Origin of the sequence: Streptomyces sp. NPDC047028 (assembly GCF_040644095.1) — a bacterium.
Classification (GTDB): domain Bacteria; phylum Actinomycetota; class Actinomycetes; order Streptomycetales; family Streptomycetaceae; genus Streptomyces.
Window position 1 is genome coordinate 112293 of the sequence record NZ_JBEYVS010000008.1, and the last position, 55509, is coordinate 167801.

The window sequence follows — 55509 nt, forward strand, 5'->3', positions numbered from 1 at the left end:
GGCAGATGCCCTTCATGCCCGGCCGGGCGCCGTCCGCCTTCGCGGCGAGGTCGGCGACCTGCTGCCAGGTCGGGTGTGCGGGCATGGTCAGGCCCTTCGCCGCGAACACGTCCTTGCGGTACATCAGGAACGACGACTCGCCGTAGAAGGGCTGGCCGTAGAGCTTGCCGTCGTCCGCGGTGAGGGACTGGCGCATCGGCTTGAGGACGTCCTGCTCGTCGTAGGACGGGTCCCTGGCGACGTAGGAGTTCATCTCGTGCAGCCAGCCGTTGCGGGCGTAGATCGGTATCTCGTAGTTGGACAGGGTGGCCACGTCGTACTGGCCGGCCTGGTTGGCGAAGTCCTGGCTGATCTTGTCGCGGACGTCGTTCTCGGGCAGGACGGTGAAGTTGACCTTGATGCCGGTCTCTTTGGTGAAGTGAGCGGCGGTGAGCTTCTGCAACTCGGTCATCTGGGGGTTGTTGACCATCAGCACGTTGATCGAGTCGCCGCCGGAACCGGTCCCGCCCGCGCCGGCCCAGCAGCCGGAGAGCAGCGGGGCGAGCAGCGTCCCCGCGGCGGCCGCGGCGAGTGTGGCTCGCGGCGGCCTCCGTCGGTTCGGGATGCGCATGGATCGCTCCTGGATACGTGAGGGAGACAGGGGAGTTAGGTGGAGATAGGCAGATATAAGGGGTAGTCGAGGGCGGGGGTGTGCCCCTGCGGGCGGTGAGTCGGTGGGTCAGACCCGGATGACCTGTGGGCCCAGCAGGGAGTAGCGGTGGGCCTCGGCCGTCGGGAGCAGGGTGCTGGTCACGATCGCCTCCAGGGCGCCCACCTCGGCGAACCGGCAGAAGCTGACCGCCCCGAACTTGGTGTGCACGCCCGCGAAGACGGTGCGCCGGGCCGCGCGCACGGCCTGCGTCTTGACCTCGCTGACGGCCGGGTCCGGGGTGGTCAGGCCGTGCTCGCGGGAGATGCCGTTGGCGCCGATGAAGGCGAGGTCGAGGACGAAGCCGGAGAGCATCTTCGTCGTCCAGTGGTCGACGGTGGCCAGCGTCCCGGAGCGGACCCGGCCGCCGAGCAGCAGAACCTGGACGTTCTCGGCCTCGGCGAGGCCGCCCGCGACCGGCAGGGAGGCCGTGACCACGGTCAGCGCCCGGTCCCTCGGCAGGGCCTCGGCGATGAGCTGCGGGGTGAAGCCCTCGTCGACGAAGACCGTCTCGGCGTCCCCGAGCAGCTCGGCCGCGGCGGCCGCGATCCTGCGCTTCTCGGGCACGTGGCTGGTGGCCCGGACGGCGAGGGTGGTCTCGAACCCGGCGCTCTCCACCGGGTAGGCGCCGCCGTGGGTGCGCCGGATGAGCCCGTGGTCCTCCAGGGCGCGCAGATCGCGCCGTACGGTCTCCTTGGCCACGCCCAGCTCGGCGGCGAGGGCGGTGACGTCGACGGAGCCGGTGGCGCGCGCCGCCCGCACGATGTCGCGCTGGCGTTCCTCCGCCGTCCTCGTCCTCATGATCGTCACCCACTTCCCGCGGAACTGCCCGTTCGGGCTCCTGGGGGAAGTTCTACAGCGGGGCGGCGGCGCTGACCAGGCCTGTTGCGGGCCCGATACTGCCCGTATGGGCCCGTTCGCGGCGCGGTGTGCCCGGCGCGGACCTGCGGGGCTTCCGGGCGGGGGGTTGCGTCCGGGCCGCCCGGATGCCCGGATACGGCGGCAGGCGGGACCGTTCGGTGCCCGCCCGCACGCGTGAGCGATCGTTTCGAGCCGCTTCGCCGGGGTCGGGGGGGCTCGGCCGGTGTCAGTACGGCCAGATCGGCGGGTCGGTCACGAAGTGCCCGCCCAGGTGGCTGTGGGCCGGGTCCGCGGGGTCCAGCTCACCCTGCTCGGCGATCAGCTTCTCGGCGTACGGCTCGGAGTCGTCCCGGGGCTCGTACCCGAGCGCCCGCGCGCTCGTCAGGTCCCACCACAGGCGGGTGTTGGCCGAGGAGCCGTAGACCACGGTGTGGCCGACGCCCTCGGCGGTCAGGGCCGCGTGGAAGAGGCGGGCGCCGTCCGCGGGGCTCATCCACACCGACAGCATCCGCACGCTGGTCGGCTCGGGGAAGCAGGAGCCGATGCGCACGGAGACCGTCTCCAGGCCGTGCTTGTCCCAGTAGAACTGGGCGAGGTCCTCGCCGAAGGACTTCGACAGGCCGTAGAAGGTGTCGGGGCGGCGCGGGGTGTCCACCGGGATCAGCGGCTCGCCCGCGCGCGGGGCGGGGGTGAAGCCGACGGCGTGGTTGGAGGAGGCGAAGACGATCCGCCGCACGCCCTCCTGCCGGGCGGCCTCGTAGAGGTGGTGGGTGCCCTCGATGTTCGACGCGAGGATCTTCTCGAAGGGCGCTTCCAGGGAGATGCCGGCGAGGTGGATGATCGCGTCTGTGCCACGCACGGCCGCGCGCAGGGCGTCCAGGTCGGCGAGGTCCGCGGTGACGGCGTCCGGCGCGCCCTCGACGGGGCGCACGTCGAACAGGCGCAGCGTGTAGCCGTACTTCGGCAGCAGGGACCGCATCAGGGTGCCGAGGCCTCCGGCGGCGCCGGTGAGCAGAACGGTGCGGGGAGCGGGCATCCTCGGTTCTCCTTGTGGCCAGTATTCACATACATACACACGCTATGGAGCCGCCCCTGGTGGCGTCAAGTGTCGCGCGCACCAGGGCGTTTCGCTCATCCACGGCCCACGGGGTCGCTTGACCTGCCGCGTGGAGGCCCCGTAGCGTGCGCACATTCATGAATGTGGACGTCGGTCAGAAGAATGCATCAGTATGCGAGGGGAGTGCCCGTGAAGGCCTCGGCGTTCGTCTACCCCTGGGACGTGGTCGGTGATCCCGCGGCCCCCGAGCGGCTCGCCGCCCTCGGCATCGAGCAGGTGACCCTCGCCTCCGCCTACCACTCCACCCGGGCCCTGACCCCCCGCCACCCCCGCCACCGCGTGGTCACCGCCGAGTACGCGGCCGTCCTCTACCCGCCCGGCGACCGCTGGTCCGGCCGCGGCCTGCGGCCCTGCCCCGCCGGCCGCTGGGCCCCCGCGGACGCCTACGGCGAGGCCGCGGCGGCCCTCGCGGAGGCCGGCCTCCCGGCGCACACCTGGGTCGTGCTCGCGCACAACTCCCGCCTGGGCGCCGAGCACCCCGACACCTCGGTCGTCAACGCCTACGGCGACCGCTACCCCTGGGCGCCCTGCATCGCCCAGCCCGCCACGCGCGCGTACCTCGTCGACCTCGCCGCCGAGGCCGCCGTACGCCCCGGAGCGCACGGCACCGAACTGGAGTCCCTCGGCTGGTACGGCCTCGCGCACCTGCACGCCCACGACAAGACCTCGGGCGTGGCCCTCGGGGACGCCGGGCAGTACCTGATGTCCCTGTGCTTCTGCCCGTCCTGCCGCACCGGCTACGGCGCGCACAGCCTGGACGCCGACGCGCTCGCGGCGGCCGTGCGGGACGCGCTGGAGCCCCTGTGGCGCGGGGAGGCCGACGACGGAGGCTGGACCGGCGTGGCGAAGCGGCTCGGCGAGGACACCGCGGCCGCCACGCGCGCGTGGCGTGAGCACACCGCGCGCACCCTCCAGGAGGAGGCCGTCGCCGCCGTCCGCGCCGGCGCCCCGGACGGCTTCCAGGTCCTGCTGCACGCCGACCCGGTCCCCCACCACTGCGGCGCCAACGCAGGCGTCGACCCCGCCCACATCCTCTCCGTCGCCGACGGCGTGGTCGTCCCCTGCACCGGCGGCCCGGACCTCCTGGCCCCGTTCGCCGCCCAGGGACACGCGGACGCCGTCCTGGCCGCCAACTTCACGATTGTCTCCGGCATGGGCGGCAGCCCGGCCACGCTCGCGGCGGACGCCGCCCGCGCCGGCGCGCACGGGGCGACGGAACTCCGTCTCTATCACGCGGGGTTGGCCTCCGACACGGACCTCGCGGCGGTCCGCGCGGCCCTGTCGGCGCGCTGAGCGAGCGGAACAGCCGTCGACAGCAGCACCAGCCCGTACACCGGGCACAGCAGTCCGGGCCCGGCCAGCTCGACGAGACCGGCCCCGGCGGCCAGCCCGAGCACGTTCGGCGCGAACAGCAGCGTGTTGGCGGTGGCCGTCACCCGGCCCAGCAGCGGCCCGGGCGTCTCCCGCTGTACGGCGGTGAGCGCGGCGATCAGCACACAGGGCAGTCCCAGACCGCCCGCCGCACTCGCCACCAGGGCCACCGGGGTCGACGCCACCGCCCGCGCGGCCACCGCGAGAGCCGTCACCGCGATCCCCGCCGCCGCGAAACGTCCCGGGCCGAGCCGGCGCAGCGCGGGCCCCGAGACCAGCCCCACCGCCACCGACCCCGTGCCCTGGACGGCGTACAGCACCCCCACGAAGGCCGGCGGTTGGCCGAGGCGGTCCACGACGGCGTACAGCGTCGTACTGCTCAGCGCGGCCAGCAGCATCGTCGTGCCGCCCGCCAGCACCAGCGGGCGCAGCGCCGGGTGCCCCCACAGACGGCGGGCGCCCTCGGCGGTCTCCTCCCACCAGCCGCCGCCGGAGCGGACCGGCCGCTCCTCGCGCACGCCCAGCAGCGCGCACAGCCCGGCGGCGGCGACGAACGTGGCCGCGTCCAGACAGGCGACGCCCGCCCCGCCGTACACCGCGTACAGTCCGGCGCCCGTCAGCGGGGCCACCAGCTTCATGCCCTCCGTGAGGGTCATGCGCAGCCCGTTGACGTCGGCGAGCAGCTCCGGGCCGACGGCGGCGGACAGCAGGGCGGACTCGGCCGCGTCCTGGACGACACCGGTCGCGCCGTACGCGACCAGCACGGCGAACAGCAGCCACAGCCGGCCGGGGGAGTCCACCGCGCACAGGGTGAGCACGGCACCGGCCAGGCCCAGATCGCCCGCCACGAGGAGCGTTCTGCGGCGGACCCGGTCGGCGAGCGTGCCCAGCGCCGGTCCGGCCAGGGTGGGCGCCCACAGGGCCGCCGCGCACAGCGCGGCCAGGCCGTCGGATCCGGTGAGGTCCTTGACCCACACGCCCGACGCCAGCCACAGCGCGGAGGTGCCGAAGCCGGACACCACCACGGCGGTCAGATACAGCCCAGCGTCCCGGTCGCGTACGACGCGGGCCACGGTCCAGGAAGTCGTCATGCACGCCGATCGTGGGCCTAAGGGGGGTGCCCCGGGATCGGGAAGACGCCGTAGATCCGGCCGGCGTCCGGGGCCGCTCGAAACTCTCGGCCGCGGCACCGATGAGTTCCGGTGGGCCGGCCGGTCAGCACTTCGTACCTCTACCGCTACAGCTACCGCGATCCCGAGGAGCACCGGATGACCGACACCTTTCTCGATCTAGGCCCGCAGGCCCTGATCGTGGCCCGGCTCGCCGAGAACGTCACCGACGAGCAGCTCACGGCCGCCACGCCGTGCTCCGACTACGCGCTGCGGAACCTGCTGGGCCATCTGCTCGGGCTGTCCGTCGCCCTCCGGGACGCCGCCCGCAAGGACCTCGGTGCGACGACCGACACGCCCCCGGCCTCCGCAGTCCCCGACATCGGCCCCGACTGGCGCGCGGAACTGCCCAAGGCGCTCGACGAACTCGCCGAGGCGTGGCGGGACCCGGCCGCCTGGACCGGCGCCACCCGCGCGGGCGGCGTGGACCTGCCGGGCGCGGTCGCGGGGGCCGTCGCCACCGACGAACTCGTGATCCACGGCTGGGACCTGGCCCGCGCCACCGGCCAGGACTACGCCCCCGACCCCGCCGCCCTGGAGTCGGCCCACGGCTTCCTCCTCGCCGCCGCCGACAGCCCGAACGGCGGCATCTTCGGGCCCGTCGTGCCGGTTCCCGCCGAGGCGCCGCTGCTGGACCGCGCGGTGGGGCTGAGCGGCCGCGACCCAAAGTGGCGTCCCTGAGGCCGTAAACCGTCACCGGTGAGCGCGTGCCGTCGTACCCTCCCTGCATGCCGCTCACCCTGACCGTCCTCGGCACCGCCTCGCCGCACCCCGGCCCGGACCGGCCCTGCTCCGGCTATCTGCTGAGCGGCGGCGGGGCCGAGGTGTGGGTGGACGCCGGGCCGGGCACGTTCGCCGCGTTGCAGCGGCACACCGACCCGGCGCGGCTCACCGCGATCTGGATCTCCCATCTGCACGCGGACCACTGTGCCGACCTGCTGGCCGCCGCCTACGCCTTCGCGTTCGGCGGCATGACCCCGGCCGCGCCCCTGCCCGTCTACGCCCCGCAGGACTGCGGACGGCGGCTGGCCGGCTTCTTCGGGCGGCCCGACGTGGAGTTCCTGAAGGACGTCTTCGACTTCCGTGCCCTGTACGACGGCCATGACGTGCGGCACTGGAACCTCCGGCTCACCGCGCGGGCCGTCGCCCACGACACCGAGTCGTACGGGCTGCGCGCCGAGTGCCAGGGCAGCGTGCTGGCCTACTCCGGGGACAGCGGGCCCTGCCCGGCGCTCGGCGAACTCGCCTCCCGCGCCGATCTGTTCCTGTGCGAGGCGGACGTCGACGGGCAGCGCGACGGCGCACAGTTCCCGCCGGTCCATCTGACGCCCGAGGACGCCGGCCGCATCGCCCGCGAGGCGCGCGTACGCGAACTGCTCGTCACCCACGTCGGACCGGGCCTCACCCGGGAGGCGGCCGCCGCCCGTGCCGCCGAGGCCGCGGGCCGGCCCACGCACGCCGCCGTCGAGGGCGACACCAGGACCTTCTGAGCCGCCCCGGCCGACCCTGCGTCAACTCCCGGCGCCGCGCGGCGTCACGGCGACGGGCGGCCCGTCCGGCGCATGGCTTGATATCGATCGCGCAACGGTCCTCGCGCGCAACCGGGTGACGCGCGTAGAAACCTGTCATGCATAAAACACTGCGGATCGCGGCGGCCACCGCCGCATGTGCCATCGCCGGTACCGCTCTCTACGGCGCGGGCGCGGCCACCGCCGGCCAGAGAACGGCGAACTCGACCCACGAGCCCTACAACATCGGGGTCCTGGTCAAGGACATCGACACCTACTACGGCACCCACGCCGACAGCGACGGTGTCTACCAGGCGTCTCCGGACAGCCCGTACGCCAAGGACTTGGCGGACATCGACCGCGCCGCCGAGCGCTACATCGACAAGGCCGCCCGCAAGGCCCACCACCGGGGCGAGAAGCCGGCCGTCGTCTTCGACATCGACGACACGCTGCTCCTCAGCCTCGACTACGAGAAGCGCTACAACTACACGTACAACCCGGTCACCTGGAACGACTACGTCAACCGGGCCGACCGCCCCGCCGTCTTCGGCAGCCCCGAGCTGGTGCGCTACGCCCGGTCCAAGGGCGTCGCGGTCTTCTACAACTCCGGGCTCAGCGAGGCCCAGCGCGCCGGGGCCGTGGAGAACCTGAAGAAGATCGGCGCCGACGTGAACCTCGACGCCGGCCACATGTTCCTCAAGGACAAGGACCACCCGCCGGCCTACCTCGCCGGCTGCGCCACCCCGGGCACCTGGAACTGCACCACCGTGCAGTTCAAGTCCGGCACCCGCAAGCACATCGAGCACGACCTCGGCTACGAGATCATCGCCAACTTCGGCGACCAGTACTCGGACCTGGACGGCGGCCACGCCGACCGCACCTACAAGCTGCCGAACCCGACGTACTTCGTCAGCTGAGAACTGCCGTCCCGCCGCCCGGCCGGCTCCCGGCCGGGCGGCGGTCGGCCTCAGCCCTTCAGCGCGGCCTTCATCATCGCCCTGGCCACCGGCGCGGCCAGCCCGTTCCCGCTGACCTCGGAGCGCGCCGCGTCCGACTGCTCGACCATCACGGCGACGGCGACCTCCTTGCCGCCGGACTTCCCGTACGACGTGAACCAGGCGTACGGCGTCTTGCTGTTGTTCTCGCCGTGCTGGGCGGTGCCCGTCTTGCCGCCCACCGTGACCCCGTCGATCAGCGCGTTCGTGCCCGTGCCGTCCTTGACGACCGTCTCCATCGCCGACCGCAGCTGCGCGGCCGTACGCGAGCTGACGATCCGCTTGGTGTCCGTGTCGTCGCCGTAGTCCTTCAGCACGGACCCGTTGCCGTCGGTGATCCGCGACACCATGTGCGGGGAGAGCAGCTCGCCGTCGTTGACGATCGCCGCCGACACCAGCGCCATCTGCAGCGGCGTGGCGGTGACGTCGAACTGGCCGATGCCGGACAGCGCGGTCTGCGCCTTGTCCATCCCGGACGGGTACACGCTCGCGTACGCCCGCACCGGCACGTCCTGCTTGTCGTCGTCGAAGCCGAACTTCTCGGCCATCGCCCGCACCTTGTCCTGGCCGAGGTCGACGGCCATCTTGCCGAAGACGTTGTTGCAGGAGTACTGCAGCGCCACCCGGATCGAGGCGTTCTTGCAGGGGGCGGACTTGTTCTCGTTCGTCAGGGGCACCGTCGTGTCCGGTGCCGTGTACGGGTCGGGGCTGTCCGTGTGCTGGTTCACGTTGTCGTACAGCCCGTCCTCCAGCGCGGCCGCCGCCACGACCAGCTTGAACGTCGAGCCCGGCGGCAGCGGCTGGCGCAGCGCGCGGTTGGTGAGCGGCTTGTCCTTGTCGTGGGTGAGCCGCTTCCACGCGGAGCCCGCCGTGTTGGCGTCGGTGAGCGTCGAGGGGTCGTACGACGGGGTCGACACCACCGCCAGGATCTTCCCGGTCTTCGGGTCGATCGCGACGGCGCCGCCCTTCTTGCCGCCCAGCGCCTCGTACCCAGCCTTCTGCACCGCCGGGTCGATCGTGGTGAGCACGTCGCCCGGCCCGGCGCGCTTGCCGGTGACCGTGTCCAGCACGTTCTTCAGCCGGTTGTCCGTGCCGTTGAGCAGGTCCTGGTAGATGCCCTCCAGCTGCGTCGGCGCGTACGCCTGCGAGGCGTAGCCGGTCACCGCCGCGTACAGCGGGCCATCGGTGTACGTCCGCTTGTAGGCCAGGTCACCGCCCTTCGTGCGGGCCGAGCCGGTGACCGGCTTTCCCGCCACGATGATGTTCCCGAGCGGCTGTGAGTACGTCTGGATCACGTTCCGCCGGTTGTCGTTGTCTTCCGCGAGGGCCTTGCCGTCGTAGAACTGCAGCCAGGTCGCCCTGATCAACAGAGCGAACACGAGCAGCAGTGTGAAGACGGACGCCCGCCTGATCGTCTTGTTCATCCCGCAGGTGAAGACGAACCGGACGGGGGCGATCGTTCCCGTACGCCCGCATTTCTCATCGCGCGTTCAGGAAGCCCGCCTCGTACGCGGCGATCACCGCCTGGGTGCGGTCCCGGGTGCCGGTCTTGGCGAGGACGGCCGCCACGTGCGTCTTCACCGTGGCGGGACCCACCGCCATCAGCCGGGCGATCTCCGCGTTGGTGAGCCCCGCCGCCAGGTGCCGCAGCACCTCGCTCTCCCGGCCGGTGAGACGGCCCACCCAGGCGGGGGGTGCCGGCGAGCGCCGCGCGTGCTCCGCCGCCAGGGCGCGCACGGCCGACGGGAACAGCAGGCTGTCGGTGCGCGCGACCAGCCGTACCGCCTGGACGAGCGCGTCGGCCTCGGCCCGCTTCAGCAGGAAGCCGGACGCTCCGACGCGCAGCGCCTCGTACACGTACGCGTCGTTCTCGAAGGTGGTCACGACCACGATCCGGGGCGGGTCGTCGAGGGTGGCGAGGATCTGTTCGGTGGCCCGGATCCCGTCGGTCTCCGGCATGCGCACGTCCATCAGCACCACGTCCGGCCGTGCCGCGCGGACGACGGACACCGCCTCGGCGCCGGTCGCGGCCTCGCCGACGACCTCCAGGCCGGGCTCGGCGGACAGGATGGCGCGCAGCGCGGTGCGGACCATGCGCTCGTCGTCGGCGAGGACCACGCGGATGACGGGCGGGACGGGCGGGGTCATACGGTTCCCTTCAGCGGCAGTCGGACGTGCAGGCGCCAGCGCTCCCCGGCCGGGCCGGCCTCGGCGGTGCCGCCGAGCAGGCGGACCCGGTCGGCGATGCCGCGCAGGCCGTGTCCGCCGCCGGGACGGGGAGCGGGGGCGGCGGGAGGGGAGCCGAGCGGGTTCTCCATGGTGAGTTCCAGGTGGCCGTCGGCGGTGGTGGCGAGGGTCAGGGCGACCGGCCGGCCGGCGTGCCGCAGGGCGTTGCTGAGGCCCTCCTGCACGATCCGGTACGCCTCGCGGGAGACCAGCGGGGGCAGGGCGGCCGGGTCGGTGCCCAGGGTCGCCGTCACCCGCTGGCCGGCCGCCCGGGTCCGGCTGAGCAGGCCGTCCAGGTCGGCCGCGAGGGTCGGCGCGGGCGCCGTGCCGGGCGCGTCCCCGTCCCTCAGCACGCCCAGGACGGCGTCCAGTTCACCGACCGTGCGCCGGGTGGTGTCCTCGATGGCGGCCAGCGCCTCGCGCACGAACTCCGGGTCGCTGTCCAGGACTCGGCGGGCGGCGCTCGCCTGGAGGGTGACCGCGCTCAGGGCGTGGCCCACACAGTCGTGCAGCTCGCGGGCGAGCCGGTTGCGTACGGCGAGATCGGCGGCCCGCGCCTCCGCCGCCGCCAGCCGGTCCTCGGGGGTGGGCCCCAGCAGGGCGGGCGCCCAGCGGGCCAGCAGCGCCCCGCAGCCGGCGGCGCACGCGGCCAGGGCGAGCAGCATGGCCAGGCCGGCGACCGGGGAGAGCGCCAGCGCCCAGCCGTGGTGGAGGAAACCGGGCAGGGCGAGCGGGCTGTCGTGTATCGAGGCGAAGACCGGCAGCACGATCAGGACCAGCGCGAACGGCGGCACGGACAGCGACATCCCGGAGATGACCCCGCCGAGCCCCAGGTGCAGCGTGAACCAGGCGGCCGTACGCCCCCGCGCGGCCCGCGTCCGGGCCGGCCCGTGGGCGAGGGCGTCCCCCTCCACACCGCACAGGGCACGGACGGCCGCGGACTCCAGCGGCCGGGTCAGCGGGAACACGGAGGTGGCCGCGGCGAGCGGCAACCCGACCGCGAACGAGCCGAGCTGGAGGGCGAGAGAGCCGAAGACGTCGTCCGCGCCGGTGAGCGGTCCGACGACCACCGAGCCGACGAAGACGTACGGCATCGCGAGCGCGCCGCCCAGGATCAGATGGATCCAGCGCCGCCGCGCCCGCCCACCGAACAACAGCCGCAACACCCCGGTCACCGGCGCAGCCCGGCGGATCCGGGGGCCGCAGGGCCGAGGGCAAAGACGGTTCGTGCGGGGGAGGTTGAGGGCGGCATGCACCCATGGTCCCGCGCCGGACCGCGCGTTCACCTCCTGCTCGCCGGTGATCTTCCTCCGCCGGACGGGGGAGGAGGGGCGGAAACGGATCGGCGGCGGGGCCGGGGTCAGAGACGGCGGGTGGCCAGGGTCAGGCGGTCGCGGGCGTCGAAGAGGGCGTCCTTGATCATCTGTTCGTGGGCCGGGGTCAGCCGGGCCACCGGGACCGAGCAGCTGATCGCGTCGCGGGCCGGGGTGCGGTACGGCACCGCCACCCCGAAGCAGCGCAGGCCGAGCGTGTTCTCCTCGCGGTCGACCGCGAAACCCTGCTCCCGCACCTGGTGCAGTTCCTCGATCAGCTTCTCGCGGTCGGTGATCGTGTGCTCGGTGAGGGCCGGCAGCGTCTCCGGCAGCAGCTTGCGCACCTGCTCGTCGGTGTGCGTGGCGAGCAGCGCCTTGCCGAGGGAGGTCGAGTGGGCGGGCAGCCGGCGGCCGACCCGGGTGAACGGGCGGAGGTAGTGCTGCGACTGCCGGGTGGCCAGGTACACCACGTTCGTGCCGTCGAGACGGGCCAGGTGGATGGTCTCCGTCGTGTCGTCGGAGAGCCGGTCCAGGGTGGGGCGCGCGGCCGCCACCACCTCGTCACCGTCGATGTAGGACGTGCCGACCAGCAGCGCGCGCACCCCGATGCCGTACCGCGTGCCCGTCGCGTCCGTCTCCACCCAGCCCAGCTCCACCAGCGTCCGCAGCAGCATGTACAGGCTGGACTTGGGGTAGCCGACCGCTTCCTGGACGGCCGCGAGGGAGTGCATACCGGGGCTGCCGGCGAAGTACTCGAGCAATTCCACGGTCCGCACAGCGGACTTGACCTGCGCGCCGCCTGTCTCGCCTGCCGACATCGCCCTTGACCCCTTCGTTGGACGGCAAATAGTCTCCGAGCAGCATATTCATCATCAGAGACAGTGTTCAGTATATCGAACGCGGCTGATACTGGCCTAGACAGTGCGGCACTACTTGGAGGGACCCGCGGTGGCAGCAGCACCAGTGTGGAGTGTCGACCCGCGCACCGGGAAGCAGCGTGAACAGGTTGCGGTGGAGGCCACAGCCGAGGAGGTGGACGCGGTCGTCCGCGCGGCCCACGCCGCGCGCGGCGCCCTCGCCGACCGCGCCGTCCGCTCCGCCTTCCTGCGCTCGGCCGCCGACGGCCTTCAGAGCGCCCGCGACCAGCTCGTCGAGGCCGCCGACGCCGAGACCGCGCTCGGCCCCGTCCGGCTGACCGGCGAACTCGCCCGCACCTGCTACCAGCTGCGGGCCTTCGCCGACATCGTCGACGAGGGCGCCTTCCTCGACGTCGTCATCGACCACCCCGACGCCACCGCCACCCCGCCGATCCCCGACCTGCGCCGCTACAAGGTCCCGCTGGGCGTCGTCGCCGTCTACTCCGCCTCCAACTTCCCGTTCGCCTTCTCCGTCGCCGGCGGCGACACCGCGAGCGCGCTCGCCGCGGGCTGCCCGGTCGTCGTCAAGGCCCACCCCGACCACCCGGCCCTGTCCGAGCTGGTCGCCAAGGTGCTGCGCCGCGCCGCCGCCGGGCACGGCATCCCCGAGGGCGTCCTCGGTCTGGTGCACGGCTTCGAGGCGGGCGTCGGGCTGATCGGGCACCCGCTGGTCGCCGCCGCCGGCTTCACCGGTTCCGTACGGGGCGGACGGGCCCTCTTCGACGCGGCCGCCGCCCGCCCGGTGCCGATCCCCTTCCACGGCGAGCTGGGGTCGCTGAACCCCGTCCTGGTGACCGAGGCGGCCGTGGCCGAGCGGGCGGAGGCCATCGGCGCCGGGCTCGCCGGGTCCATGACGCTCGGCGTCGGCCAGTTCTGCGTCAAGCCCGGACTGGTCCTGGTACCGGCGGGTGAGGACGGCGACGCCCTGGTCAAGTCCCTCACCGCCGCGGTGAGCGACACGGACGCGGGCGTCCTGCTCGACCACCGCATGCGGGACAACTTCCTCGCCGGAATCGCCGAGCGGGCGCGGCTGGACGGCGTGGAGTCCCCGGTGACGCCGGGCGCGGGTGGCGAGCACACCGTCAGCGCGGGCTTCCTCACGGTCGCGGCCGGCCGGCTGGCCGAGGAGGGGGCGTACGACCTGCTCCTGGAGGAGTGCTTCGGGCCGGTCACCGTGGTGGCCCGCTACGCGGACCAGGGCGAGGCGACGGCGGTGCTGTCCCGGCTGCCCGGCAACCTCACGGCGACGGTGCACCTGTCCGAGGATGAGGCGTCCGGCGGGGGCCGGGGCGCGGAGATCCTCGCGGAACTGACGCCGCTGGCGGGGCGCGTGCTGGTGGATGGGTGGCCGACGGGGGTTGCTGTGGCTCCGGCCCAGCATCACGGTGGCCCCTACCCCGCCACGACCTCCACGTCCACGTCCGTGGGGGGTACGGCCATCGAGCGGTGGCTGCGGCCGGTGGCGTACCAGAACGCGCCGGAGGGGTTGCTTCCTGCGGAGCTGCGGGACGGCAATCCATTGGGGGTGCCTCGGCGGTTCAACGGAGTGCTTGAGCGGTAGCGCCGTTGGGGGTGTGGTGGGTGCGCGGCTGCGAGCGCGTCGTGGCTTGTCGCGCAGTTCCCCGCGCCCCTTTTCGGGGCGCCTGCCCCTGCGTTGGTTGGAATGGCTCTCTTGCGATAATCGGACCATGGACCTGGAGCTTCCTGAACTGCCCTTCCTGCTGCGGACGTACGGGCCGGAAGGGCACTGGCGGTATGAGGACGGGGTGCTGGCCGGGTGGGCCGGGGCTCGGCAGGACCGGTTCGTGACGCCGACCGGGGAGGCGCTGGACCCCGCCTCCGACGCGCCCCGGCTGCTGGGGGCGCCGGAGGGGGACTTCCAGCTGATCGCCCGGGTCACCGTGGGGTTCAGGGCGTCCTTCGACGCGGGCGTGCTCTACGTCCACGTGGGAGATCGCGCCTGGGCCAAGCTCTGCCTGGAGAACTCTCCGAACGTGCCCACCGTCTGCACGGTCGTCACCCGGGGGCACTCAGACGACGCCAACTCCTTCACCGTGGACGGCAGTTCGGTCTGGCTGCGGATCAGCCGGACCGGCCGCGCCCTCGCCTTCCACGCCTCCCGGGACGGCCGGCGCTGGACCTTCGTGCGCCTGTTCACCCTCGGCGACGAGAAGGAGACGGGGTCGGCCTTGGTCGGATTCATGGCCCAGTCGCCCATGGGGGAGGGCTGCGTGGTGACGTACGACCATATCGAGTTCAGGACCGAGTGGCCGTCCGATCTGCGGGACGGCAGCTGAGGGTTCCCCGCACGGAACCGCACCGGGCGCCGCCACGTCCTCCGTTGCATGATCAGTGACCGTGTGACCGGCAGCCGCGTGATCCGCACCGCCGTGGCCGCCGAGGCCGAGGCCATCGCCGATCTACATCTGAGAGCCCGCTCGACCTACTACCCGGACGGCGTCCCCCAGGACGGCACGGACTGGGGCGCGGCCTGGAGAGGGGCCGTCGAGCGGCCCGACGGGCATGTGCTGTGCGTCGTCGAGCGGGGCGCGATCGTCGCGATCGCCTCCTTCCGCGTCCCGGAGGGCGGCGGTGCCGACACCGTCAAGCTGTACCAGTTCCACGTCGACCCCGACCGCTGGCGCTCCGGCATGGGCACCGCTCTGCACGCGGCCTGCGTGGAGCAGTGGCGGGCCGACGGCAGGCGAGTGGCCGTACTCGACGTGCACGTGGACAACGAGCGCGCCCAGGCCTTCTACGCCCGCCAGGGCTGGATCCCCGACCCGGAGAACCCGCCGGCCGAGGGCGACCACCACCTGTTCCTGCGGTACGCGGTGCCGACGGCCGGGGAATGAACGCGACTGTTTGAAGGTTCACGTACCGGGTGGAGAGAGCCTCCGCACCCGTACGACCTGGAGAAGAGCCGAGAGCATGCGCGTCGAGATCTGGACGGACATCGCCTGTCCCTGGTGTTACGTCGGAAAGGCCCGCTTCGACAAGGCGCTGGCGGCCTTCCCGCACCGCGACCGGGTCGAGGTGGTGCACCGCTCCTTCGAGCTGGACCCGGGCCGCGCCAAGGGCGACGTCCAGCCGGTCCTCACCATGCTGACCAGGAAGTACGGCATGAGCGAGGCGCAGGCGCAGGCCGGTGAGGACAACCTGGGAGCCCAGGCCGCCGCCGAGGGCCTGGACTACCGCACCCGGGACCGCGACCACGGCAACACCTTCGACATGCACCGCCTCCTGCACCTCGCCAACGAGCGGGGCCGGCAGGACGAGCTGATCCAGATCCTGTACCGGGCGAACTTCGCCGAGGCGCGGTCGGTCTTCAGTGAGGGCGACGAGCGGCTGGTGGAGCTGGCGGTCGAGGCCGGCCTGGACGACGCGGAGGTCCGCCGGGTGCTGGCCGACCCCGGCGCCTACGCCGACGACGTCCGCGCCGATGAGCGCGAGGCCGCGCAGCTCGGCGCGAACGGCGTCCCCTTCTTCGTCCTGGACCGCGCCTACGGCGTCTCCGGTGCCCAGCCCACCGAGGTCTTCACCCAGGCGCTGACCCAGGCGTGGGGCGAGCGCTCCCCGCTGAAGCTCGTCGACCAGGGCGACGCCGAGGCGTGCGGCCCGGACGGGTGCGCGGTGCCGGGGCGCTGAGAAGCCAGGCACTGTGAAACCGCAGGTCGGCGCGGACGTATAAGGGATGCTGAGAGGATCCGCGTAAAAACTCGCAATGGACGGGGGGTTCCCGGGGCCGCACAGTGGGGTCATGGAGACCACGGAGACGACGTTCGACAGCCTCGTCCGCGCCGAGTTCACCCCGGCGGGCACCTACCTCAACACCGCGAGCAACAGCCTGCTGCCCGCGCGCAGCGTCGCCGCCCTGCACGGGGCGGCGCTCCTGCGGGCCGAGGGCCGGCCGCTGACCTCCCTCTACGACGACGTGGAGGCCTCCCGGGCCGCCTACGCGCGGCTCGCCGGGGTCCCCGTCGCCCGGGTGGCCGCGGGCGCCTCGGTCGCCGCGCACTCCGGCCTGATCGCCGCGTCGCTGCCCGCCGGCGCCGAAGTCCTCACCGCCGAGGACGACTTCACCTCCGTACTGAACCCGTTCCACGTCCGCGGCGACCTGAAGGTCCGCACGGTCCCGCTGGAGCGGATCGCCGAGTCCGTCCGGCCCGGCACCGCGCTCGTCGCCGTCAGCGCCGCGCAGTCCGCCGACGGACGGATCGCCGACCTGCCCGCCCTGCGCGAGGCCGCCCGCGCGCACGGCGCCCGCACCTACGTCGACTTCTCCCAGTCGGCGGGCTGGCTCCCGATGGACGCGAGCGGCTACGACTTCACCGCCGCCGTGTCCTTCAAGTGGCTCCTGGGCCCGCACGGCGCGGCCTTCCTCACCGTCCCCGAGGACCTCGGCGGGCTGACCCCCGTCCTGGCGGGCTGGGTCGCGGCGGAGGAGCCGTGGAACAGCTGCTACGGCCCCGTCACCGAACTCGCCCACTCCGCGCGGCGGTTCGACGTCTCGCCGGCGCTGTTCACCTTCGCGGGGCTGCGTCCCTCGCTGGAGCTGATCGAGGAACTGGGCGTGGACGCCGTGCACGCCCACGACGTCGGGCTCGCCGACCGGTTCCGGAGCGGGCTCGCCTCCCTGGGCCACGAACCGCTGCCCGCCCCCGGCTCGGCGATCGTCTCCGTGCCCGGACTCGGCACCCGCCAGGAGGAGTTGAGCCGCGCCGGCATCGAGGTCTCCGACCGCGCGGGCAACCTGCGGGCCTCGTTCCACCTGTTCAACACCGCCGCCGACGTGGACCGCCTGCTGGACGCGCTCGCCGCATGAACACGACCGGGCCGAGGCCCCCCGTCCCACACGAGGAGGCCCCGGCCCGGTGATCGGGGGGTGTCACCTGACGGGCGTGAAGTCCCGCGCGCCGATGAACTCCGGCCGGCGGATCGGGGCCGCGAACGGCTCCACCGCCATGTTCTCCACGCTGTTGAACACGATGAAGACGTTGCTGCGCGGGAACGGCGTGATGTTGTCGCCGGAACCGTGCATGCAGTTGCAGTCGAACCAGGTCGCCGAGCCCGCCTTGCCGGTGAACAGCCGGATGCCGTGCTCGCCGGCCAGCGAGGTCAGCGCCTCGTCGGACGGGGTGCCCGCGTCCTGCATCTGCAGCGACTTCTTGTAGTTGTCGGTGGGCGTGGCCCCAGCGCAGCCGAGGAACGTCCGGTGCGAGCCCGGCATGATCATCAGGCCGCCGTTGGTGTCGTGGTTCTCGGTCAGCGCGATCGAGACGGACACCGTGCGCATGTTCGGCAGGCCGTCCTCGGCGTGCCAGGTCTCGAAGTCCGAGTGCCAGTAGAAGCCGCTGGCGCCGAACCCGGGCTTGACGTTGATCCGCGACTGGTGGACGTACACGTCCGAGCCCAGGATCTGCCGGGCGCGGCCCACGACCCGTTCGTCGCGCACCAGTCTCGCGAACACCTCGCTGATCTTGTGCACCTCGAAGACCGAGCGGATCTCCTTCGACTTCGGCTCCACGATGGAGCGCTCGTCGGCGCGGACCGCCGGGTCGCCGACCAGCCGGTCGAGCTCACGCTTGTAGACGTCGACCTCGTCCGGGGCGATGAGCTGGTCGACGGCGAGGAAGCCGTCGCGCTCGAAGCCCTGCAGATCGGGGGCCGCGATCGGACCGGGCGTGTCCGGGGCACCCCAGACGACCGGGTCCTGGCGCGGGACGGTCACCTCGGTGGTGCCGCGGGTGGGATAGAGATCGGTGACGGTGCTGGTCATGCGGATCACACCTCCTCGGGCTCGGGTTCGGTGAGCAGCGGGTAGACGCCGTTCTCGTCGTGGTCCTCCCGTCCGGTGACGGGCGGGTTGAACACGCAGATGCAGTGGAAGTCCTCCTTGACCTTGAGCGTGTGCCGCTCGTGGCCGTTCAGGAGGTACATGGTGCCGGGCGTGATCGTGTAGGTCTTCCCGGTCTCACGGTCGGTCAGTTCGGCCTCGCCCCGCGTGCAGACGACGGCCTCGATGTGGTTGGCGTACCACATCTGCGTCTGGGTGCCGGCGTACAGGATGGTCTCGTGCACGGAGAAGCCGACCCGCTCCTTGGCGAGGACGATGCGCTTGCTCTCCCAGGTGCCGGACTTCGACTTGATGTGCCGGTCGGTGCCTTCGATGTCCTTGAACGATCGGACGATCACGGTGCTGTACTTCCTCCTAGCTGGGTGGAACTGGCCGGTTGCGAGGGGTCAGGCGGTTTCCCGGACGGCGCGCGCCAGGATGCTCAGGCCCTCGTCCAGTTCCTCGGGTGTGACGGTGAGCGCGGGCAGCAGCTTGACCACCTCGCTCTCCGGTCCGGACGTCTCGATGAGCAGCCCGAGTTCGAAGGCGCGGCGGGCGATGCGCGAGGCGCGGTCCTTGGCGTGGAACTCCAGGCCCCACACCAGGCCCCGGCCGCGGTACTCCTTGACGTCGGCGAGGTTCTCCTCGGTGATGGAGATCAGCGCCTGCTCGACCTGCTCGCCGCGGGCCCGGGTCTGCTTCTCCATGGCGGAGCCGTCGGTCCAGTACGTCTCCAGGGCCGCCGTCGCCGTGACGAACGCGGGGTTGTTGCCGCGGAACGTGCCGTTGTGCTCGCCCGGCTCCCACACGTCCAGCTCGGGCTTGAACAGGCACAGCGACATCGGCAGGCCGTAGCCGCTGATGGACTTGGACACGGTGACGATGTCCGGCGTGATCCCCGCCTCCTCGAAGGAGAAGAAGGCGCCGGTGCGGCCGCAGCCCATCTGGATGTCGTCGACGATCAGCAGCATGTCCTGCCGCTCGCACAGCTCCTTCAGCGCGCGCAGCCACTCGGGCCGGGCAACGTTGATGCCGCCCTCGCCCTGCACGGTCTCCACGATCACGGCGGCCGGCTTGTTCAGGCCGGAGCCGTGGTCCTCCAGCAGCCGCTCGAACCACAGGAAGTCCGGGACCGTGCCGTCGAAGTAGTTGTCGAACGGCATCGGGGTGCCGTGCACCAGCGGGATGCCGGCGCCGGCCCGCTTGAAGGCGTTGCCGGTGACCGCGAGCGAGCCGAGCGACATGCCGTGGAAGGCGTTCGTGAACGACACGATCGCCTCGCGGCCCTTGACCTTGCGGGCCAGCTTCAGCGCCGACTCGACGGCGTTGGTGCCCGTCGGGCCCGGGAACATGACCTTGTACGGCAGGTCGCGCGGGCGCAGCACCAGGTCCTGGAAGGTCTGCAGGAAGGTCCGCTTGGCCGTGGTCGACATGTCCAGGCCGTGGGTGACCCCGTCCCGGGACAGGTAGTCGATGAACGCCCGTTTGAGCACCGGGTTGTTGTGGCCGTAGTTGAGTGAGCCGGCACCGGCGAAGAAATCGAGGTACGCGTGGCCGTCTTCGTCGTACATCCGGCTGCCCTGGGCGCGGTCGAAGACGGCGGGCCAGCCGCGGCAGTAGCTGCGCACCTCGGACTCGACGGTCTCGAAGACACTCAGATCGGGCTGGGTGATGGTCACGGTGATTCGCTCCTCAGTGCGCGGTGGGGTCGGTCAGGGGGCCGATGCGGTACAGGACTTCGGGGTCGTGCGGGCCGTCCGGGAACACCTCGGTGGGGAACAGCACCTCGCGGGCCAGGCCGGCGCCGTGCCGGTCGGCGAACGAGGTGAAGAGGCGCTCGGAGGCCGTGTTGCCCGGCGTGATCGTCGTCTCGACGCCGGTGATGCCCCGCTCGGCGGCGAGGCGCGCGACGAGCCCGTCCAGCAGCGCGGCCGCTATGCCGTGGCCGCGGTACGCGGAGTCGACCGCCACCTGCCAGACGAGCAGGGTGCGGGGGTCCTCCGGCCGCACGTACCCGGTGACGAAGCCGACCGCCTCCCCGTCCGCGCCCCTCGCCACCACCGAGGTGCCGGCGAAGTCCCGGCACCACAGCAGATAGCTGTACGAGGAGTTCAGGTCGAGGGTTTTCGAGTCCTTGGCGATACGCCAGAGCGAGGCTCCGTCGGTCACCGCCGGTCGGTCGATGAGCAGGTCTGCTGGTGCGGCAGTCATGCGGCACGAATTTAGCGAGCGAAATTGAATAATGCACGGCCGTCGTGATCGACAGGGCCGTGAACCAGTGCAATATGTCTGAATTAGCCCATGTCAAACTGGGGCATAGCGCCCCTCTTGTGGAGTGCGTCACAGCCTGAAAAGTCGCCGGAAAACTTGCCTGTTTAGCCTCGAGAAAAGCGGGCAGAAGAAGACGGGAAGCTAACGCGAAAGAATCTGGGGTATCCGGTGAATTGGCGGGAATTGGAAAGTCGACGTGAATTCTGGCGTCCGTGGCCCCGTTGATTCCCTCACTCGGAAATGTGATTTACGACGCGTCCCCGGCTCGGCCCCAGGCCCGTTCCGCCGCCCGCAGGGCCGCCGCCTCGTCCACCGCGACGCCGGCGCCGGTCAGGGGCGCGGCGAGGGCCGACAGGGAGGCCCGCACCGTTTCCGGGGCCGCGGCGGGGCCGTAGTGGTTGACCCGGACCATCTCCTTCGCCAGGGCTCCCCCGCCGGCCGCCAGCGGCAGCGAGGGATCGACGGCCAGGGCCCCGGCCACCAGCTCCGACGCCACCACCCCGGAGGGCACCCGCAGGGTCGTCGCCACCGGCGCCGCGTCCCGCGCCTCGTACACGTACGGCTCCAGGCCCCCGCCCAGGGCCACCGCCCCGGCCCGCGTGGCCAGCGCCGCCGCGCGGTGGCGTGCCATCACCGCCTCGGCGCCCGCCTCCTCGATCCGCTCCAGGCAGGCCTCCAGGGCCAGCATCTCCAGCTGGGCGGGGGCGTGCGGCAGCGCCGTACGGCCCGCGTCGATCCAGCGTTCCTTCCAGTCCAGCAGGGAGAGGTAGGAACGGCGCGGTGCGTTCGGGTTCGCCGCCATCCGGGCCCAGGCGCGCTCGCTCACCGAGATCGCCGACACCCCCGCCGGGCCGCCCATCGCCTTCTGCGCCCCGATCACGCACAGGTCCACGCCCCACGCGTCCGGCAGCACCGGCTCCGCGCCCACGGAGGCCACCGCGTCCAGGTAGAACAGCGCCCCCTGCTCCCGCACCGCCTCGCCGATCTCCGCGACCGGGTTGGTGTTGCCGGTCGCCGCCTCGGCGTGTACGAGCGACACGAAGTCGATCTCCGGGTGCGCGGCGAACGCCTCCCTGACCTGCGCGGCCGTCACCGCCGTGTGGAACGGGACGGCGAGGTCGTACACCGTCGCGCCGCAGTCCCGCAGCCAGTCGCCGAACGTCTGCCCGTACGGGCCCGTGATCACGTTGAGCGCCACCGTGCCGGGGCCGGCCGCGCCGCGGATCGCCCCCTCCAGCGGCAGCAGCGCCTCGCCCTGCGTGATCAGCACGTCCTGCCGGGTGCCCAGCAGCCGGGCCACCCGGCCCTCGACGGCGGCGAACCGCGCGGCGCTCAGCGGGGGCAGGTCCAGAAAAGGGTGCGTGGTCACAGTGCCGCTCTCTTCCATGTGGGATATGTGGGAGTTGTGGGGGGCAACTCCATCGATCCTAGGTCGTAGCCCCTCGCAACCATCAGTTTGGTTTGAGAGACTCAAACTCTTCCTTATAATCGGAAGCCTCAGACACCCCACAGGGAGACCTCCCCCCATGAACACGCTCCTCGGGCGCCGGACCCGCCTCCTGGCCGCCGTCACCGCCACGGCCGGACTCGCACTCGTCGCCGGCTGCTCCTCCGGCGGGGGGAGCGGCAAGACCACCGTCAAGGGGGTCCACGTCGTCAAGGCCGGTCAGCTGACCACCTGCACCCACCTGCCCTACCCGCCGTTCCAGTCGGAGATCGACGGCAAGGTGCAGGGCTTCGACGTCTCCCTCATCGACCTCGTCGCCAAGGACCTCGGCGTCAAGCAGAACATCGTCGACACGCCGTTCGAGAACTTCAAGACCGGCGCCTTCCTCAACTCCGGGCAGTGCGACCTCGCCGCCGCCGGCATGACCATCACGCCCGAGCGCAAGAAGAACGTCGACTTCTCCGACCCCTACTTCGAGGCCACCCAGGCCGTCCTCGTCGACAAGAAGAGCGGCATCACCTCGCTCGCCGACGTCAAGGCCAAGGGCAAGAAGCTCGGCGCGCAGGCGCAGACCACCGGCGAGGACTACGCCAAGGGCAAGGGCTACGACCCGGTCTCCTTCGAGTCCTCCGACGCGGTCCTCAACGGCCTGCGCACCGGCCAGGTCCAGGCCGTCATCATCGACTACCCCGTCGTCCAGGGCTGGCTGAAGGACAAGGCCAACGCGGACGCCTTCAAGGTCGTCGACAACCTCAAGACCGGTGAGCAGTACGGCTTCACGGTGAAGAAGGGCAACACCAAGCTGCGCGAGGCCATCAACAAGGCGCTCGGCCAGGCCAAGGCCGACGGCACGTACAAGAAGCTCTACGAGAAGTGGATCGGCCCCTACGACGCGTCCGCCGCCTCCCCGGCCGCCTCCTGACCATGGCCGACACCGAGGTACGACGACAGCCGGTCAAGCAGGGGCTGACGCGCCGACAGAAGCGCCGGCTGTCGCGGGGCATCCAGTACGCCGTGTTCGTCGCGGCCGTGGCCGCCGTCGCGGCCACGGCGGACTGGGGCCGGCTGCGGAACCAGTTCGCGCAGACGGACATCGCCGGGCAGATGTTCCCGGACGTCATCACGCTCGCGCTGAAGAACACCGTGCTGTTCACGGCGACCGGCTTCGCCGTCGGCCTGGCCCTGGGCCTCGTCATCGCGCTGATGCGGCTGTCCTCCGTGGGCCCCTACCGCTGGCTCGCGGGCATCTACATCGAGGTCTTCCGCGGCCTGCCCGCCCTGCTGATCTTCGTGTTCATCGCGGTGGCGGTGCCGCTGGCCTTCCCCGGCACCGAGATCCCCGGCGGCACCTACGGCAAGGCCGCCCTCGGCCTCGGCCTCATCGGCGCCGCCTACATGGCGGAGACGTTCCGCGCCGGCATCCAGGCGGTGCCCAAGGGGCAGATGGAGGCCGCCCGTTCGCTGGGCTTCTCGCCGGCCCGCGCGATGGTGTCCATCATCATCCCGCAGGCCTTCCGGATCATCCTGCCGCCGCTCACCAACGAACTGGTGATGCTGTTCAAGGACTCCTCGCTGGTGCTGCTCCTCGGCGTGACCCTGGAGGAGCGCGACCTGTCCAAGTTCGGCCGGGACCTGGCCAGTACGACCGCCAACTCCACGCCGATCCTCGTCGCGGGCCTGTGCTACCTGCTGGTCACCATCCCGCTCGGCTTCGTGGTGCGCCGCATGGAGGCCAAGGCCCAGGAGGAGATCAAGTGAGCCATCCCGAGATTCAGGTCCAGGGCCTGCACAAGTCCTTCGGCGACAACCACGTCCTGCGCGGCATCGACCTGGAGATCGGCCAGGGCGAGGTGGTCTGCGTCATCGGCCCCTCCGGCTCCGGCAAGTCCACCCTGCTGCGCTGCGTCAACCTGCTGGAGGAGCCCTCCGAGGGCGCGGTCTTCGTCGGCGGCACCGAGATCACCGACCCGGACGTCGACATCGACGCCGTACGCCGCCGGATCGGCATGGTGTTCCAGCAGTTCAACCTCTTCCCGCACCTCACGGTGACCGAGAACCTCACCCTGCCGCAGCGCCGGGTGCTGAAGCGTGCCAAGGCGGAGGCGGGCCGGATCGCCGCCGAGAACCTGGCCCGGGTCGGCCTGTCCGACAAGGCGGACGCCTACCCCTCCGCGCTGTCCGGCGGCCAGCAGCAGCGCGTCGCCATCGCCCGCTCCCTCGCCATGGGCCCCGAGGTGATGCTCTTCGACGAGCCGACCTCCGCGCTCGACCCCGAGCTGGTCGGCGACGTCCTCGCCGTGATGCGGATGCTGGCCCGCGAGGGCATGACGATGATGGTCGTCACCCACGAGATGACCTTCGCCCGCGAGGTCGCCGACCGGGTCGTCTTCATGGACGGCGGCGTGATCGTCGAGGACGGCAGCCCGGAGCAGGTCATCGGCGCCCCCCGGCACGAGCGCACCCGCCACTTCCTCTCCCGCCTGCTCGACCCGGCGATGGCCGACGTCGAGGAGGAGACCTCGGACCAGGTGGGGAAGGCCGGGGCGTAGCTCATTAAGGTGCGGTACATGAGCGATTCTGCGGTGCTGCACCTGAAGGGGCGGGTCCTGGCCGGGCCCGAGGACGTCCGCGACGAGCTGTGGGTGGTCGGGGGACGGATCACCTACGACCGCCCGGCCGGCGCGCGGGACATCACCACCGTCGACGGCTGGGTCCTGCCCGGCCTCGTCGACGCGCACTGCCACGTGGGCCTCGGCACCGAGGGCCCGGTCGACGCGGACACCGCCGAGAAGCAGGCCCTCACCGACCGCGAGGCGGGCACCCTGCTGATCCGCGACGCCGGCTCGCCCTCCGACACCCGCTGGATCGACGACCGGGACGACCTCCCGAAGATCATCCGGGCCGGCCGGCACATCGCCCGCACCCGCCGCTACATCCGCAACTTCGCCCACGAGATCGAACCGGAGGACCTGGTCGCCTACGTCGCCCGGGAGGCCCGGCGCGGTGACGGCTGGGTCAAGCTGGTCGGCGACTGGATCGACCGCGACCTCGGTGACCTCGCCGCCTGCTGGCCCCGCGACGCCGTCGAGGCGGCCATCGCCGAGGCACACCGGCTCGGCGCCCGCGTCACCGCGCACTGCTTCGCCGAAAGCGCCCTGCGCGACCTCGTCGAGGCCGGCATCGACTGCATCGAGCACGCCACCGGCCTCACCGACGACCTGATCCCGCTGTTCGCCGAGCGCGGCGTCGCCATCGTCCCCACCCTCGTCAACATCGCCACCTTCCCGCAGCTCGCGGCGGGCGGCGAGAAGCGGTACCCGGACTGGTCCGCGCACATGCGGCGGCTGCACGAGCGGCGCTACGACACCGTGCGCGGCGCCTACGACGCCGGGATCCCCGTGTTCGTCGGCACGGACGCCGGCGGCTCACTGGCCCACGGCCTGGTCGCGGCGGAGGTAGCCGAACTGGTCACCGCCGGCATCCCGCCCGTCGAGGCCCTGGCCGCCACCAGCTGGGCCGCCCGGAGCTGGCTGAGCCGCCCGGGCCTGGAGGAGGGCGCCCCGGCCGACCTCGTCGTCTATGGGGCGGATCCGCGGGCCGACGTGCGGGTGCTGGCGGCCCCGCGACGGGTGGTGCTGAACGGACTGGTCGTCGAGTAGGCGAGAGGGGCACGGGGAACGGCTGTGCCCGGTGATTCGAAGAGGCATGCGGATAATCCACTTACGGGTGAAGTAACCCAGGATTGCTGACCGTTCACCCACAGTGCGTACAAGGTTGACGGGTCCCAAGCAATTTTCTCTGGGGGTCCCACCGCCTTGAACAGCAACAACTTCCGCATGCCCGCACGCCGTCTCGCCACGATCGCGACGGTCACCGCCCTGACCGCCGCTCCCGCGGTCCTCGGCGCGGGCGCCGCGCACGCCACCGCCGACCACGGGCGCGCCTCCGCCGTCGTCCTGCGCACCGGGCTCGACGTGTCCCTGCTCAACAAGACCGTGAACGTCCCGCTCGCGGTCACCCTCAACGAGGTCCAGGCACCACGCAGCGCCGACAAGACCGCGCTCACCGCCCGGCTCGACGGCGTCGACGCCGGCAGGCCGTTCAATGTCCTCTCCGCCCAGGTCGCCTCGGCGAGGGCCACGGCGACCGCCGAGCGTGCCGAGGGCTCGGTCCGCCTGGTCCACGCCAGGCTGCACGTCCCCGGCCTGCCCCTGCTGTCCCTGATCGAGGTCGGCACGGTCACCGCCAAGGCCACCTGCGAGGCGGGCAAGCGGCCGGTCGCCTCCGCGAACGTCCTCGGCACCGTCACGGCCCTCGGCAAGCGCGTCACCCTCAGCGCCGGCGGCCCGACCGAACTGAAGGTCCCCGGCGTCGGCGAGATCCGCCTCGACCTCGCCCAGCGCCGCACCACGAGCCGTACGGCGGCCGCGACGGCCCTGGAACTCAAGGTCTCCGTCAACCCGCTGAAGCTCAACGTGGCCGACGTGGAGGGCACCGTCACCCTGGCCAAGGCCACCTGCGAGACCCCGAGGCAGGCACCGGCCACGACACCGGCCTCCGCACCGGCCCACCACACCGTCCCGAGCCACGACCCGGCCGCGGACCCCGAGCCCCAGGGCGGCCACAGCGAGGCCGGCCTCGCGGAAACGGGCGGCAGCGCGGCGACGCCGTACATCGCGGGCGGCGCACTCGCCCTGCTGCTGCTGGGCGGGGGAGGGGTGGCACTGGCCCGCAGGCGCAGGAACTGAGGCCTCCCGGCAGGCACTTGGGCTGACCCGGCCGGTGGGCGGGTGCGAACGGGACTACGGCAGCACGGCCGACAGCGCCCGCAGGAACCCGCCCACCGTCCCCCGGTCCCGCACGGCCACCCGCACCCAGTCCTCTCCGAGCCCGGGAAACGTGTCCCCCCGGCGCACGGCGTAGCCGGCCTCGCGCAACCGGTGCCGTACCCCCGCCGCCCCCGGAATCCGCACCAGCACGAAGGGACCCTCGGCGGCCTCCACGACCCGCACCCCGCGGCCGGTGAACTCCCGCAGCCCGGCCACCAGATGCGCCCGGTCCGCCGCGATCCGGTGCGCCGCGTGCCCCGCCTCCGCGAGCGCCCGGGGCGCCACGCACGCCTCGGCGGCGGCCAGCGCCGGTGTCGACACCGGCCACAGCGGCTGGGCGCGCTCCAGCTCGGCGATCACGTCCTGCGGGCCCAGCACGTACCCGATCCGCAGGCCCGCCAGCCCCCACGTCTTGGTGAGGCTGCGCAGCACCACGAGACCGGGCACGTCCGTCCGCCCGGCCAGCGCCTCCCGCTCACCCGGCACGGCGTCAATGAACGCCTCGTCGACCACCAGCGTCCGCCCCGGCCGGGCCAGTTCGGTGATCGACTCCGCCGGATGCAGCACCGACGTCGGATTGGTCGGGTTCCCGATCACCACCAGGTCGGCGTCCTCGGGCACCGACCCCGCACGCAGCCGGAAGCCGTCCTCCGCGCGCAGCAGCACCCGGTCCACGGCATGCCCCGCGTCCCGCAGGGCCGCCTCCGGCTCGGTGAACTGCGGGTGCACGACCACCGGGCGCCGCACCTTCAGCGCCCGCGCCAGCAGCACGAACGCCTCCGCCGCGCCCGCCGTCAGCAGCACCCGTTCCACCGGCACCCCGTGCCGCGCGGCGACGGCCGCCCGTGCGGCACGCCCGTCGGGATAGGCCGCGAGGGACGTCAGCGAACCGGCGATCTCCTCCCGCAGCCAGGCCGGCGGCGTGTCCGCGCGGACGTTCACGGCGAGGTCGACCAGCGCCGCCCCGTCGTCACGCACCTCGGCGTCCCCGTGGTGCCGCAGGTCGTGCCCGCCGGCACCGGCGTCAGTGCGCATGGCTGTGGCTGTGCCCGCCGTGATGGTGGTGCCCGTGCCCGTGGCCGTCGTCGTCGGGGTGGAAGTGCGGCTGCTGCGGCAGCCCCACCTTGTCCTCGAAGCCCGGTAGCGCGATCCGGTACACGCACGAGTCGCAGTTCATCCGGAGGTCGCCCTCCACCGCCTCCGCGTAGCGCTCCATCACCAGGTCCAGCAGCTCCGGCTCCGGCCCGATGACGTCCGCCGACCGCACCTCGACCTCCGGGTGCGCCGCCGCCCACTCCTGGGTCTGGTGCCGCACCCGGTCGGGGAGGATCCCGGTGAACAGGAAGTACGGCAGAACCACGATCCGCCGGGCGCCAAGGCGCGCGCACCGGTCGAGGCCGCTCGGCACGTCCGGCGCCGCCAGCGACACGAACGCCGTCTCCACCCCGGCGTACCCGCGCCCCTCCCACAGCAGCCGCGCCGCCTTGTGCACCTCGGCGTTCGCGTCCGGGTCGGTCGAGCCGCGCCCCACCAGCAGCACGGTCACCCCGGCCCGGTCGCCGTCGCTGCCGGCCAGCGCCTCCTCCAGGCGCCGCTCCAGCACGCTCAGCAGCGCCGGGTGCGGGCCCAGCGGACGGCCGTACGTGTAGGAGATGCCCGGGTGCCGCTCCTTCTCCCGGGCCAGCGCGGCCGGAATGTCACCCTTGGCGTGCCCGGCGGACACCAGCATCAGCGGCACGGCCGCGAACCGCCGTACGCCCCGCTCGACCAGCTCGGCGACGGCGTCGCCCAGCGGCGGCGGGGACAGCTCGATGAACCCGCCCGCGACGGGGAGTTCGGGATTGCGGCGGCCCAGCTCGCGCACGAAGTCGCGGAACGCCTCGGCTCCGGCGTCGTCCCGGGTGCCGTGACCGGCGATGAGCAGGGCGGGCGGCGTCGGGGTGGTCACAGGGTCTCCTCGGTCGAGTCGGTCGAAACTGGTGAAACGGGTGAAACGGGGTGGTACAGCAGGGCGTTGAGGGCGGCGGCGGCCACGGCCGAGCCGCCCTTCTCGGACACGTTGCTCACGGCGGGCAGCCCGCTCTCCCGCAACGCGGCCTTGGACTCGGCCGCGCCGACGAAGCCGACGGACAGGCCGATGACGAGCGCCGGGGCGGCGTCCAGGGTGAGCAGCTCCTCCAGCGCGGTCGGCGCACAGCCGATCACCCACAGGGCGCCGGGCCCGACCTGCTCGTAGGCGAGCCGCACGGCGTGCGCGGACCGCGTCAGCCCCGGTCCGGACGTGGCGTCCCTCAGCCGGCACACGGTCTCGCGCCGGGTGATGCCGGCCGCGACCATCTCCACGTCCACGACGACGGGCGCCCCCGCGTGCAGCGCCGCGTGCGCCTTCACCAGGGCGTCCTCGTCGGTCACCAGGTCGGTCGCGTAGTCCAGGTCGGCGGCGGAGTGGATGACCCGCTCCACCACCGCCCGCGTCAGCGGCGGGAAGTGCGAGGTGTCCAGCCGCGCCCGCAACCGCCGGAAGGACTCCTGCTCGATCGGGTGGACCACACGGTTCACTGGGGCTCCTCCTGCCAGCGGTAGCCGCGCGGGGTCACCATGCGCCCCGCGATGTTCCGGGTCGCCGTGTTGCCCACGGTCACGACCGTCATCATGTCGACCGTCGCCGGGTCCAGTTCGCCGAGCGAGGTCAGCCGACTGGACTCGTCCGGCCGGGAGGCGTTGCGGACGACCCCGACGGGCGTCGCCGGTTCCCGGTGCCCCGCGAGGATCGCCAGCGCCTTCGGCAGCTGCCAGTCGCGGCCCCGGGAACGCGGGTTGTAGAACGTCACGACGATGTCCGCCTCGGCCGCCGCCCGTACCCGCCGCTCGATGACCTCCCACGGCGTGTGCAGGTCGGACAGGCTGATCGACACGTGGTCGTGGCCCAGCGGCGCGCCCAGGATCGCCCCGGCCGCCAGCGCCGCCGTCACCCCGGGCACCCCCACCACGTCGATGTCGTCGGACGCCTCCGCGAGCGCAGGGGAGGCCATGGCGTAGACGCCGGCGTCCCCGCTGCCGATCAGCGCGACCGCGTGCCCCGCGCGCGCCTCGGCGACGGCGGTGCGGGCCCGCTCCTCCTCCGCGCCGAGCCCCGACTCCAGCACTCGGGTGCCCGGCCGCAGCAGGTCACGGATCTGGTCCACGTACTGGTCGAGCCCAACCAGCACCGAGGCCCGCCGCAGTTCCGCCCGCGCGCGCGGGGTGAGCAGGTCCCGGGCGCCCGGCCCGAGCCCGACCACCGCGAGCCGGCCGCGCCCCGGACGCCGTACGACCGCACAGGTCGCCATCGCCGGCTGCCCGTCGGCGCGCTCGGACTTCCGCTTGGGCACGAGGAGTTCACCGCCGGACACCAGCGCCGCGGCCTCCGCCACCGACGGGGTGCCGACGGCAGCGAGCGGTGCGTCCGACGGGTTCGGCACCTCGACGGCCGCCAGCTCACCGGCGGTGTACGTCACCAGCGGCACCCCCAGCCGCTCGGCGGCGGCCACCAGGCCCGGCTCCCCGGACTTCGCGTCCACGGTGGCGAGTTCGGCCACCGATCGCGGCGACAGCCCCGCCTCGCGCACCACGTCCTCCACCAGCCCGAGGATCTCCTCCACCGGAGCGCCCTTGGACGCGCCGACGCCGACCACCAGCGACGGCGGCCGCAACAGCACCTCGTGCTCGCCCGGTTCGACGGCCCGGTCGGTGACCCGGATCGTGTACGACCCCTGCGGCGCGGTCGGCAGCGGGGGCAGCGGCCACGGCACCTCGGCGGCCAGCGCCACGGGTTCGCCGTCCAGCAGGGCCCGCGAGACCGCCGCCACCGCCCCCTCGAAGGGCAGCCCGAGCGTGTCCAGGCCCGGCAGCCCGACGGCGTCCGTCGCCGTCGTCACCACCGGCTCGGCACCGAGCAACGCGCCCACCTCGCGGGCGAGTTCGTTGGCGCCGCCGCCATGCCCGCCGGCCAGGGACACGGCGAACCGACCCGCCTCGTCGACGCACACCACGCCCGGGTCGGCCGCCTTGTCGCCGAGGAGCGGCGCGAGCAGCCGTACCACCGCGCCCGTCGCCAGGAAGCACACCAGCTGCTCGCACTCCGCGAACGCCGACCGCACGGCCTCCCCGACCGGACCGTCGTACACCCGCGTGCGGTCCGGCCAGGCGGCGGCGAGCCGGTCGCGGGCCACCGCCCCCGCCGCGGTGGTTGAAATGAGGCCGATCACTGCGCAACTCCTTCGTCGGACACCGGGGTTCTCTCGCCCCACAGCAGGAAAACGGGATTGGTCGCCGCCAGCCGGGACACCTCGCCCGGCAGCGGCGCGAGCCGGGACGACTGGAGCAGCGCCCCGTCGCAGGCCAGCCCCGCACTCGTCAGCGCCTCGCGCGCCGCCGGCACCCGGTCGAGCGCGGCCATGGCGACCACCACCGCGCGCCGGGCGCGGGGGGCGCACGCGGCGACGATGCCGGGCAGCTCACGGCCGCCGCCGCCGATGAACACGGCGTCGGGGTCGTCGGCCAGACCGGACAGCACGTCCGGCGCCGCCCCGTGCACCGTGCGCACGTCCACGCCGTGGGCGCGGGCGTTGGCGCGGATCCGCTCGACTCCGTCGGCGGTCTTCTCCACGGCGACGACGGCCGCACCGAGCCGCGCGCACTCCACGGCCACCGAACCCGAGCCCGCACCGACGTCCCACACCAGGTCGCCGGGGCGCGGCCCGAGCCGGGCCAGCGCCAGCGCCCGCACCTCGAACTTGGTGATCATCGAGTCCCGGTGCGCGAACGCGTCCTCCTCCAGGGCCCACCGCGCGGGCGGCGCGTGTACCCCGGCGACGGTACGCACCGGGCCGAGCGCCCGCGCCTCGTCCAGACACAGCACCACACTCACCGCGGCCCCCCAGTCCCGCCCGGCCGCCTCACCCGGCGTCACCCGCTCCACACGCTCCCGCTCCGGATCACCGAGAGCGGTCGCCACGACGAGGACGCGGCTGCTGTCAAACGGCGGTTCGGAAAGCGCCGCGCCCAGTTCGGCGGGGCCGGCGCCCGGGCCCGTCAGGACGGCCACCTTCGGGTGTGCGCGGCACATGTTGACCGCTGTGCGCGGGTCGCGGCCGTGGGCGCTGACCACGACCGCGTCGTCCCACGGCAGCCCGACCCGGGCGAACGCGGTCGCCACCGAGGACACCCCCGGCCGCACGTCCAGCCGTCCGGCGCCGAACCGTTCCGCCAGCGCCCGCACGATCCCGAAGAACCCGGGATCACCCGAGGCGAGCACGACCACCGGCAGATCCTTGCCGACGTACGCCTCCATGGCGTCCAGCGCGGGCGCCAGCGGCCCCAGCACCATCCGCTCCGCGCCCTCGGGCAGCGCGACGGCGTCCAGGTGCCGGCGCCCGCCGACGACCAGCGCGGCACCGGCGCACACGCCGGGGGAGAGCGGCGAGCCGCCCGTCCCCGTGCCGACGACGGTGATCAACTGCTCGCACCCCGCTCACGCAGCGCGCGCCGCGCCTCCGGATCGGCCTTGCGGTAGCCGTGGAAGTGACCCGGGTGGTACAGGTGCGAGCGGGTGCCGTGGGCGGCCAGCGCCGGGCCGACCAGGAACAGCGTGTGCTTCCACAGCTTGTGCTCCTTGACCGTCTCCTCCAGCGTGCCGATCGTGCAGCGCGCGACCAGCTCCTCCGGCCAGGTCGCCTGGTAGGCGACGACCACCGGCGTGTCCACCGGATAGCCGCCCTCCAGCAGCTCGCGCACCAGCTGGCCGCTGCGGGCCGCCGACAGGAACACCGCCATCGTGGTGCCGTGCCGGGCGAACTCGCGGACCTCCTCGCCGGGCGGCATCGGTGTCTTGCCGCCGCCCAGCCGGGTCAGCACGACCGACTGCGCCACCTCGGGGATGGTCAGCTCCCGCCGGGCCAGCGCTGCCACCGCCGAGAACGAGGACACGCCGGGCACCACCTCGGTCGCGATGCCGATCTCCGCGCACCGGTCCAGCTGCTCCTGCGTACCGCCCCACAGCGCCGGGTCACCGGAGTGGATCCTGGCCACCCGCAGACCCTCGGCGTGGGCCCGCCGGTACACGGCGACGACGTCCTCCAGCGACATCGCCGCCGAGTCCAGCACCTCCGCACCCTCGCTCGCATGTTCGAGAACCTCGGCCTGGACCAGGCTCGCCGCCCAGATCACCACGTCGGCCTCCGCGATGGCGCGCGCGGCACGGAACGTCAGCAGATCGGCGGCGCCGGGGCCGGCACCGACGAACGTCACCTTGCCGGTGGGGGCATCGGCCATGGGAAGGGGTCCTCTCGTACGGGAAAGCGATTCGGGGGGTTGTGTCATGGTCTGGGACCCCGGCGACGGCACCGGATGTGCGCGAAGGCACCTTCATCGGATAGCAAGTCCCTATGGCGGTCTTCGTCGCGCTCGGCGCGTTCCTGATGACGCTGGCCGGCGGCTGGACGGCACAGCGCGTGACCGACCGTCGCCACCTGGTCCTGGGCCTCGCGGGCGGCCTGATGCTGGGCGTGGTCGGCCTGGACCTGCTGCCGGAGGCGCTGCGCGCGGCCGGCCGCGAGATCTTCGGCGTACCCGCCGCGCTGCTGCTGTTCGTGGCCGGGTTCCTGCTGGCCCATCTGGTGGAGCGCACCCTCGCCGCCCGCCAGGCGGCCCACGGCGGCGACGAGCACCACGGCCACCGGGCACCCGAGGTGGGCCTGGCGGCGGCCGGCGCGATGGTCGGCCACAGCGCCATGGACGGCGTGGCGATCGGCGCGGCCTTCCAGGTCGGCGGCAGCATGGGCACCGCCGTGGCGCTCGCCGTGATCGCGCACGACTTCGCCGACGGCTTCAACACCTTCACCATCACGAGCCTGTACGGCAACGCGCGCCGCCGGGCGATAGCGATGCTGGTGGCCGACGCCTGCGCACCTGTCGTGGGCGCCCTGTCGACCGCCTTCATCCACATTCCGGAAGCCGTGCTCGGCGCCTATCTCGGCCTCTTCGGCGGCGTCCTGCTCTACCTCGCCGCCGCCGAGATCCTCCCCGAGGCCCACCACGAACACCCCGCCCGCTCCACCCTGCTGTGCACGGTGGCGGGCGCGCTGTTCATCTGGCTGGTCGTCGGCGTCTCCAGCTGACCCCCGGCCCGGGACGCTCACAGCTTCCCGCCCCGCCCGCCGTCCCGCCTCGGCGGCGCGATCAGCGTCGACAGGTACGGCAGCGGCGCCCCGTCGAGTTCACCGGCCGGACGCACCGACTCCTCCGGCAGACCCAGCGCCGACCCCCACACGGCGTCGTCGATCCGTCCGGTCTCCCGCAGCGCCTCGGCGACCTCGGCGGCCTGCCGCCCGAACTTGTACGCCACCACCGTGCCCGGGCCGGCCAGCGCCTCCTTCAGCACGGTCGCCCCCGCCGTCACCGGCACCAGCGTCAGCGGCTCGGTCCCCTCGGTCAGCACGGCACCCGACCGCGCGGCCAGGTCCTGCATGGCGGTGATCCCGGGCACGGTCTCCACGACGACGCCGGGCACCACCTCCACGATGGTCTGCGCGAGATAGGTGAACGTCGAGTACACGTTGGGATCGCCGATCGTCGCGAACGCCACCGACCCGCGCTCCCGCAGCAGCTCGGCCACCTTCGCGCCCGCCGCGTCCCAGGCCGCCTCCCGCCGCCCCCGGTCCGTCCGCTCGTTCAGCGCGAACACCACCCGGACGACCTTGTCCCCGGGCACGTAGTGCAGCACGGTCGCCTCGGCCCGCCCGCGCTCACCCGTGTCCATCACGGGGACGACGACGACCTCGGCGGCCCGCAGCGCGTTGACCCCCTTGACGGTCACCAGCTCCGGATCACCGGGACCGACCCCGACTCCGACCAGCCTGCTGCTCATGACGTCCGGCACCTCTCCACGAACCGACGGGCCACACCGGGCGTGGCCGCCCAGTGCGTGTGCAGATAACTCGCGTGCACGCCCTGCTGTACGAAACCCTCGACCCGCCGCACCGGCGAGGTGAGCCCCCAGGCCGGGGCCGCCCCGGCCCCCGGCTCGACCACGGTCCGGTGGAACTCGTGCCCCCGCGTCCGCGCCCCGGCCGCCGCGAGCACACTGTCCCCGACGGCCACGGCGTCCCGGTAGCCCAGGGTCAGCCGTTCCGTCATCCGCGCGGACGCGTCCAGCACCCCGCACATCGGCAGCCCGTCCAGCTCCCGGCACAGATACAACAGCCCCGCACACTCGGCAGCCACGGGCGCCCCGGCCGACGCGAGCCCGGCAACAGCCTTCCGCAACGCTTCATTGGCCGACAGCTCGGAGGCATACACCTCCGGAAACCCACCCCCGATCACCACCCCGGCGGTGTCCTCGGGCAACTCCTCGTCCCTGACCGGATCAAACGTGACCACCTCGGCCCCGGCAGCAGCGAGCAACTCACTGTGCTCGGCATAGGAGAAGGTGAACGCCGGCCCACCGGCAACAGCGACGACGGGCTTTTGCCCGTCAGCCGGCCGTTCGGGCCCACCGGCGGGCGGCTCCAACGACGGCTCCGGCCCCTTGTCACGCTTCTCGACCAACGGTTTCGGGTGGTGGGCGGGCGAGGCGGGGGTCCAGGGGGCGAAGCCCCCTGGTACGGCACCGGCACCCCGGGCAAGCCTCTCCAGCGCCGCCAGGTCACACCCGGCAGCCACCAACTCCGCCATCCGCGCAACAGCCTCCACCGCAGCAGCGCCCCGCTCCGCAACAGGAACAAGCCCCAGATGCCGAGACGGCGTCTCCACAGGCGCGGCCCGCCGCAACACCCCCAGCACCGGCACCCCAGCCGCATCCAAAGCCTCGCGCAGCAGAACCTCATGCCGCGACGACCCCACCTTGTTCAGGATCACGCCCCCGACCCGCACCTCCGGATCCCACGACGCGAACCCATGCACCAACGCCGCCACCGACCGCGACTGCGACGACGCGTCCACGACCAGCACCACCGGTGCCCCCAGCAGCTTGGCCACATGAGCGGTGGACGCCAGCTCCCCCCGCCCGGCCACCCCGTCGTACAGCCCCATCACGCCCTCGACGACGGCGATGTCACACCCCCGCGCCCCGTGCAGGAACAGCGGAGCGACCAGCTCCGGCCCGCACAGGTACGCGTCGAGGTTCCGCCCCACCCGCCCGGTGGCGAGCGCGTGGTACCCGGGGTCGATGTAGTCCGGCCCGACCTTGTGCGGGGACACGGCGAGCCCCCGCGCGGCGAACGCGGCCATCAGCCCCGTGGCGACGGTGGTCTTCCCGCTGCCCGACGAGGGCGCGGCGACGACCAGCCGGGGAACGGCAGTCACCACTCGATGCCCCTCTGGCCCTTCTGGCCCACGTCCATCGGGTGCTTGACCTTGGACATGTCCGTCACCAGATCAGCGAAGTCCACCAGCTTCTCCGGAGCGTTCCGCCCGGTGATCACCACGTGCTGGGTACCGGGCCGGTCCCGCAGCACGGAGATCACCTCGTCGGTGTCCACCCACCCCCAGTGCATCGGGTAGGCGAACTCGTCCAGCACGTAAAGGCGGTACGTCTCGGCGGCCAGGTCCCGCTTGACCTGCTCCCAGCCCTCGCGGGCCTTCTCCTCGTTGTCCATCTGGGCGTCCCGCTGCACCCAGGACCAGCCCTCGCCCATCTTGTGCCAGTCGACCGAGCCGCCCTCGCCGGAGGCGCCCAGCACCCGCAGCGCGTTCTCCTCGCCGACCTTCCACTTCGCCGACTTGACGAACTGGAACACCCCGATCGGCCAGCCCTGGTTCCAGGCCCGCAGCGCGAGCCCGAACGCGGCGGTCGACTTGCCCTTGCCGACGCCCGTGTGCACGACGACCAGCGGCCGGTTGCGGCGCTGGCGGGTCGTCAGTCCGTCGTCCGGTACGACACTCGGCTGTCCCTGCGGCACTATGCGGCCCTCCTGTTGCCCTGAACGTCCTTCACCAGCCCGGCGATCGAGTCCGCCCGCAACTCGTCAAGCGTCACCGCCGTACCGCCCAGCTCACCCGCGAGCTGCCCGGCCAGCCCCAGCCGTACCGGACCCGACTCGCAGTCCACGACCACCGAGGCGACCCCCTCGGCCGCGAACAGCCGAGCCGCCCGCCCGGCCAGCGCGACCGGCTCCGGACCACCCGTGGCCCGTCCGTCCGTCACCACGACCATCAGCACCCGGCGCGCCGGGTCCCGCAGCCGCTCCACGCGCAGCACCTCGTGCGCCTTGAGCAGCCCGGCGGCCAGGGGCGTACGGCCGCCGGTCGGCAGCGACTCCAGCCGCGCGGCGGCGGCGTCGACGGACGAGGTCGGCGGCAGCACGACCTCACCGGCCGACCCCCGGAAGGTCACCAGACCCACCTTGTCCCGCCGCTGGTACGCGTCCAGCAACAGCGACAGCACCGCGCCCTTCACGGCACTCATCCGCCGCCGCGCCGCCATCGACCCGGAGGCGTCCACCACGAACAGCACGAGATTGCCCTCACGGCCCTCACGTGTCGCCTGGCGCAGATCGTCCCGCCGGACCACCAGCCCCGCCCCGGACCGCCCCCGCGCCCGCTGGTGCGGGGCCGCCGCCTGCACGGTCGCCGCCAGGTGCAGCTTGGTCAGCGCACCGCGCGGACGCCGGGCCCCGGTCGTCCGCCCGTGCTCGGTCCGGGCACGGGAGCGCCGCCCGGCCGCCCCCTCGCCGAGACCGGGCACGCTCAGCACCTTCGTGCGGAACGGCTCGGAGGCCCTTACGGGCGACTGCTCCCGCCCACCGGACCCCTGCGGCTCACCGCCCTCGCCGGCCTCCGGCCGGGCAGCGGCGCCACCGTCCTGCTGCGGACCTTCCTCGGGCGCCGGCTGCCCACCGCCCCCGCCCGGGCCGCCCCCGTCGGGACCGCCGTCGGGGTCCGGATCGTCGCCGGGAGACTCCCCGGAGAACTCCTCCAGCGTCTCGTCCAGCTTGTCCTCGTCGAGACCGGGCGCGTCAAAGGGGTTACGGCGCCTGCGGTGCGGCAGCGCCAGCAGCGCCGCCTGACGGACGTCCTCGGCGAGCACGTCCGTCCGCCCGGCCCACGCGGCCAGCGCGGTCGCCGTACGGGCCATCACGATGTCGGCGCGCATACCGTCCACCTCGAAGGCCGCACAGGTCGCCGCGATCTGCCGCAACGCCCCGTCGCCGAGCCGCACCGACGACAGCAACTCCCGTGCCGTCACGATCCGTTGCCGTACGGCGGCCTCCTCCTCGGCCCACCGGGCGGCGAACGCGGCCGGATCGTCGTCGTACGCCAGCCGCCGCCGCACGACCTCCACCCGCTGGTCGGGCTCCCGCGAGGCCCGGACCTCCACGGTCAGCCCGAACCGGTCCAGCAACTGCGGCCGCAGCTCGCCCTCTTCCGGGTTCATGGTCCCGACGAGCAGGAACCGCGCCGCGTGCCGAACGGAGACACCCTCGCGCTCGACGTACGAGGCGCCCATGGCGGCCGCATCCAGCAGCAGGTCGACCAGGTGGTCATGGAGGAGGTTGACCTCGTCGACGTAGAGGATTCCGCGGTGGGCGTCAGCCAGCAGGCCCGGCTCGAACGCCTTCACGCCCTCCGCCAAGGCCCGCTCGATGTCGAGCGCGCCCACCAGCCGGTCCTCCGAAGCACCGACCGGCAGTTCGACCATCCGCGCCGCGCGCGACTCGAACGCCCCCGGCTCGTGCGGCCCGTCCGGGCACCCGGGGTCGGGGGAGCCGGGGTCGCAGGAGAAACGGCACCCGGAGACGACGTCGACCGCCGGGAGCAGCGCCGACAGTGCGCGCACCGCCGTCGACTTGGCGGTGCCCTTCTCGCCGCGCACCAGCACACCGCCCACCGCCGGTGAGACGGCGTTCAGCAGCAGTGCGAGCCGCAGGTCGTCCTGGCCGACGATGGCCGTAAAGGGGAAGGGGGTGGTCACTGGTCGCCCTCCAAGTCGCCTTCCAGCTCCAGATAGGTGGCCCGCAGCCGCTCCAGCGTGTCCGCGTCCGGCTCGGCCCACAGCCCCCGGTCGGCCGCCTCCAGCAGCCGCTCGGTGATCCCGCGCAGCGCCCACGGGTTGGACTGCTTCATGAAGTCCCGGTTCTCCGGGTCGAAGACGTACTCCGCGCTGAGCTTCTCGTACATCCAGTCGTCGACCACGCCCGCCGTGGCGTCGTAGCCGAAGAGGTAGTCCACGGTCGCCGCCATCTCGAAGGCGCCCTTGTAGCCGTGGCGCCGCATCGCCGCCATCCAGCGCGGGTTGACGACCCGGGCCCGGAACACCCGGTGCGTCTCCTCGCCCAGCGTCCGCGTCTTCACCTGGTCCGGCACGGCCGAATCACCCACGTAGGCCTCGGGGTTGGCGCCGGTCAGGTGACGGACCATGGCGACCATGCCGCCGTGGTACTGGAAGTAGTCGTCGGCGTCCACGAGGTCGTGCTCGCGGGTGTCGACGTTCTTCGCGGCCACCGCGATGCGCCGGAACGCCGTCTCCATGTCCCCGCGCGCCGCCCGCCCGTCGAGCCCGCGCCCGTACGCGTAGCCGCCCCACACCGCGTACACCTCGGCGAGGTCGGCGTCGGAGCGCCAGTTGCGGGCGTCGATCAGCGGCAGCAGGCCCGCTCCGTACGCGCCCGGCTTGGAGCCGAAGATGCGGGAGGTGGCCCGGCGCCGGTCGCCGTGCCCGGCGGTGTCCTCGTCGGCGTGCGCCTTCACGAAGTTCCGCGAGGCGGGTTCGTCCAGCTCGGCGACCGCCCGTACCGCCTCGTCGATCAGGCCCACCACGTGCGGGAACGCGTCCCGGAAGAAGCCGGAGATGCGGACCGTGACGTCGATGCGCGGCCGGCCCAGCTCGGCGAGCGGGACCACCTCGAAGCCGGTCACCCGGCGCGAGGCGTCGTCCCAGACCGGGCGGCAGCCCAGCAGGGCCAGGATCTCGGCGATGTCGTCGCCCTGGGTGCGCATCGCGGACGTGCCCCACACCGTCAGCCCGACGGACTTCGGGTACTCCCCGGTGTCGGCCAGATACCGCTGGACCAGGGAGTCCGCGAGCGACTGGCCGACCTCCCAGCTGAGCCTCGACGGGATCGCCTTGGGGTCGACGGAGTAGAAGTTCCGGCCGGTCGGCAGCACGTTGACCAGGCCCCGGGTCGGCGAACCCGAGGGACCGGCCGGCACGTAACCGCCGTTCAGGGCCCGCAGGATGTGCCCGATCTCGTCCGTGGTGCGGGCGAGGCGCGGTACGACCTCGTCGCAGGCGAACTCCAGCACCGCGACCGCGTCCGGCAGTTCGGTGCCGAGCACGTCCCGCAGCAGGGCCGGTACGGCCGCTCGATCCCAGGCCCGCTCCTCCATGCCCCCGGCGAGCCGCCGGCACAGCTGCTCCAGCAGGTCGATCGTGTCGGCGGCCGTACGGGCAGGCCCGTCGACCAGGTCCGTCAGCTCCACCGGCACCTTCACCGGCGCGCCCGGCTCGGCCAGCAGCTCCTTCTCCACCAGGCCGAAGTACGCGGCCAGGGAGGCCCGGAGGCCCGGGAGGGCGTTGGCCCGGCCGCCCCACACCTGCGCGGCGCGCAGCACGGCCAGCACCAGATTCACGCGCGGCTCGCCGACCGGTCCGCCGCCGAGGATGTGCAGGCCGTCGCGGATCTGGACGTCCTTGATCTCACACAGGTAGCCGTCGATGTGCATGACGAACGAGTCGAAGTCGTCGTCGCCCGGCTGCTCGTCGACATGCAGGTCGTGGTGCAGCTCGGCCGCCTTCACCAGCGTCCAGATCTGCGCCCGCACAGCCGGTGCCTTCGTCGGGTCGAGGTCGCTCACCAGGGCGTACTCGTCGAGGAGTTGCTCCAGTTTGGCGAGGTCGCCGTAGGTGTCGGCGCGGGCCATCGGCGGGACGAGGTGGTCGACGACCGTGGCGTGCCCGCGCCGCTTGGCCTGGGTGCCCTCGCCGGGGTCGTTGACGATGAACGGGTAGATGAGAGGGAGGTCGCCGAGCACGGCGTCCGGGGCGCAGCCGCCCGACAGCCCGAGCCCCTTGCCGGGCAGCCACTCCATCGTGCCGTGCTTGCCCATGTGCACGATCGCGTCCGCGCCGAAGCTGTTGTCGAGCCAGCGGTAGGCGGCCATGTAGTGGTGGGAGGGAGGCATGTCGGGGTCGTGGTAGATCGCGATCGGGTTCTCCCCGAAGCCGCGCGGTGGCTGGATCATCACGACGACGTTCCCGAACTGGAGGGAGGCCAGCACGATGTCGTCGCCGTCGACGTACAGCGAGCCCGGCGGCTCGCCCCACGCCTCGGTCATCGCGTCCCGCAGCTCCGGGTCGAGCTGCTCGAACCAGGCCCGGTAGTCGGCCAGCGGCACCCGCGCGGGCGCGGCGGCCAACTGGTCCTCGGTCAGCCATTCGACGTCGTGTCCGCCGGCTTCGATGAGGCGGTGGATCAACTCGTCGCCGCCGGAGGGGTATTCGGTGAGCGAGTAGCCGGACTCGCGCAGGGCGTTAAGCACCCGGACCGCCGAGGCGGGAGTGTCCAGGCCGACCGCGTTGCCGACCCGGGAGTGCTTCGTCGGGTAGGCGGTGAAGACGAGGGCGATCTTCTTCTCGGCGTTCGGCTTGTGCTTCAGCCGGGCGTGCCGGACGGCGATCCCGGCGACGCGGGCCGCCCGCTCGGGGTCGGCGACGTACACGGGCACGTCGTCCGGGCCCTGCTCCTTGAAGGAGAACGGGACCGTGATCAGCCGTCCGTCGAACTCCGGGATCGCGACCTGCATCGCCGCGTCCATGGGGGAGAGGGCGGCGTCGGACGCGTCCCAGGCGTCGCGCGAGGAGGTGAGACACAGCCCCTGCAGCACGGGGATGTCCAGGTCCGCGAGCGCCCCGATGTCCCAGGACCCCTCGTCGCCGCCGGCCGAGGCCTGCGAGGCGTGGGTGCCGCCGGCGGCGAGCACGGTGGCGACCAGGGCGTCGGCCCGGCCCAGCAGCTCGTACAGCCCGGCGTCCGCGCCGCGCAGCGAACCGCAGTACACGGGCAGGGCGTGGGCGCCCTGCGCCTCGATCGCCTCGCACAGCGTGTCGACGAAGCCGGTGTTGCCGCTCAGCTCGTGCGCCCGGTAGAAGAGCACGCCGACCGTCGGGCGCCCCTCCCGCACGGCGTACGAGCCGTGGAGGCCGTACTCCGGCATCTTGTGGGGCTCCTCGAAGCCCTCGCCGGTCAGCAGCACGGTGTCCGACAGGAACCGGGACAGCTCCAGCAGGTTCGCCGGGCCGCCCTCCACCAGGTACCTCAGCGCCTCGGCGACGACACCGGCCGGCACGGAAGACTCGGCCATCAGCTCGGCGTCCGGGACCGTTTCGCCGCCCAGCAGCACGGTCGGGATGCCGGCCGCCTTCAGCGCGGCCAGCCCGTCCTCCCAGGCCCGCTTGCCGCCGAGCAGCCGTACGACCGCTAGGTCCGCGCCCTCGATCAGCGCCGGCAGTTCGCCGGTGACGTCGACGCGGGTCGGATTGCCGATCCGGTAGCCGGCGCCGGAGGCCCGGGCCGCCAGCAGATCGGTGTCGGCGGTCGACAACAACAACACTGTGCTCATGCGGGCGCTCCCGGTGGGATGAAGGGCAGTCCTTGCGGCGCGCCCGACTCGATGAGCCGCCAGAGCGCGTCCGTGTCCGCGTGCTGTTCGATCAGGTCGCCGAGCCGGTCGAGCTGCTCCTCGCGCAGCGCGGCGAACGAGGTGTCCGGCGCGGGCACGAAGCGGCGGCCCGCGGCGGCCGCCACCTCCCGCAGGAAGGCCCGCCGGAAGCCGTCCGACTCCAGCGAGCCGTGCCAGTGCGTGCCCCAGGTCTGGCCGACCCGGCAGCCGTCCAAGAAGGGGTCACCGCCGGTCACTTCGGCGATCCCGTGGTGGATCTCGTAGCCCTCGACCCGCTCGCCGAGGGCCTCGCCCACCGGCCGGGTCAGGGTCTTCTCGCGGGCGAACCGCACCCGCACGGGCAGCACACCGAGCCCGGCGACCTCGCCCGCCCGGGACTCGACGTCGTCCTCGATGTGCTCGCCGAGCACCTGGAAGCCGCCGCAGATCCCGAGGACCGGACGCCCCTCGGCGGCCCGTCGGACGAGCGTGTCCGCGAGTCCCCGCTCGCGCAGCCACTCCAGCGCCCGCACGGTCCCGCGCGTGCCCGGGACCACCACCAGGTCGGCGTCGGCCAGTTCCTCGGGCCGGTCCACGAACCGGACGACGACGCCGGGTTCTGCGGCGAGGGCGTCGACGTCGGTGAAGTTGGACATCAGCGGGACCGCGCAGACGGCGACCCGCAGCACGTCCTCGCCGACCGGCGGGGCGACGTTCGACTCCCGGACCGTGCCGCGCAGGGACACGCGCAGCCCGTCCTCCTCGTCGATGCCGAGGCCGTGCCGGTACGGGAGGACGCCGTAGGTGCGCCGCCCGGTGAGCCCGTGCAGCATGTCCAGGCCCGGCTCGAGCAGGCTGACGTCGCCGCGGAACTTGTTCACCAGGAAACCGGCGACCAGTTCCTGGTCCTCGGGGGAGAGCAGGGCCACGGTGCCGAAGAAGGAGGCGAAGACGCCGCCCCGGTCGATGTCGCCGACGACGAGGACGGGGAGCCGCGCGCCGCGCGCGATGCCCATGTTGACGATGTCGGTCCGCCGCAGATTGATCTCGGCCGGGCTGCCCGCCCCCTCACAGATCACCGCGTCATACGTGCCCCGCAACTCGGCCAGGCAGTCCAGCACGGTGCCGAGCAACTGCTGCTGCCTGCCCCCGTGGTAGCCGCGGGCGCTCAGCTCGCCGACCGGCTTGCCGAGCAGCACCACCTGGCTGCTGCGCTCCCCGCCGGGCTTCAGCAGGACGGGGTTCATCAGCGCGGTCGGCTCGACACGGCACGCCTGGGCCTGCATGGCCTGGGCCCGCCCGATCTCCGCGCCCTCGCGGGTCACGAACGAGTTGAGGGACATGTTCTGCCCCTTGAACGGCGCGACTTTCACGCCCTGGCGGACCAGCCACCGGCAGATCCCGGCCGTCACGACGCTCTTGCCGGCGTCGGAGGTGGTGCCGGCGACGAGGAGACCCCCGCTCACTTCCCACGTCCCTTCAGGAGGAGGCGCCCGGCGACGGTCACGCCGAGCGCGAGGAGGCCGACCCGGCGGGAGAGCCGTACGGCCCGGTCGACGTCGGTGACACGGACCGCGCGTCCGGCGTCGCCGTTCAGCACGGGGCGGTGCTCGACCCGGCCGCCGTAGGAGAGGGTGCCGCCCAGCCGCACGCCGAGGGCGCCCGCGAACGAGGCTTCGACGGGCCCGGCGTTGGGGCTCGGATGCCGGCGCGCGTCCGCCCGCCAGGCGCGTGCGGCACCGCGCGGATCGGGTCCGGCGAGCGTGGCGAGTACGGCGGTCAGGCGTGCCCCCGGCCAGCCGGCGAGGTCGTCGAGGCGGGCGGAGGCCCAGCCGAAGCGGCGGAAGCGGGGGGACTTGTGACCGACCATCGCGTCCAGCGTGTTGACGGCCCGGAAGCCGAGCAGGCCCGGCACTCCGCCGACCGCTCCCCACACCAGGGCGCCCACGACCGCGTCCGAGGTGTTCTCGGCGACCGACTCGACCACGGCCCGCGCGATCCCGTCGGCGTCCAGGGCCTGCGGGTCCCGGCCGCACAGGTGCGGCAGCCGCGCGCGGGCCGCCTCCACGTCATCCGACTCCAGGGCGCGGCCGATCGTCCGCGCCTCCCGGGCGAGCGACGTGCCGCCGACCACCGCCCAGGTTGCGGCCGCGGTCAGGGCCGCGGAGGCGGCGGGGGAGCGGCGTACGGCGTGTGTGGCGAGCGCCCCGAGGGCGACGGCGCCTCCGGCGCACACGGCGGTGTGCAGCGCGCCCCAGCCCCGGTGGTCGTGCCACAACGCGCTCTCCACGGCCGCGGCCGTCCGTCCGAACACGGCGACCGGGTGCCCGCGGCGCGGGTCGCCGAGGAGCAGGTCACCGAGGAGGCCGGCGGCGGCGCCGTACGCGTAACTGCGATCGGCACCCATCGGCTCAGCCGGCCGCGGGCACGGCGAAGGGCCGGTGAAGAATCCTCGTTCGGCAGCCGAGCATGGCGGTATGTCCTCACTCAGGGTGTCCGCGCCCTGGGTTGACGAGACCGGCGGTGAGAGTTCCTGGCTCCCGGGGATTGCTACCCCGGTGACAGTGGCGGGACCGCGCCGGATTCACACCGGCTTCCTCTGCTGCCGCCGTACATGGCCCGGGCAGTCCACCACGCCCCCGGAACGGCCGTCAACTTGCCGTTGACCTGCGGGGGGAGAGTGTGCCGATCCCCACACCGGCGGTGTGTCTCCTCGGACATGCGAAAGGCCCCACCCCGGTGCATGCGGCCGGGTGGGGCCTTCCAGACGGTCGGTCAGGACCTGGTCAGGACTTGCCGACGATCAGGTAGAGGCCGTACGCCACCGCCGCCGCGCAGGCCGCGAAGCAGACGTAGGCGCCGGTCACGGCGAGCGCGGCGGAGTTGCCCTCGGCCGCGGCCCGCTCGCGGCGGGCCAGGCCGGTGACGCCGAGGGTGAACAGGGTCACCAGTCCCACGGTGACCACGAGGCTGACGCCGAAGACGGATCCGATGGCCGCCCAGTCGATCTTCATGTCGTTTCCTTGGTTGTCCGGAATGACCGGGTCAGACGGCGGCGGCCGGCGGCACCGCCGGAGCGACGACCGGTGCGGAGGTCTCGGCGGGGGCCGGGATCGTGGCCGTCAGGTCGGCGGGGACCGGGCCCACCGGGGGCGGGGTCACCATGGCGATGGCGGTGGTCACCACGCCGGCCGGCTCCTCGGCGGCGTCGACATCGTTGACGTTGGAGCTGTCGACGACCTCGCGGCGGGACCGCTTCCAGATCGCGGCGCTGGAGGCGACCAGGAACACGACGACGGCACCGGTGCCCCAGTCCCCGAGGTCCGTCACGGACTCGGCGAGCGCCCCGACCAGTGCGGCGGCCGGCAGGGTCAGCACCCAGGCGACGACCATGCGGGTCGCCGTGGACCAGCGGACCACACCGCCCTTGCGGCCGAGGCCCGCGCCCATCACCGAGCCGGAGACGACGTGCGTGGTGGAGAGGGAGAAGCCGAGGTGGGAGGAGGCCAGGATGGCCGTGGCCGCGCTGGTCTGGGCGGCGAAGCCCTGCTGCGGCTGCAGTTCGGTGAGGCCCTTGCCCATGGTGCGGATGATCCGCCAGCCGCCGATGTAGGTGCCGAGCGCGATCGCCATGCCGGCGGACAGGATCACCCAGGTGGGAGGGTTGGAACCGGGGGCGAGGGCACCGCCCGCGACGAGCGCGAGGGTGATGATGCCCATCGTCTTCTGCGCGTCGTTCGTGCCGTGGGCGAGGGAGACCAGGCCGGCGGAGGCGATCTGGCCCGCGCGGTAGCCCTTGCGGGTGGCCTCGCCGCCGGCGTTCCCGCCGACGCCGTAGGAGAGCCGGGTGGCGAGCATCGCCGCGATGCCGGCCACGACCGGCGCGGCGACCGCGGGGAGCAGCACCTTGGTGACGAGCACGTCACCGTGGACGGCACCGAAGCCCGCGGAGGCGACGGTGGCGCCGACCAGGCCGCCCATCAGGGCGTGGGAGGAGCTGGAGGGGAGACCCACCAGCCAGGTCACCAGGTTCCAGAGGATCGCGCCGACCAGGGCGGCGAAGATGACCTCGGGACGGATGCCGTTCTCATCGACGAGACCCTTGGAGATCGTGTTGGCGACCTCCACGGAGAGGAAAGCGCCTACAAGGTTCAGTGCGGCGGACATGCCGACCGCGACCTTGGGCTTGAGGGCACCGGTCGAGATGGTGGTGGCCATCGCGTTGGCGGTGTCGTGGAAACCGTTCGTGAAATCGAACGCAAGTGCGGTTACGACCACAATCGCGAGGATCAGCGAGAAGCTTTCCATTTACCCAGGCAATCGTTCGAGCGTCATTGGCTCGTCGAACGTAGGCAATCTGAGTGAACGGAAGGTGAACTGGGCCGGGACTCGCGATGTCGGTAACGGGGGGCCGTGCTTCCGCCTGTGATTCCGTGGTGCGCCGGTGTGTGCCCCGGCCCCGCGAGCCCCTCGGTCACCACCCGCGCGCGAAGGTCCGCAGCCGGCTCGGCGAGCCGTTGAAGAGGTTCTGGTCGCCCGGCAGACCGCCCTTGGTGTCGTACTGCCAGAAGGTCCAGTACGCCCAGCCGGCGGGCAGTGTGCCCGGACCCCGCGAGCCGTGCCGGGCGATCCACAGGGCGTGCGAGCGGGCGAAGGAGGTGCTGCGCCCGGTGCAGGTGTCCCACCAGTGGGTGGTGGTGTAGATCACCGGGCGGCGCCCGGTCTCCCGCTTGATCTCGTCGCTGAAGGACCAGATCCAGTCGACCATCTGCCCGTGGCTCAGCCCGTAGCACTCGTGCTTCGGGTCGTACGGGTTGTACTCGATGTCGAGCGCGGGCGGCAGGGTCTGCCCGTCGGCCTGCCAGTCGCCGCCGTTGTGCACGAAGAAGGCGGCCTGCGCGGCGCCCGAGGACCGGTCGGGGCGCGCGAAGTGGTACGCGCCCTTGATCACGCCCGCGTCGCCCGCGCCGCCGTACTGCTCGGCGAAGTACGGGTTGCGGTACGTCGTGGACTCGGTCGCCTTGATGTAGACGAACCGGGATCCGTTGGCGCGGGCCTCGGGCCAGTCGACGTTGCGCTGGTGAGAGGAGACGTCGTGGCCCCGGGGCAGGCTCGCGACCGTGGCGGGCGGCCCCCAGGCCGGGACCGCGGTCGCCGTGGCGGCGGTGAGGAGGGTGAGCGCGGAGGTGGTCACCGCGAGCACGCCGAGACGGCGGCGGGGACGGCGACGGGAAGGTGTGCGATGACGGGCCATGCGTCCCCCCAGCTGTGGCGGTGAAACATCGTCCAGCGAGCAAGAGGGATCATTGAATGCCGACTGATCATCCAATGAGCGGATTTTCGCGGCGTTTCGTACGGGTCCACTCATTCGGCGGTACGACGATCGGACCGGACGGCTGGGAGGATCACGGCATGGCTGAACCGCTGCGGGACACGAGAGACGAAGAGACGCGGGCGTCGGAGGCTCGGGCCTGGGAGGCGGTGGTCGCGACGGCCCGGCGCAGCGTGGCCGACGGGCTCGTCGTCGGCACCTCCGGCAACGTCTCGGCACGTGTCGGGGACGTCGTGCTGGTCACGCCGTCCGGCGTGCCCTACGACCGGCTGACCCCCGCCGACCTCACCGGTGTCGACCTCGCCGGCCGGCAGGTACGCGGCACGCTCGTGCCGACCAGCGAGCTGCCGATGCACCTGGCGGTCTACCGCACGACCGGCGCGCGGGCCGTCGTCCACACCCACGCCGTGCACGCCACGGCCGTCTCCACCCTCGTCACGGAACTGCCCCCGATCCACTACATGACCAGCGCCCTCGGCGGCCGCGTCCGCGTCGCCCCGTACGCGGCCTACGGCACCGACGAACTGGCCGAGAACATGCTCCGCGCCCTCGACGGCCGCTCCGGCTGCCTCCTGCGGAACCACGGCACGATCACCTACGGCGCCACCCTCGACGAGGCCTACGACCGCACCGCCCAGCTGGAGTGGATGTGCCGCCTGTGGCTGACCGCGTCCGGCGTGCCCGGCCTGACGCCTTCTCTGCTGACGGAGGCACAACTGGCCGAGACCGGGGAACGCCTGAAGGGATACGGCCAACGGAGGTAGCCCGTGCCCACACCACCCGCCCGCAGTCCCCTTCGCACCCTGCTGTCGGCCCGCCCGGGGTCGTCACCCCGCCCCGGGCCGTCACCCCGTACCGGCGTTCCGCTGGCCGGTCGTGGGGTGCGCCGGGACACTGGAGCCGTGCGCACCGTCACAGCGACCGCCGCCCTCAGAGCCACCGCCGCCGCGTTCACCGGGATGCTCGCGGCCGGCGCGGCCTCCGTCGCCGTCGGCCGGCTCGCCAGCGATGCCGCCCTGAAGGCGCCCGCCGGCCGTCCCCTGCCGACCGAACCCCGGCTCACCGTGCACCGCACGGCCGCGGGGCAGGTCACGCTCACCCGTGACCTCGCCACCCTGCGCCCCGGGACCTACGGCCTCGCCGGGAACGGCTCCCACGCCGTCGTCGGCGACGTCCTGCACTCCGCCGAACACACCGCCGACACCGTCGTCCGCCGACTCCAGGGCGTCACGCACGGCACCCTCGCGCCCGGCGACTCCGTCTGGCTCACCCCCAACCTGCACGTCGGCAACCCCGGCACCGCCCTCGGCCTCGACCACGCCGACATCGACGTGCCCGGCGAACTCGGCTCCCTGCCCGCCTGGTTCGTGCCCGGCGCCCGGGACACCTGGGTGATCGCCGTGCACGGCCTCGGCACCACCCGCGAACACGCCCTCAACGTCATGCGGTTCCTGCACGAACGCCGCCTGCCGGTCCTCGCCCTCGCCTACCGCGGCGACCTCGGCGCCCCCCGCCCGCCGGACGGCCTCCACCACCTCGGCGAGACCGAGTGGCGCGACGTGGACGCCGCCATCCGCTACGCCGTCCGCTACGGCGCCCGGCGCGTCGTCCTCCTCGGCTGGTCCACCGGCGCCACCATGGCGCTCCGCGCCGCCGAGCGGTCCGCGGTACGGGACCGCGTGGCCGGTCTGGTCCTGGACTCCCCGGTGCTCAGCTGGGAGGCGACGCTGCGCGCCCTCGCCCGGGCCCGGCACACCCCCGGGCCGCTGCTGCCGCTCGCGGTGCGGGCCGCCCAGGGCCGCGCCGGACTGCACGCCGACCGGACGCGCGGCCCCGCCGCGGCCGACGGCCACGAGCGGCTCGCCGTGCCCACCCTGATCCTGCACGGCCCGGGGGACGCGGTGGCACCCTGGGAGTTCTCGCGCCGGATGGCCGCCCACCAGCCGCACCTGGTCGCGCTGCACACCGTTCCGCACGCCCCGCACGGCGCCATGTGGAACCCCGACCCGGAGGGGTACGAGGAGCGCGTGCGCCGGTTCCTGACCCCGCTGATGTGAGCCCCCGGCCCGCTCCCGGCCCGCTGCCGGCTCGTACCTGGCCCGCTGCCGGCCTGTACCTGGCCCGCTGCCGGCTCGTACCGGGCCCGCTGCCGGCTCGTACCGGGCCCGCTGCCGGCCTGTACCTGGCCCGCTGCCGGCTCGTACCGGGCCCGCTGCCGGCCTGTACCGGGCCCGCTGCCGGCTCGTACCTGGCCCGCTGCCGGCTCGTACCGGGCCCGCTCCCGGCTCGTACCGGGCCCGCTGCCGCCTCGGCGGCGCACCCATCGGGCAGGGCCGGGAAGCACCGGTTCCCGGCATTCCGTTCAAGGCCGTACGACTGGCCTGAATCCGCCGCCCGGACCGCCGTCGAGCGGACGCGCGGGCCCGTCCACCCGCTCCCGGCGGCATTCCGTTTGGGTTTTCGGACCGTCAGCAGGAAGACTGCAGCCGTGACGTCCCGTATCCCGCGCGACTCCAGGCTCCGACTCGTCCGACCGCGGCCCCTGGCCGCCGTCCCGAGAGCTGTGAACCAGCGGCGCCCGCGCCGCCCCGCACCCCGGCCCCCGGAGGGCACCCCCGCCCCGGCCGAACTGGCCAGAATGGCCCGCACCGGCCTGGCCGGCGCGGTCCGCGTCGCCTGCTGGGCGGACGCCGCCCTCGGCCCCGGCAGCGACGGCGCCACCGGAGACGGCAAGGCCACGCTCTCCGAGGCCACCGCCGAACGCGCCGCCGCCCACCTCGACCTGAGCGTCGCTCAGGTCCGCACCGACTGGGACACCGCCCGCCTCGCCGGACTCGTCGAGGTGCACGGCGACAGCGCCCGCCCCGGCTGGCGGCTGCGCGCCTGGGACCGCGACGACAGCGCCGTGCTGCGCGGCTGGGTCGCCCTGTTCGACGCCTGGTCGCTGGCCAGTCCGGAACCCGACGGCCACGAGCCCGCCGCCGTCGCCGAGGTCGTCTCGGCCATGCCCCAGGTGCTCTCCTTCCTCCAGCTGTCCGCCGGCCCCGTCCCGGTCGCCCAGCTCCTCGACCTGCTCCAGCAGCGCGTCACCGAACTGCGCACCGAACGCTGCGAGGTCCCCTACGAGCCCGGACCGGCACCGGCCGGGTTCGCCCGCCTCACCGGCCCCGCACCGACCGCCCTGCCTCCGGCACCCGCGGAACCGGCCGTCCCGGCCGACACCCCGCTCGCCCCGCTGCTCGACTGGGCCCTGGGCGCGCTCGCCTCCGTCGGCGCGCTCACCTGCGACGCCGGCCAGGCCACGCTCACCCCGCTGGGCAACTGGGCGGTCTGGGTCAAGCTGGAGCAGATCTGCGTGGCCGCGCAGAGCCCGGCAGGCAACATCGAGCAGTCCGCCGAGGACATGCTGCGCGGCTGCGCCCAGCTCCGCCCCAACGCCGCCCGCGCCGAATACCGCGCCTGGCTCGCCGCCCGCCCCGTCGGCGGCGCCGTCGCCGAACTCGTGGACGCCGCTCGGGGCGACGACGCGCTGCTGCGCGGCCTCGCCTTCGAGGCGCTCCGAGTCGTCGGCGCCCCCGCCGAGCCCGACGTGCACGCCGTCGTCGACGAGCCGGCGCTGCGGCCGTACGCCCTGCTGTGGCTCGCCGAGCACGACGGGGCCGACCCGGAGGACGCCCACGAGGTGCTGACCCGTGAGGAGGCCACCTGGCTGTGGGTGGACACCGCCGCGGCCGTCTCCGACCACGGCGAGGCGTCGATGCTGGTACGGCACCTGGAGTCCGCCGTGCAGCCCACCGTCCCCATGCTGCTCGACGAGGTCTGCGCCGTCGGGCACCCGCGCACCGTGCAGGTGCTGGTCGCCCTCGCCGCCGCCCACCCCGACCCGGCGCTGGCCAAGGCCGTCCGCCGGGCCGCGTTCCAGGTGCACACCGGCGGCTGAGGGCTCGGCCGCGCACGTGAGGGGCGCGGGGAACCGCGCGACCGGCCACGACGGTGCCGCAGGCGAACGACGGCGGGCGGTCCCGCCCTCAGGTGGTGATCTCCGGGCAGTACGTCCCGAAGCTCCAGATGTTGCCCTCGGCGTCGCGGGCCATGTAGTCCCGTGAGCCGTAGTCCTGGTCCGTCGGGGGCATCACGATCTCCACGCCGTGCTCGACGGCCCGCTGGTGGTGGGCGTCGACGTCGTCCACGGCGATGTAGACCCCCGTCGGGCCCGCGTCCTTCATCACCGTGTCGAAGAGTCCGCCGCGGCCCTTGGAGCCCAGCATCACCGCGCCGTTGCCCTGGGCCAGCTCGGCGTGCATCACCTTGCCGTCCTCCGTCTCGTACACCGACAGCTCCGTGAAGCCGAGGCCCTCCGTGAGCTGCCGGATCGCCGCCTTCGCGTCCGCGTACAGCACCGTCGGATAGATGCTGGGCCGTCCGCCGCCCGTGCCTGCCATGCCGATCACTCCTTCGTGATTCCGGTCGTCCGATGCCCGCCATTCAGCATCGCAGCCACCACTGACAACGCCCCCGCCGAGCGCGCCGCGCCGCCCCGCCCCCCGAACGGACGACGCCCCCGCGGCCACCCGCCGCCGGGGCGCGCCGGAAAACCGCTTGCCCGGCCCCGTTAGACTTGGCCCATGGCCATTCTCCTCGCGCATTAGACGGCGGGAACGTCCTCAGCCGCCCACCGCCAATCCCCGTACGCCCTGGAGTCTGTCCGTGATCTCCGCCTCCGGTATCGAGCTGCGCGCCGGTGCCCGCATCCTCATCGAGAACGCCACCTTCCGCGTCGCCAAGGGCGACCGCATCGGCCTGGTCGGCCGCAACGGCGCCGGCAAGACCACCCTCACCAAGTGCCTGGCCGGCGAGGGCATCCCGGCCGCCGGCCAGATCGCCCGCTCCGGCGAGGTCGGCTACCTGCCCCAGGACCCGCGCACCGGCGACCTGGACGTCCTCGCCCGCGACCGCATCCTCTCCGCGCGCGGCCTCGACGTACTGATCCGCAAGATGCGCGACAACGAGCAGCGCATCGCCAACGGCCAGGGCGCCACCCGCGAGAAGGCCCTGCGGCAGTACGAGCGCCAGGAGACGGAGTTCCTCACCAAGGGCGGGTACGCCGCCGAGGCCGAGGCCGCCACCATCGCCGCCGCGCTCAACCTGCCCGACCGCGTGCTCGGCCAGCCCCTGCACACGCTCTCCGGCGGTCAGCGCCGCCGTATCGAGCTGGCCCGCATCCTGTTCTCCGACGCGGACACCCTGCTGCTCGACGAGCCGACCAACCACCTCGACGCCGATTCGATCATCTGGCTGCGCGACTACCTGAAGACCTACCGCGGCGGCTTCATCGTGATCTCCCACGACGTCGACCTGGTCGAGACGGTCGTCAACAAGGTGTTCTACCTGGACGCCAACCGCGCCCAGATCGACGTCTACAACATGGGCTGGAAGCTCTACCAGCAGCAGCGCGAGGCCGACGAGAAGCGCCGCAAACGGGAGCGGGCCAACGCGGAGAAGAAGGCCGCCGCCCTGCACTCGCAGGCCGACAAGATGCGCGCCAAGGCCACCAAGACCGTCGCCGCGCAGAACATGGCCCGCCGCGCCGACAAGCTCCTCGCCGGCCTGGAGGCGGTCCGCCAGTCCGACAAGGTCGCCAAGCTCCGCTTCCCCGACCCGTCCCCCTGCGGCAAGACCCCGCTGATGGCCGAGGGCCTGTCGAAGTCGTACGGCTCCCTGGAGATCTTCACCGACGTCGACCTGGCCATCGACAAGGGTTCCCGGGTCGTCATCCTCGGCCTCAACGGCGCCGGCAAGACCACCCTGCTGCGCCTCCTAGGCGGTGTGGAGACGCCCGACACCGGCGAGGTCGTCCCCGGTCACGGCCTCAAGCTCGGCTACTACGCGCAGGAGCACGAGACCCTCGACCCGGACCGCACCGTCCTGGAGAACATGCGCTCGGCCGCCCCCGACATGGACCTCGTCGAGGTCCGCAAGGTGCTCGGCTCCTTCCTGTTCTCCGGTGACGACGTCGACAAGCCGGCCGCGGTCCTCTCCGGCGGCGAGAAGACCCGCCTCGCCCTGGCGACCCTGGTCGTCTCCTCCGCCAACGTGCTGCTGCTGGACGAGCCGACGAACAACCTCGACCCGGCCAGCCGCGAGGAGATCCTCGGCGCGCTGCGCACCTACAAGGGCGCCGTCGTCCTCGTCACTCACGACGAGGGCGCAGTGGAGGCACTCCAGCCCGAGCGGATCATCCTGCTGCCGGACGGCGTCGAGGACCTGTGGGGCGCCGACTACGCGGACCTCGTCGCCCTCGCTTGATCGAATGCCTGATCCACTGGGTATGGATCATTCGGCCTAGCCGTGATCCATCATCTGTGTGAGATCTCCTCGTATCGAGGTGTGTCGTACACGTATTTTGCGGCCGATCCCTGTTGTGCCAAGGGGTCGGCCGCCGTGCCGCGCTGACCTGGCTCTTTGCGGAACCACTCGTTCGGCTGTACGGACGCCATGTCGCGGAATCCAGAATTCCGCTTGTGGGGACGCGCTCCTGTCGTCACAACCTTGTCCCACGGACCTTGCCGAATGGGTGGCCATCCCGCCCCGGAGGGGTGATCATGAGGAGACCAGAGCGCACTTCCCATGAGGAGGCACGGGTGGCCGAGACTCTGAAGAAGGGCAGCCGGGTGACCGGCGCCGCGCGCGACAAGCTCGCGGCAGACCTGAAGAAGAAGTACGACTCCGGTGCGAGCATCCGGGCGCTGGCCGAAGAGACCGGCCGCTCGTATGGCTTCGTACACCGGATGCTCAGCGAGTCGGGCGTCACGCTCCGTGGGCGTGGCGGAGCGACCCGGGGCAAGAAGGCCGCTACGTCCTGACTCCGGGCGGCCCATCGGCTTCGATGGTGGCCACCCGGTCGGCCGACTGAGCGGCCGGGTGGTTACTGTGCAGTCACTTAGCATGCCGTGCGTGCAGTACGGCACCGCGTTGATGACCGCACCCATCGGAGGCGCCCCATGGCTTCGCCCGACCAGGACCTCGCTCCTGTACTCGACAAGGACGGCGTAAGGCTCACCGTCGACGACGCGCTCGCGACGGTGACGCTGACCAATCCGGCCAAGCGCAACGCGCAGAGCCCCGCTCTGTGGCGGGCGCTGGCCGAGGCGGGCCGGCTGTTGCCGGGCACCGTCCGTGTCGTGGTGCTGCGCGGCGAGGGCCGTTCCTTCTCCGCCGGGCTGGACCGTCAGATGTTCACCCCGGAGGGGATCGAGGGCGAGCCGTCCTTCATCGATCTCGCGCGCCGTGACGACGCCGGGCTCGACGCGACCATCGCCGAATTCCAAGAGGCGTTCACCTGGTGGCGGCGCAACGACATCGTGTCCATCGCCGCCGTCCAGGGGCACGCCATCGGGGCCGGCTTCCAGCTCGCGCTGGCGTGCGATCTGCGGGTCGTCGCCGACGACGTGCAGTTCGCCATGCGCGAGACCGGCCTGGGCCTCGTTCCCGACCTGACCGGCACGCATCCGCTCGTCGGGCTGCTCGGGTATGCCCGCGCGCTGGAGATCTGCGTGACCGGGCGGTTCGTGCAGGCGGAGGAGGCGGTGGCGTCCGGGCTGGCGAATCTCGCGGTGCCGGCGGGGGAGCTGGACGGGGCGGTGCGGGATCTTGCCGCGCCGGTGCTTGCCGCTCCGCGGGATGCGGTGGTGGAGACCAAGGCGTTGTTGCGGGGAGCCGCCGGCCGTACGTACGAGGAGCAGCGGGCTGCTGAGCGGGCTGCTCAGGGGCGGCGGCTGCGGGAGCTGGCCGGGCTCGGCGAGTGAACCGGCGCTGAACCGGCCCCCGGCGTTGGTCGCTGTGCCCACCCTCCGCGACCCTCGACTTCGCTCGGGCGGGGGAACCCCTCGCCCTGCGGAACGCCTGCCCACAGCGTGGCAGAGGCGGGTCGGGGGATTTTTGCTTACGGTGGCCGGGGGACGATGACCGGAAGGGACGGGTGGCGATGAGTGAT

At 73.0% G+C, this 55509-nt stretch carries 52 protein-coding genes and 1 riboswitch (2 of these 53 running past the window's edge); of the genes, 22 read left to right on the plus strand and 30 right to left on the minus strand.

Annotated elements, in window-relative coordinates; all coding sequences use genetic code 11:
* The 3 genes from ABZ854_RS10105 to ABZ854_RS10115 form a co-directional block, all read right to left on the minus strand.
* Nucleotides 1–610, minus strand: partial view of a sugar ABC transporter substrate-binding protein gene (locus ABZ854_RS10105; protein ID WP_361207105.1) — the 5' portion only. The gene continues 764 nt to the left of window position 1, outside the view; 610 of the gene's 1374 nt are visible here — the first part of the coding sequence; it begins with the start codon at nt 608–610; its stop codon lies beyond the left edge, outside the window.
* Nucleotides 611–718: 108 nt separating this feature from the next.
* Nucleotides 719–1489, minus strand: a complete 771-nt coding sequence (locus ABZ854_RS10110) for a DeoR/GlpR family DNA-binding transcription regulator (RefSeq protein WP_361207108.1) — start codon at nt 1487–1489, stop codon at nt 719–721.
* Between the two features lie 286 nt (nt 1490–1775).
* On the minus strand, nt 1776–2585 hold the full coding sequence (locus ABZ854_RS10115; RefSeq protein WP_361207111.1) for an NAD(P)-dependent oxidoreductase: 810 nt from the start codon (nt 2583–2585) through the stop codon (nt 1776–1778).
* 210 nt (nt 2586–2795) lie between these two features.
* On the opposite strand from ABZ854_RS10115, the gene ABZ854_RS10120 reads away from it, so the two are divergent.
* Nucleotides 2796–3959 carry a hypothetical protein gene (locus ABZ854_RS10120; protein ID WP_361207114.1) on the plus strand — a complete coding sequence of 388 codons (1164 nt, stop codon included), beginning with the start codon at nt 2796–2798 and terminating at the stop codon, nt 3957–3959.
* Here the strand turns inward: ABZ854_RS10120 and ABZ854_RS10125 are convergent.
* The gene (locus ABZ854_RS10125; RefSeq protein WP_361207117.1) at nt 3896–5128 is read right to left on the minus strand and encodes an MFS transporter; all 1233 of its coding nucleotides are present in this window, start codon (nt 5126–5128) and stop codon (nt 3896–3898) included. The two genes, ABZ854_RS10120 and ABZ854_RS10125, sit on opposite strands and share 64 nt — an antisense overlap.
* Before the next feature lie 177 nt (nt 5129–5305).
* On the opposite strand from ABZ854_RS10125, the gene ABZ854_RS10130 reads away from it, so the two are divergent.
* The 3 genes from ABZ854_RS10130 to ABZ854_RS10140 all read left to right on the plus strand — a co-directional run bounded on the left by ABZ854_RS10130 (nt 5306) and on the right by ABZ854_RS10140 (nt 7631).
* Nucleotides 5306–5887, plus strand: a complete 582-nt coding sequence (locus ABZ854_RS10130; RefSeq protein WP_361207120.1) for a TIGR03086 family metal-binding protein — start codon at nt 5306–5308, stop codon at nt 5885–5887.
* Between the two features lie 47 nt (nt 5888–5934).
* Entirely contained in the window at nt 5935–6696 is a 762-nt protein-coding gene (locus ABZ854_RS10135) for an MBL fold metallo-hydrolase (protein WP_361207123.1), read from the plus strand.
* 137 nt (nt 6697–6833) lie between these two features.
* Nucleotides 6834–7631 (plus strand): HAD family acid phosphatase, encoded by a 798-nt coding sequence (locus ABZ854_RS10140; RefSeq protein WP_361207126.1) that lies wholly within the window; start codon nt 6834–6836, stop codon nt 7629–7631.
* Nucleotides 7632–7681: 50 nt separating this feature from the next.
* Here the strand turns inward: ABZ854_RS10140 and ABZ854_RS10145 are convergent, their stop codons facing one another.
* The 4 genes from ABZ854_RS10145 to ABZ854_RS10160 all read right to left on the minus strand — a co-directional run bounded on the left by ABZ854_RS10145 (nt 7682) and on the right by ABZ854_RS10160 (nt 12066).
* Nucleotides 7682–9133 (minus strand): penicillin-binding transpeptidase domain-containing protein, encoded by a 1452-nt coding sequence (locus tag ABZ854_RS10145; protein WP_361207129.1) that lies wholly within the window; start codon nt 9131–9133, stop codon nt 7682–7684.
* A gap of 55 nt (nt 9134–9188) precedes the next feature.
* Entirely contained in the window at nt 9189–9857 is a 669-nt protein-coding gene (locus ABZ854_RS10150) for a response regulator transcription factor (RefSeq protein ID WP_361207131.1), read from the minus strand.
* Nucleotides 9854–11110, minus strand: coding sequence for a histidine kinase (locus ABZ854_RS10155; protein ID WP_361207134.1), 1257 nt, complete (start codon nt 11108–11110; stop codon nt 9854–9856). The genes ABZ854_RS10150 and ABZ854_RS10155 overlap by 4 nt, the downstream gene beginning before the upstream one ends.
* A 185-nt stretch (nt 11111–11295) precedes the next feature.
* Nucleotides 11296–12066, minus strand: coding sequence for an IclR family transcriptional regulator (locus ABZ854_RS10160; RefSeq protein ID WP_361207136.1), 771 nt, complete (start codon nt 12064–12066; stop codon nt 11296–11298).
* A 130-nt stretch (nt 12067–12196) separates the two neighbouring features.
* Between ABZ854_RS10160 and ABZ854_RS10165 the strand changes: the two genes are divergently transcribed.
* The 5 genes from ABZ854_RS10165 (at nt 12197) to ABZ854_RS10185 (ending at nt 16990) form a co-directional block, all read left to right on the plus strand.
* Complete coding sequence (locus ABZ854_RS10165) at nt 12197–13726, plus strand: aldehyde dehydrogenase (NADP(+)) (protein WP_361207139.1); 1530 nt, start codon at nt 12197–12199, stop codon at nt 13724–13726.
* 127 nt (nt 13727–13853) lie between these two features.
* Nucleotides 13854–14462 carry a DUF1349 domain-containing protein gene (locus ABZ854_RS10170; protein WP_361207142.1) on the plus strand — a complete coding sequence of 203 codons (609 nt, stop codon included), beginning with the start codon at nt 13854–13856 and terminating at the stop codon, nt 14460–14462.
* Between the two features lie 48 nt (nt 14463–14510).
* Entirely contained in the window at nt 14511–15020 is a 510-nt protein-coding gene (locus ABZ854_RS10175; RefSeq protein WP_361207145.1) for a GNAT family N-acetyltransferase, read from the plus strand.
* Between the two features lie 76 nt (nt 15021–15096).
* A complete protein-coding gene (locus tag ABZ854_RS10180; protein ID WP_361207147.1) occupies nt 15097–15813 on the plus strand; it encodes a DsbA family oxidoreductase in 717 nt (238 codons plus the stop codon).
* A gap of 112 nt (nt 15814–15925) precedes the next feature.
* Nucleotides 15926–16990 carry an aminotransferase class V-fold PLP-dependent enzyme gene (locus ABZ854_RS10185; RefSeq protein ID WP_361207149.1) on the plus strand — a complete coding sequence of 355 codons (1065 nt, stop codon included), beginning with the start codon at nt 15926–15928 and terminating at the stop codon, nt 16988–16990.
* A 63-nt stretch (nt 16991–17053) separates the two neighbouring features.
* Here the strand turns inward: ABZ854_RS10185 and thpD are convergent, their stop codons facing one another.
* The 5 genes from thpD to ABZ854_RS10210 all read right to left on the minus strand — a co-directional run bounded on the left by thpD (nt 17054) and on the right by ABZ854_RS10210 (nt 21659).
* On the minus strand, nt 17054–17953 hold the full coding sequence (gene thpD / locus ABZ854_RS10190) for an ectoine hydroxylase (protein ID WP_361207152.1): 900 nt from the start codon (nt 17951–17953) through the stop codon (nt 17054–17056).
* Nucleotides 17950–18360, minus strand: coding sequence for an ectoine synthase (locus ABZ854_RS10195; protein ID WP_361207155.1), 411 nt, complete (start codon nt 18358–18360; stop codon nt 17950–17952). Before ABZ854_RS10195 ends, thpD begins: the two co-directional genes overlap by 4 nt.
* A 48-nt stretch (nt 18361–18408) precedes the next feature.
* Nucleotides 18409–19680, minus strand: a complete 1272-nt coding sequence (ectB, locus tag ABZ854_RS10200; RefSeq protein ID WP_361207158.1) for a diaminobutyrate--2-oxoglutarate transaminase — start codon at nt 19678–19680, stop codon at nt 18409–18411.
* 13 nt (nt 19681–19693) lie between these two features.
* Complete coding sequence (ectA, locus tag ABZ854_RS10205) at nt 19694–20212, minus strand: diaminobutyrate acetyltransferase (protein WP_361207161.1); 519 nt, start codon at nt 20210–20212, stop codon at nt 19694–19696.
* 307 nt (nt 20213–20519) lie between these two features.
* Nucleotides 20520–21659 (minus strand): aminotransferase class V-fold PLP-dependent enzyme, encoded by a 1140-nt coding sequence (locus ABZ854_RS10210; protein ID WP_361207164.1) that lies wholly within the window; start codon nt 21657–21659, stop codon nt 20520–20522.
* 139 nt (nt 21660–21798) lie between these two features.
* Here ABZ854_RS10210 and ABZ854_RS10215 point away from each other — a divergent pair, with 139 nt between their 5' ends.
* The 5 genes from ABZ854_RS10215 (at nt 21799) to ABZ854_RS10235 (ending at nt 26467) form a co-directional block, all read left to right on the plus strand.
* Entirely contained in the window at nt 21799–22641 is an 843-nt protein-coding gene (locus ABZ854_RS10215) for a transporter substrate-binding domain-containing protein (protein ID WP_361207166.1), read from the plus strand.
* Between the two features lie 2 nt (nt 22642–22643).
* Nucleotides 22644–23477 carry an amino acid ABC transporter permease gene (locus ABZ854_RS10220; RefSeq protein ID WP_361207168.1) on the plus strand — a complete coding sequence of 278 codons (834 nt, stop codon included), beginning with the start codon at nt 22644–22646 and terminating at the stop codon, nt 23475–23477.
* Nucleotides 23474–24268 carry an amino acid ABC transporter ATP-binding protein gene (locus ABZ854_RS10225; RefSeq protein ID WP_361207171.1) on the plus strand — a complete coding sequence of 265 codons (795 nt, stop codon included), beginning with the start codon at nt 23474–23476 and terminating at the stop codon, nt 24266–24268. The genes ABZ854_RS10220 and ABZ854_RS10225 overlap by 4 nt, the downstream gene beginning before the upstream one ends.
* 18 nt (nt 24269–24286) lie before the next feature.
* Nucleotides 24287–25378, plus strand: coding sequence for an amidohydrolase family protein (locus tag ABZ854_RS10230; RefSeq protein WP_361207174.1), 1092 nt, complete (start codon nt 24287–24289; stop codon nt 25376–25378).
* Between the two features lie 156 nt (nt 25379–25534).
* Nucleotides 25535–26467, plus strand: coding sequence for an SCO1860 family LAETG-anchored protein (locus ABZ854_RS10235; RefSeq protein ID WP_361207177.1), 933 nt, complete (start codon nt 25535–25537; stop codon nt 26465–26467).
* A gap of 54 nt (nt 26468–26521) precedes the next feature.
* Here the strand turns inward: ABZ854_RS10235 and cobC are convergent, their stop codons facing one another.
* The 6 genes from cobC to cobM are packed head-to-tail and all read right to left on the minus strand — an operon-like array spanning nt 26522 to nt 32860.
* Entirely contained in the window at nt 26522–27583 is a 1062-nt protein-coding gene (gene cobC / locus ABZ854_RS10240) for an Rv2231c family pyridoxal phosphate-dependent protein CobC (protein ID WP_361207180.1), read from the minus strand.
* Entirely contained in the window at nt 27573–28496 is a 924-nt protein-coding gene (locus tag ABZ854_RS10245; protein WP_361207183.1) for a sirohydrochlorin chelatase, read from the minus strand. The genes cobC and ABZ854_RS10245 overlap by 11 nt, the downstream gene beginning before the upstream one ends.
* The gene (locus ABZ854_RS10250) at nt 28493–29107 is read right to left on the minus strand and encodes a precorrin-8X methylmutase (protein WP_361207186.1); all 615 of its coding nucleotides are present in this window, start codon (nt 29105–29107) and stop codon (nt 28493–28495) included. Before ABZ854_RS10250 ends, ABZ854_RS10245 begins: the two co-directional genes overlap by 4 nt.
* Nucleotides 29104–30795, minus strand: coding sequence for a precorrin-3B C(17)-methyltransferase (gene cobJ / locus ABZ854_RS10255; protein ID WP_361207189.1), 1692 nt, complete (start codon nt 30793–30795; stop codon nt 29104–29106). Before cobJ ends, ABZ854_RS10250 begins: the two co-directional genes overlap by 4 nt.
* Nucleotides 30792–32045, minus strand: coding sequence for a precorrin-6y C5,15-methyltransferase (decarboxylating) subunit CbiE (cbiE, locus tag ABZ854_RS10260; protein WP_361207192.1), 1254 nt, complete (start codon nt 32043–32045; stop codon nt 30792–30794). The genes cobJ and cbiE overlap by 4 nt, the downstream gene beginning before the upstream one ends.
* Nucleotides 32042–32860: a precorrin-4 C(11)-methyltransferase gene (gene cobM, locus ABZ854_RS10265; RefSeq protein WP_361207195.1), complete on the minus strand. Its 819-nt coding sequence runs from the start codon at nt 32858–32860 to the stop codon at nt 32042–32044. The genes cbiE and cobM overlap by 4 nt, the downstream gene beginning before the upstream one ends.
* A gap of 113 nt (nt 32861–32973) precedes the next feature.
* Between cobM and ABZ854_RS10270 the strand changes: the two genes are divergently transcribed.
* Complete coding sequence (locus tag ABZ854_RS10270; RefSeq protein ID WP_361207198.1) at nt 32974–33705, plus strand: ZIP family metal transporter; 732 nt, start codon at nt 32974–32976, stop codon at nt 33703–33705.
* Between the two features lie 17 nt (nt 33706–33722).
* On the opposite strand, the gene cobI is transcribed toward ABZ854_RS10270, so the two are convergent.
* The 10 genes from cobI to ABZ854_RS10320 all read right to left on the minus strand — a co-directional run bounded on the left by cobI (nt 33723) and on the right by ABZ854_RS10320 (nt 47438).
* Nucleotides 33723–34454 carry a precorrin-2 C(20)-methyltransferase gene (gene cobI, locus ABZ854_RS10275; RefSeq protein WP_361207201.1) on the minus strand — a complete coding sequence of 244 codons (732 nt, stop codon included), beginning with the start codon at nt 34452–34454 and terminating at the stop codon, nt 33723–33725.
* Nucleotides 34451–35893, minus strand: a complete 1443-nt coding sequence (locus ABZ854_RS10280; protein ID WP_361207204.1) for a cobyrinate a,c-diamide synthase — start codon at nt 35891–35893, stop codon at nt 34451–34453. The genes cobI and ABZ854_RS10280 overlap by 4 nt, the downstream gene beginning before the upstream one ends.
* Complete coding sequence (gene cobO / locus ABZ854_RS10285) at nt 35887–36486, minus strand: cob(I)yrinic acid a,c-diamide adenosyltransferase (RefSeq protein ID WP_361207207.1); 600 nt, start codon at nt 36484–36486, stop codon at nt 35887–35889. Before cobO ends, ABZ854_RS10280 begins: the two co-directional genes overlap by 7 nt.
* Nucleotides 36486–38498, minus strand: a complete 2013-nt coding sequence (locus ABZ854_RS10290; RefSeq protein WP_361207210.1) for a putative cobaltochelatase — start codon at nt 38496–38498, stop codon at nt 36486–36488. Before ABZ854_RS10290 ends, cobO begins: the two co-directional genes overlap by 1 nt.
* Nucleotides 38495–42145, minus strand: coding sequence for a cobaltochelatase subunit CobN (gene cobN / locus ABZ854_RS10295; protein ID WP_361207213.1), 3651 nt, complete (start codon nt 42143–42145; stop codon nt 38495–38497). Before cobN ends, ABZ854_RS10290 begins: the two co-directional genes overlap by 4 nt.
* Nucleotides 42142–43650, minus strand: coding sequence for a cobyric acid synthase (locus ABZ854_RS10300; RefSeq protein ID WP_361207216.1), 1509 nt, complete (start codon nt 43648–43650; stop codon nt 42142–42144). The genes cobN and ABZ854_RS10300 overlap by 4 nt, the downstream gene beginning before the upstream one ends.
* The gene (locus ABZ854_RS10305) at nt 43647–44591 is read right to left on the minus strand and encodes a cobalamin biosynthesis protein (protein ID WP_361207219.1); all 945 of its coding nucleotides are present in this window, start codon (nt 44589–44591) and stop codon (nt 43647–43649) included. Before ABZ854_RS10305 ends, ABZ854_RS10300 begins: the two co-directional genes overlap by 4 nt.
* A 99-nt stretch (nt 44592–44690) precedes the next feature.
* Nucleotides 44691–44833, minus strand: a riboswitch (cobalamin riboswitch).
* Between the two features lie 137 nt (nt 44834–44970).
* A complete protein-coding gene (locus ABZ854_RS10310) occupies nt 44971–45198 on the minus strand; it encodes a hypothetical protein (RefSeq protein ID WP_129309836.1) in 228 nt (75 codons plus the stop codon).
* Between the two features lie 31 nt (nt 45199–45229).
* Nucleotides 45230–46492 (minus strand): inorganic phosphate transporter, encoded by a 1263-nt coding sequence (locus ABZ854_RS10315; protein ID WP_361207223.1) that lies wholly within the window; start codon nt 46490–46492, stop codon nt 45230–45232.
* A gap of 166 nt (nt 46493–46658) precedes the next feature.
* Nucleotides 46659–47438 carry a lysozyme gene (locus tag ABZ854_RS10320; RefSeq protein ID WP_361207226.1) on the minus strand — a complete coding sequence of 260 codons (780 nt, stop codon included), beginning with the start codon at nt 47436–47438 and terminating at the stop codon, nt 46659–46661.
* Nucleotides 47439–47596: 158 nt separating this feature from the next.
* Between ABZ854_RS10320 and ABZ854_RS10325 the strand changes: the two genes are divergently transcribed.
* From ABZ854_RS10325 to ABZ854_RS10335, 3 genes are all read left to right on the plus strand, one after another.
* Entirely contained in the window at nt 47597–48280 is a 684-nt protein-coding gene (locus ABZ854_RS10325; protein WP_361207229.1) for a class II aldolase/adducin family protein, read from the plus strand.
* 195 nt (nt 48281–48475) lie between these two features.
* Nucleotides 48476–49573 (plus strand): alpha/beta fold hydrolase, encoded by a 1098-nt coding sequence (locus ABZ854_RS10330; RefSeq protein ID WP_361207393.1) that lies wholly within the window; start codon nt 48476–48478, stop codon nt 49571–49573.
* A 431-nt stretch (nt 49574–50004) separates the two neighbouring features.
* A complete protein-coding gene (locus ABZ854_RS10335; protein ID WP_361207232.1) occupies nt 50005–51456 on the plus strand; it encodes a hypothetical protein in 1452 nt (483 codons plus the stop codon).
* 88 nt (nt 51457–51544) lie between these two features.
* Here the strand turns inward: ABZ854_RS10335 and ABZ854_RS10340 are convergent, their stop codons facing one another.
* A complete protein-coding gene (locus tag ABZ854_RS10340) occupies nt 51545–51958 on the minus strand; it encodes a VOC family protein (protein ID WP_129309840.1) in 414 nt (137 codons plus the stop codon).
* 265 nt (nt 51959–52223) lie between these two features.
* Between ABZ854_RS10340 and ABZ854_RS10345 the strand changes: the two genes are divergently transcribed.
* The 4 genes from ABZ854_RS10345 to ABZ854_RS10360 form a co-directional block, all read left to right on the plus strand.
* Nucleotides 52224–53822: an ABC-F family ATP-binding cassette domain-containing protein gene (locus ABZ854_RS10345; protein ID WP_361207235.1), complete on the plus strand. Its 1599-nt coding sequence runs from the start codon at nt 52224–52226 to the stop codon at nt 53820–53822.
* Nucleotides 53823–54157: 335 nt separating this feature from the next.
* Complete coding sequence (locus ABZ854_RS10350) at nt 54158–54379, plus strand: helix-turn-helix domain-containing protein (RefSeq protein ID WP_010355597.1); 222 nt, start codon at nt 54158–54160, stop codon at nt 54377–54379.
* A 138-nt stretch (nt 54380–54517) separates the two neighbouring features.
* A complete protein-coding gene (locus tag ABZ854_RS10355) occupies nt 54518–55321 on the plus strand; it encodes an enoyl-CoA hydratase/isomerase family protein (RefSeq protein WP_361207238.1) in 804 nt (267 codons plus the stop codon).
* Nucleotides 55322–55500: 179 nt separating this feature from the next.
* A protein-coding gene (locus tag ABZ854_RS10360; RefSeq protein ID WP_361207241.1) for an Asp23/Gls24 family envelope stress response protein crosses the window boundary here: on the plus strand, nt 55501–55509 show its start. The gene runs 465 nt beyond the window's last position; 9 of the gene's 474 nt are visible here — the first part of the coding sequence; its start codon is at nt 55501–55503; its stop codon lies beyond the right edge, outside the window.

What these genes read in the sequence shown, in the direction of transcription:
- ABZ854_RS10160 (WP_361207136.1), bottom strand. Translation starts at nt 12,066, where the DNA reads ATGTCGGCAGGCGAGACAGGCGGCGCGCAGGTCAAGTCCGCTGTGCGG.
- ABZ854_RS10135 (WP_361207123.1), top strand. Translation starts at nt 5,935, where the DNA reads ATGCCGCTCACCCTGACCGTCCTCGGCACCGCCTCGCCGCACCCCGGC.
- ABZ854_RS10310 (WP_129309836.1), bottom strand. Translation starts at nt 45,198, where the DNA reads ATGAAGATCGACTGGGCGGCCATCGGATCCGTCTTCGGCGTCAGCCTC.
- ABZ854_RS10355 (WP_361207238.1), top strand. Translation starts at nt 54,518, where the DNA reads ATGGCTTCGCCCGACCAGGACCTCGCTCCTGTACTCGACAAGGACGGC.
- ABZ854_RS10110 (WP_361207108.1), bottom strand. Translation starts at nt 1,489, where the DNA reads ATGAGGACGAGGACGGCGGAGGAACGCCAGCGCGACATCGTGCGGGCG.
- ABZ854_RS10170 (WP_361207142.1), top strand. Translation starts at nt 13,854, where the DNA reads ATGGACCTGGAGCTTCCTGAACTGCCCTTCCTGCTGCGGACGTACGGG.
- ABZ854_RS10305 (WP_361207219.1), bottom strand. Translation starts at nt 44,591, where the DNA reads ATGGGTGCCGATCGCAGTTACGCGTACGGCGCCGCCGCCGGCCTCCTC.
- cobM (WP_361207195.1), bottom strand. Translation starts at nt 32,860, where the DNA reads ATGGCCGATGCCCCCACCGGCAAGGTGACGTTCGTCGGTGCCGGCCCC.
- ABZ854_RS10220 (WP_361207168.1), top strand. Translation starts at nt 22,644, where the DNA reads ATGGCCGACACCGAGGTACGACGACAGCCGGTCAAGCAGGGGCTGACG.
- ABZ854_RS10340 (WP_129309840.1), bottom strand. Translation starts at nt 51,958, where the DNA reads ATGGCAGGCACGGGCGGCGGACGGCCCAGCATCTATCCGACGGTGCTG.
- ABZ854_RS10115 (WP_361207111.1), bottom strand. Translation starts at nt 2,585, where the DNA reads ATGCCCGCTCCCCGCACCGTTCTGCTCACCGGCGCCGCCGGAGGCCTC.
- ABZ854_RS10130 (WP_361207120.1), top strand. Translation starts at nt 5,306, where the DNA reads ATGACCGACACCTTTCTCGATCTAGGCCCGCAGGCCCTGATCGTGGCC.
- ABZ854_RS10210 (WP_361207164.1), bottom strand. Translation starts at nt 21,659, where the DNA reads ATGGAAGAGAGCGGCACTGTGACCACGCACCCTTTTCTGGACCTGCCC.
- ABZ854_RS10175 (WP_361207145.1), top strand. Translation starts at nt 14,511, where the DNA reads ATGATCAGTGACCGTGTGACCGGCAGCCGCGTGATCCGCACCGCCGTG.
- ABZ854_RS10320 (WP_361207226.1), bottom strand. Translation starts at nt 47,438, where the DNA reads ATGGCCCGTCATCGCACACCTTCCCGTCGCCGTCCCCGCCGCCGTCTC.
- ectA (WP_361207161.1), bottom strand. Translation starts at nt 20,212, where the DNA reads ATGACTGCCGCACCAGCAGACCTGCTCATCGACCGACCGGCGGTGACC.
- ABZ854_RS10315 (WP_361207223.1), bottom strand. Translation starts at nt 46,492, where the DNA reads ATGGAAAGCTTCTCGCTGATCCTCGCGATTGTGGTCGTAACCGCACTT.
- ABZ854_RS10150 (WP_361207131.1), bottom strand. Translation starts at nt 9,857, where the DNA reads ATGACCCCGCCCGTCCCGCCCGTCATCCGCGTGGTCCTCGCCGACGAC.
- ABZ854_RS10180 (WP_361207147.1), top strand. Translation starts at nt 15,097, where the DNA reads ATGCGCGTCGAGATCTGGACGGACATCGCCTGTCCCTGGTGTTACGTC.
- cobI (WP_361207201.1), bottom strand. Translation starts at nt 34,454, where the DNA reads ATGAGCAGCAGGCTGGTCGGAGTCGGGGTCGGTCCCGGTGATCCGGAG.
- ABZ854_RS10325 (WP_361207229.1), top strand. Translation starts at nt 47,597, where the DNA reads ATGGCTGAACCGCTGCGGGACACGAGAGACGAAGAGACGCGGGCGTCG.
- cobC (WP_361207180.1), bottom strand. Translation starts at nt 27,583, where the DNA reads ATGCGCACTGACGCCGGTGCCGGCGGGCACGACCTGCGGCACCACGGG.
- ABZ854_RS10145 (WP_361207129.1), bottom strand. Translation starts at nt 9,133, where the DNA reads ATGAACAAGACGATCAGGCGGGCGTCCGTCTTCACACTGCTGCTCGTG.
- ABZ854_RS10270 (WP_361207198.1), top strand. Translation starts at nt 32,974, where the DNA reads ATGGCGGTCTTCGTCGCGCTCGGCGCGTTCCTGATGACGCTGGCCGGC.
- ABZ854_RS10185 (WP_361207149.1), top strand. Translation starts at nt 15,926, where the DNA reads ATGGAGACCACGGAGACGACGTTCGACAGCCTCGTCCGCGCCGAGTTC.
- cobN (WP_361207213.1), bottom strand. Translation starts at nt 42,145, where the DNA reads ATGAGCACAGTGTTGTTGTTGTCGACCGCCGACACCGATCTGCTGGCG.
- ABZ854_RS10125 (WP_361207117.1), bottom strand. Translation starts at nt 5,128, where the DNA reads ATGACGACTTCCTGGACCGTGGCCCGCGTCGTACGCGACCGGGACGCT.
- ABZ854_RS10215 (WP_361207166.1), top strand. Translation starts at nt 21,799, where the DNA reads ATGAACACGCTCCTCGGGCGCCGGACCCGCCTCCTGGCCGCCGTCACC.
- ABZ854_RS10140 (WP_361207126.1), top strand. Translation starts at nt 6,834, where the DNA reads ATGCATAAAACACTGCGGATCGCGGCGGCCACCGCCGCATGTGCCATC.
- ABZ854_RS10330 (WP_361207393.1), top strand. Translation starts at nt 48,476, where the DNA reads ATGCTCGCGGCCGGCGCGGCCTCCGTCGCCGTCGGCCGGCTCGCCAGC.
- ABZ854_RS10230 (WP_361207174.1), top strand. Translation starts at nt 24,287, where the DNA reads ATGAGCGATTCTGCGGTGCTGCACCTGAAGGGGCGGGTCCTGGCCGGG.